Origin of the sequence: Microbacterium sp. Root280D1, from assembly GCF_001428975.1 — a bacterium.
Classification (GTDB): domain Bacteria; phylum Actinomycetota; class Actinomycetes; order Actinomycetales; family Microbacteriaceae; genus Microbacterium.
On the sequence record NZ_LMJK01000004.1, the window covers coordinates 1 to 55,853 of the forward strand.

Consider the following 55,853-nt stretch of genomic DNA (forward strand, 5'->3'; position numbering starts at 1 on the left):
GTCGCGGCGCAGCTGCAGCTGATCCTGGACGCGATCCTCAACCCCAAAGGTGGCGGCGCGCCCATGCCCGGAGTGCACTTCGCCCCGAGCGAGGGCGCCGACGCTGGTGCTGGTGCTGGTACTGGTGCTGGTGCTGGTGCGGACTGTGACGATAGGGATCAGTTCAACTCGGATCCGCGGCGTGTGCTCGATGACCGCACCGCGTCGCAGAAGCGTCACGACGCTCTCGCGATGGTGTTCGGGATCGCCGCCCGGCACACGGACATGCCCACCCTCGGTGGAGCGGCACCGGTCCTGGTCGTGAACGTCGACGCGAGTGATCTCGTGGGCGGAATGGGCGGCAACGGTGGGTGGGGCCCACCCTCGGTGGAGCGGCACCGGTCCTGGTCGTGAACGTCGACGCGAGTGATCTCGTGGGCGGAATGGGCGGCAACGGTGGGTGGGCGACGGTCGCCGGATCCGGTGCCCACGTCCCGGTCTCCGTCGCCGCGCACGTCGGATGCGCGGGGACGATTCAACGGGTGCTGGTGGATGAGGGCAGGATCATCGGGATCACGACCACCGACCGGGTGTTCGCGGTGCACCAACGCCGGGCGATCATCGCCCGAGACAAAGAATGCCTCATTCCCGGGTGCCACGTTCCCGCGTCGTGGTGCGAGATCCACCATGTCGTCGAGCATGCCAGGGGTGGTCCGACTCATACCGATAACGGGGTGCCGTTGTGCTGGTGGCACCACCGATCCCTCGGGACCTCGGGGTGGGAGATCCGCATGGACGACGGGGTCCCGCAGGTGCGGGGACCGGGGGGATCCCGACGAACGATGGCGCACACCGAGGCTCAGCGTCCTGCGGAACGTGCACGTTCGAGCTGCCCCTATGCGGGTCTGACCTGACGGCGTTGACCGGAGAAGAACAGCCGAATAGGGCACCTTCGCCCGCATCCACGACCCGGGAAGGTCCCGCGATCGAACTCTGGCAACCGCCGCTCGGGCGGGAGAATCGAGCTCAGGCGGGTCCGAGGCGGAGCACCTCGGGAGATTCGCCGCCCGTGACCTCATCGGCGACCCGGATGCTGCGCGCGAGGTCATCGAGCGCACCGTCGAGCGTGCCGAAGCGTCCGCGGTCGCTGCACATCGCGGTCAACGTCACCAGGTGCGTGCCGGTGTCCCAGGTGTAGGTGACGAACGGCGGAGATGCAGGGGACGGCGGCATCGCCACGACGAGCTTCTCTCCCGTGCCCAGCCAGCGGCTCGAGAAGGACTGGGTGTCGTCGTAGTCCATCGGCATCGAGGCGCGGGCGATCCGGACTTCGGGAGTCAGCGCCTGCGCGGTCGCCATCGCCACGACCAGCTCAGGGTCCGCCTTCCAGGTCCAGACGAGCACGCGCCCGTCCGCCCGGCGCATCAGCATCGGCGCCGCCTGGCTCATCGCCCAGGCGCCGAGCCGCGAGCCCGGACGCTGCGTGGCGCCGATCGCCGAGTTCACCTGCCCCAACAGCATCCGGATCGCCGCCTTGCGGTGCCGGCGACCCCTCCATCCGAGCGAATCCGTCACGGGGATCCACAGTTGCGGGTCGGCGTCGGCAGTCAGTCGCATGCCTCCACGGTAGGGGGTGAGGCTGAGGGATGCCGGTATGCCTCAGCAGCTCGAACAAGCCCCTCGGGTAGAGTGGCGAGCGCCCGATCGGGCTCCCCTGGCCGCCGTACCGTAAGGCAGAATGTCCTCCTCTACCTCCGATCCGACGAGTGCTTCCGACGTCGCTCCCCACACGGGACCCCGTCCGCTGCGCATCCTGATCGGATGCGACACCTTCGCGCCCGACATCAACGGCGCCGCGCGCTTCGCCGAGCGCCTCGCCGCCGGTCTCGTGCAGCGCGGCCACGACGTGCATGTCGTCGCCCCGAACCTGGTCTACCGCCGCACGCCCGCGCGGACGGAGGTCATCGAGGGCGAGCCGATGACTCTTCACCGACTGCCCTCGGTGCGCTGGGCTCCGCACGACTGGCTCCGCTTCGTCTGGCCGTGGCGCGTGAAGCACTACGCCCGCAAGATCATCGACGACGTGCAGCCCGACGTCGTGCACATCCAGTCGCACATCGTGATCGGTCGCGGCCTCTCGCGCATCGCCCACGAGCGGGGCATCCCGGTGATCGCGACGAACCATGTGATGGCCGAGAACATCCTCGACCACACCACGATGCCGAAGTTCATCGACGATCTCGTGCTGCGGTGGGCGTGGGGAGACGCGAAGCGCACCTTCGCACTGACCCGCGCGATCACGACGCCGACGCGTCGAGCAGCCGACTTCCTCGAGCGCACCGTCGCCGTCGAGAACGTCATTCCCGTCAGCTGCGGCATCGACCGCACCCAGTACACGCCGGTCGTCGCGCCCCGTGACGCGAATCGCATCATCTTCGTCGGCCGACTGACCGCCGAGAAGCAGGTCGAGGTCATCCTGCAGGCGATGACGAAGCTCGACCCCGCACTGCACGCCACGTTCGACATCGTCGGCGGCGGGGACCAGCGCAAGCAGCTCGAGAATCTCTCGCACCAGCTCGGCCTCGCCGACCGCGTGACGTTCCACGGACGCACCAGCGATGAGGAACTGCGGGCGCTGCTCTCGCGTGCCTCGGTCTTCACGATCGCCTCGATCGCCGAGCTGCAGTCGATCGCGACGATGGAAGCCATGGCCTCCGCGCTCCCGATCGTCGCGGCGGATGCCGTCGCACTGCCCCACCTCGTGCACGACGGCGAGAACGGCTACCTGTTCGAACCGGGCAATGCCGATGCCCTGGCGGCGCGGCTCACCGATGTGCTGAGCGCGTCACCCGGGGAGTACGCCCGTATGCAGCAGGCATCTCTCGACGGCGTCGCGATCCACGACATCAACCGCACGCTCGACACCTTCGAGGCGCTGTACCGCGACGAGCCCCTGCCCGAGTGACGGCACCCGCCATGCACATCGTCTTCTTCGGCGATCAGCACCTCGACTCGCTCGGCGGGGCGCAGGTGTCGATGCGGCTGCAGCGCGAGTTCCTCGAGCGCGCGGGCCACACCGTGACCGTCGTGGCACCGAAGATGCACGGATCGCGGGCTGCAGGCGGCACCGATCCCTCGAACCTCGACCTGCCGTCGGTGCCGATCACCGTCGACCGCGAGTATTCGATGAGCTGGCCCGGACGCCGCACGGATCGCTTCCTCGATCGGGCGCTGACGCATCGACCGCCCGTGGATCTCGTGCATGTCCAGGCGGACTTCTGGGGTGCGTTCATCGGGCACCGATATGCGGCTCGACACGGCATTCCCGTCGTGCACACCATGCACAACCGCGTGGACGTGGGGATCGCCGCGGTCACCCCGCTGCATGGACCGGTGCTCTCTGCGTTGAACATCTGGCGGCGCCGGGCGCTCGCGGGGGTGGTGCCGACGATCGGCGGCAGTGACGGCTGGGCGTTCCTGCGTGGAATCGCCGGCGGCGCGTCAGCGGTGACAGCACCGTCGACCCACTTCGCCCGACGCCTCGAAGAGCATGGGGTATTCAGTCCGGTCGATGTGGTGTGGAACGGCATCGACGACGACATCCGCGACGCGACCCTCGCCGCCGCGCCCGGCGAGCGTGAACCGGGGCGCCCCCGTTTCGTCTGGCTCGGGCGCATGAGCCCCGAGAAGCGACTGCTCCCCTTCCTCGAGGCCTTCGTCGAATCGGGGGTCGATGCCGATCTCGAGATCATCGGCGGAGGCGCCCAGCGAGCCGCGGCCGAGAAGATCGTCGAGGACCTGCCGACTGTCCGATTCGCCGGCAAGCTCAGCTATCCCGACACGCTGGCGCGAATCGCCGCCGCTGACGCGCTCGTGCAGACCTCGATCGGCTTCGAGACGCAGGGGATGACGCCGTTCGAGGCGGCGACGCTCGGCACGCCGTCTGTGATCAGCGACCCCGACATCGCCGCAGAACTGGGTGGCGGTCTCTGGGCGGTCCCGGGTGCGTCAGGCACCGAGGACCAGCGACGGGCGGGTCTCGTCGAGACGCTGCGCCGCGCGGCATCCGACATCGCTGCCGGCACCGCACCTCTGCCCATGCGCGAAGTCTCGGAGTCGTTCCGTCAGTCGTCGCGCACCGCCGCGATGATCGAGGTCTACGACCGCGTGCTCGCGGCCGAGTCTCGCACTCAGAACCCGAAGTAGTAGAACAGGTTCGACACCCACGAGACGAGGGTGCCGACGACGGCGCTGCCGCCCACGCCGATCGCGATCGCCGCGAGCAGGTGAGGTGCCGGGCGCCGAAGCGCGATGAGTCCCAGCACCAGACCGGCACCCGCGCCGGCCAGCACGATGAGATTCACGAGGTTCGACAGCAGATCGACGAACTGGTAGCCGACGCTCATGTACATGAACGGGGTGACGATCTGGAAGAAGAGCCCCACGGCCGCGGCACTCACCGCCACGATCAACGCGGTGCGACCGAGGCTCCCGGGCCGCGGTGCTGTCTGCCCTGATGCGTACGGCGGCGTCGCGACTCCGTAGGGCTGGGCGGGCTGTCCGGAGGGCTGGCCGGGTTGCGCGTACGGCTGGCCGGGTTGCGCATAGGGCTGGCCGCGTTGCGCGTACGGCTGGCCTGGCTGCGTATACGGCTGGCCCGAATCCTGGGGGGCGTCTGGGTTCTGCTGCTGGTCGCTCATCGATTCTCCGGACGGTCAGAAGGGAAGTGCGTAGAAGAGATTCGACACCCACGAGATGACGATTCCGACGAGCTGCGATGCGGTGACGCCGATCGCGATGCCGGCGAGGATCTTCGGCCCCGGTCGTCGCACCGACATCAGGCCGAGGATGAGTCCGACGACGGCGACGACCAGCACGAGTCCGTTGCCGATCGCCGAGAACGCGCCGATCGCGAAGGGGTCGCCCGTCATCCGGAACATCAGAGGGTACGACAGCGTGACGACAAGCCCGATCGCGAGCGAGACCAGAGCGAGGAGGAAGGCGGTGCGCCCGAGGCCGGCTCCGGGCTGGGCCGGACGCTGCTCGCCCGGGTACGGCTGTCCGGCATATGTTTGTCCGGCATAGGGCTGTCCGGCATGCTGCTGTCCGGGGTAGGGCTGTCCGGCGTACGGCTGGCCGTCGTGCGGCGCGTGCTGCGGTTGCGTCGGCTGCGGTGTCGGCTGCGGTACCGGCTGCGCCGGATAGTGCGAGCCCGCGTAGTCCGGGGGAGTTCCGTGTGGCTGCGCGGGAGGCTGCTGGGGCTCGCTCATGCACACGAGCGTAGCCGCGCATGCCGGCGCGCTGGGAGATTCCGCTCCGGTTCAGCGATAGACGCGCCCGGTCTCCGCTCGGTCGAGCGCGTCTCGATCGGCGACGCGGGACCAGTCGGTGGGAACGCGTCGGTATCCGTCGCGGCGGAGTTCGATGACCGTGGACACGAGAGCCCACACGGCGAGGGCTATGAGTGCGATGATGAGGAACATGGCAGAAAAGCTACGATCACTGTTGATCTGCCACGAGTGGCAGAATAGACTCTGCACGTAGGAAAACTGCCAAACCGGGAGAGCGCCATGATGAAGACCGTCGCCTGCGTCGTCCAAGACGGATTCGCGCCGTTCGAGTTCGGCCTCGCCTGCGAGGCGTTCGGACTGGACCGGTCGAACGACGGGGTCCCGAACTTCGACTTCCGGGTCGTCGCTCCGCACCCCGGTGTCGTGCAGTCGAAGCTCGGCTTCTCGATCAACGTCGAGCACGACCTGTCGTTCGCCTACGAAGCGGACCTCGTCATCCTGTGTCCGGTTCCCCGGGAGTACTGGACGCAGATCGACCCGCTGCTCCTCGAGGTCGCCCGCGACGCGGTCGCGCGCGGCGCCTGGGTGCTGACGATCTGCAGCGGATCCTTCATCCTCGGCGCCGCCGGAGTGCTCGACGGGCGTCGGGCGACCACGCACTGGATGTACTCCGACGTGATGGCCGAGATGTATCCCGAGATCGACATCGACCCCGACGTGCTCTTCGTGCAGGACGACCGCATCATCACGAGCGCAGGCACGGCGGCGGGCATCGACGCCTGCCTGCACCTGCTGCGGATCGAGCTCGGGGCAGAGCTCACCAACCGCATCGCCCGTCGCATGGTCGTGCCGCCGCAGCGCGACGGAGGCCAGGCGCAGTTCATCGACCGTCCGATCCCCGTCGCGCAGAACGATTCGCTCGCCGCCGTCGCGGACTGGGCCGTCGCGCACCTCCGCGACGATCTCGGCGTCGACCAGCTCGCGGCCCGCGCGCTCATGTCTCCCCGCACGTTCGCCCGACGGTTCAAGGCGGAGTACGGCGCGACTCCGGCGGCCTGGCTGGCGCGGCAGCGTGTGCTGCACGCCCAGCGGATGCTCGAGCGCAGCGATCTGTCGCTCGAGCAGATCGCCGACGAGTGCGGCTTCGGGTCGGCTGCCGTGCTGCGGCAGAACTTCTCGCGGGTGCTCGGCACCACCCCGACGGCCTACCGTGCGCGCTTCTCGTGCGCCGACGACGGCGAGTCGTCTGCGGCCTGAGCGCGGCACCGCGCGACGCACGCGGCGCTCAGCGGAGCACGCTGCACGGCGCGACGCACGCGGCGCTCAGCGGAGCTCGCTGCTCAGTGGTCCCAGTGGCCGGGGCTGGGAAGCGCGCGATAGTCGACGTCGACGCTGTCGGGGGTGACCTCGGCGGTGCAGTACAGCAGCGACTGGGTCGGGTAGCCGTGCGGACGGTTGTCGCGGATGATCGCCCGATCGTCCTCCGGGTCCAACCGTGCCGACGAGGCGAGCAGCGTCGTCCACTCGCCGGTCCAGTCGCCGCTGTCGGCGGCGGGCCCGAGCGCCCGGAACTCCGGCAGCCACGCCGCGATCCGGGGAGTGCCGAGGTCGTCGAGGTCGTCGTGCGCGATCATGTGGATGCCGTCGCCGAGCGGTGTCTCGCGCAGCTCCGCGCCGTCCCAGCTCAGCACGCGCGCTCCCTCCGGCCGAACCTCGAGCAGGTTGAAGCCGTGCATGGGAAGCGGAGCCACCGGGGACCGCCCCATGACCGATTCGAGGGCGAGCGAACCGCGAGAGACGGCGACGTCTGCCGCGAGATCCACGACGTCGGCGCGGTTCAGCAGCACCGCGAGTCGTCTGTCCGCCGCATTCACCGCGAGCCACGCGCCACCGGCACGCCGGTCGCGGATGCCCGAGACCCCGGGGTAGGCGTCCGGCCACCATTCGCCGAGGGCATCCCACTCCCGTTGCGGGTCTTCATCGCGCACCGCGAGCAGTCGCGCGGTCTCGGATCCGGCCACATCGATCACCACGGTGCACACGGGATCCAGTCTAGAAGCGCGTCGCAGTCCCGGGCCCGCGACGTCGGATGCTGGGGCAGAATCGAACCGTGAACATCGTCGTCGGGGTTACGGGTGGCATCGCCGCATACAAGACAGTGCACCTGGTGCGTCTGCTGACGAAGGCCGGACACGAGGTGACCGTCGTTCCGACCGAGGACGCCCTGCGATTCGTCGGCACCCCGACGTGGGAGGCTCTGAGCCGGCATCCGGTCACGACGAGCGTGCATGACGACGTCGCGCGGGTGCGTCATGTCGCACTGGGCCAGAACGCCGACCTGGTGATCGTCGCCCCCGCGACGGCGAACTCGATCGCGAAGATCACCGCGGGCATCGCGGACGATCTGCTCGGCACCACGCTGCTCGCGACCGAGGCTCCGGTGCTCATCGCGCCGGCCATGCACGCCGAGATGTGGCGCAACGCCGCCACGCAGGCGAACATCGCGACCCTGAGGTCGCGCGGAGTGCATCTGGTCGGCCCGTCCGACGGCGAGCTCGCCGGGGGCGACAGAGGGCCCGGCCGCATGTCGGAGCCGGAGCAGATCTTCGAGGCGGCCGTCGCGCTCCTCGCGCCGCGTGACCTCGGCGGGCTGGGTGTGGTCGTGTCCGCGGGCGGCACCAGGGAGCCGATCGATCCCGTGCGCTTCCTCGGCAACCGGTCGAGCGGCCGACAGGGCATCGCGCTCGCGGTGGACGCCGCAGCCCGCGGCGCGAACGTCACGCTGGTCGCCGCCAACATCTCAGCCGATGTGCTGGCCGATGCCCGGCATCCGTCCGTCAGGGTCGTCCCGGTCGGGACCGCGGTCGAGCTCGCCGACGCGATGAAGGATGCCGCCGGGGCTGCCGACATCGTCATCATGGCCGCCGCCGTCGCCGACTACCGCCCCGCGACGGTGTCGGAGCACAAGCTCACCAAGGAGCAGGGCGTGCTCACGCACCTCGACCTGGTCGAGAACGAGGACGTGGTCGCCGCGCTCGCGGCATCCCGCGCCGACGGCCGTGCGCCGCAGGGGCAGACCATCGTCGCCTTCGCGGCCGAGACGTCGGAGGACGCGGACGAACGTCGCGAGCGCGCTCGCCGCAAGCGCGAGCGCAAGGGCGTCGACCTGCTCGCGGTGAACCTCGCGAACGCCGATCACGGCTTCGAGAAGCGCGACAACGCGGTCGAGATCGTCGGGGCGGGAGGTGAGGTCGTGGCATCCGCCGCCGGATCGAAGCGCGAGGTCGCCCGCGTGATCCTGGATGCCGCGCGCAGAATGCGCTAAACTTGAGTCACATCCACTCAACTTTGTGGATGCCGACCCGAAGGAGTCTCCCCAGGAGGAACACATGCCAAGCCCGCAGAGCAGTGCCCAGAACGATGACCAGCAGTCCGCCCTCCAGCAGTTCGGTATCAATCTGACCGACCGTGCCCGACAGGGCAAGCTCGACCCCGTGATCGGGCGAGACAGCGAGATCCGTCGAGTCAGCCAGGTGCTCACCCGTCGCACGAAGAACAACCCCGTGCTGATCGGCGAGCCCGGCGTCGGCAAGACGGCCGTCGTCGAGGGGCTCGCCCAGCGCATCGTGGCGGGTGACGTCGCCGAGTCGCTCAATGACAAGGAGCTCGTGTCGCTCGACATCTCGGCCCTCGTCGCCGGGGCGATGTACCGCGGCCAGTTCGAGGAGCGGCTGAAGAGCGTCCTCAAGGAGATCACCGAATCCGACGGGCAGATCATCACCTTCATCGACGAGTTGCACGTGCTCATGGGCGCGGGCGGCGGCGAAGGCTCGGTCGCGGCGTCGAACATGCTCAAGCCGATGCTGGCCAGGGGCGAGCTGCGGCTGATCGGCGCGACGACTCTCAACGAGTACCGCGAGTTCATCGAGAAGGACGCCGCTCTCGAGCGTCGCTTCCAGCAGGTCTACGTCGGTGAGCCCACGGTCGAGGACACCATCGCGATCCTCCGGGGGCTCAAGGGCCGCTACGAAGCGCACCACGGGGTGACGATCGCCGACAGCGCGCTGGTCGCCGCCGCTGCACTGTCGAACCGGTACCTGCCGGCCAGGCAGCTTCCCGACAAGGCGATCGACCTGATCGACGAGTCGATGTCGCGGCTCAAGATGGAGATCGATTCGTCTCCGGTCGAGATCGACCAGCTGAAGCGTCAGGTCGACCGCATGAAGCTCGAAGAGCTGGCGCTCAAGCGCGAGAAGGACGCCGCGTCGAAAGAGCGGCTCGCGGCCCTCCGCGAGCAGCTCGTGGGCATGGAGGCGCAGCTCGCCGAGCTCGAAGCCCGCTGGGCGCGCGAGCGCCAGGGCCTCAACCGTGTCGGCGACCTGAAGAAGCAGCTCGACGATGCGATCACGCAGCGCGACCTCGCGATGCGGGAGGCCGACTACACGCGCGCCTCGAAGCTCGAGTACGAGACGATCAAGCGCCTCGAACGCGACATCGCCGAGGCCGAGCAGGCCGAGGCGACGGTGTCGACCGAGGGGCGCATGGTCAACGAGCAGGTCACCGACGAGGACATCGCCGCCGTGATCGCCGCATGGACCGGCATCCCCGTCGGGCGACTGCTGCAGGGTGAGAGCGAGCGACTGCTGCACCTCGAATCCGAGCTCGGCAAGCGCCTGATCGGACAGAAGGATGCCGTGAAGGCCGTCTCCGATGCCGTGCGGCGCTCGCGTGCGGGCATCAGCGACCCCGGTCGCCCGACCGGATCGTTCCTGTTCCTCGGCCCGACCGGTGTCGGAAAGACCGAGCTGGCGAAGGCCCTGGCCGACTTCCTGTTCGACGACGAGCGCGCCATGGTGCGCATCGACATGTCGGAGTACGGCGAGAAGCACTCCGTCTCCCGGCTCGTCGGAGCCCCTCCCGGGTACGTGGGCTATGAGCAGGGCGGTCAGCTGACCGAGGCGGTGCGACGGCGTCCCTACAGCGTCGTACTGCTCGACGAGGTCGAGAAGGCGCACCCCGAGGTCTTCGACGTGCTGCTGCAGGTTCTCGACGACGGCCGACTGACCGACGGACAGGGCCGCACGGTCGACTTCTCGAACGTCATCCTGATCCTCACCTCGAACCTCGGTTCGCCGATCCTCATCGATCCGACGCTGTCGCCCGATGAGAAGCGCGAGCAGGTGATGGCGCTCGTGCACCAGGCGTTCCGGCCCGAGTTCCTCAACCGTCTCGACGACATCGTGATGTTCTCCGCGCTCAGTCAGGACGACCTGGCGCAGATCGTCGAGCTGTCGATCGACCAGCTGCACGACCGGCTGCGCGATCGGCGACTCACTCTGGCGGTCACGCCCGACGCGCGGTCGTGGCTCGCCGAGCGCGGCTACGACCCGATGTTCGGCGCCCGGCCGCTGCGGCGTCTCATCCAGACCGAGGTGCAGAACAAGCTGGCCACGGCGCTGCTCTCGGGCGGCGTGCACGACGGCGACCTGGTCAGGGTCGACGTCGCGGTCGACGGCAGCGGGCTCATGCTCACGTCGACGTCACCCGAGCCCGAGCCCGATCTCGGATCCGACGACGACGATGTGATCGACGCCGAGCTGCTCGACGAGTAGGACCCGGCCATGTGCCTCGGTCACCCCCGGGCATGACAAGAGGGGCGGATGCCATGGCATCCGCCCCTCTTGTGTGTCGCCCGTGGGCGATGCGTCAGGCGCTGAGGATGACGGTCTCGTCGATCGGGCGACGCACGCGCGGGGCGACCTCGCCCTGCTGGAGTCCTTCAGGAAGACCGGCGGCGTCACCGAGCTCACCGACAGCGATGACGGTGAGGGCGGAGAATCGCGGCGACAGGTCGGCGAACTCGCGGATGACCTCGGGGTCGAAGCCGCTCATCTGGTGCACGAGAAGACCCTCATGGTGGGCCTGCACCGAGAAGTGCGCGACGGCCTGGCCGAGGTCGTAGACCGCGTGGCTGATCGCCTTGCCCTCTTCGGACTCGGTCTCGGCGATCGCGACGACGAGCGCCGAGGCCTTCGAGGCCCAGAGCTGGTTGAACTCGACCAGCGAGTCGACGACCTGGTCGAACAAAGCGGTGCCGCGGCGAGCGACGATGAACCGCCACGGCTGCAGGTTGTAGGCCGACGGCGACCAGCGTGCGGCCTCGAGGGCGGCGTTCAGCTTGGCGTCGTCGATCGTGGTCTCGGCGTCGTAGGCGCGGGGGCTCCAGCGCCCGGCGAGGACGTCGAGGACGGGGTGCTCGGTGGGGGCGGTGCGGTCGATCACGGGAGTGCTCACGGAAGTGCCTTTCGAAAAGGAGTCGATCGGACTCCTTCGTCCGGGTACGAGGGTCTCAACAGATGTATGTGAACGCATATTCCCGATGACGCGAGATGACGTCGGGGGACGATCCGCGCTCAGTCCAGCAGGTTGCGGGATGCGGCGGAGGCGAGAGCTCGCCGCACCGCACGGATCGACGGCGCTGCGGCCGATACCCGACGAGCGGAGGAGAAGATCTCCCGACGTGGCTCATCGGGCAGCGGCGTGAGCGCGACGGTCGGTGCCTCGCCGGCCCACACGAGCTCGGGAAGGAGTCCGACGGCGAGACCGGCGCGGATCAGACGCACGTGCGCCGTGAGATCGGCGACCTCGAAGCGCACGTCGGGCTCGAAGCCGGCGGTGCGGCACAGCTGCTCGGCCCAGGCTCGCGACGCCGTGCCTGCGGGTTCGAGCACCCACGGCGCATCCCTGGTCGACCAGAGCGCGGCGACGGCGTCCTCGGCATCCCGGGTCCCCGGCTTCCTGGCCAGCGTGATGGAGTCGTGCACGAGCACCACGCGATCGAGATCGGCGTGGATCGGGCGGGTGCGACCGGGGTACTGCTCGGCGAGGATCAGGTCGAAGTCGCGGCTCGAGACGCCGACGAGCCCGGTCTCGGGATCGCTCTCGGTGACCTCCACGCGCAGGGCCGGATGCTGCTCGCGCAGCGCGTTGAGCGCCCCGGGGAGCAGGGAGTGCGCCGTCGATTGGAAGACCGCGATGTGCACGGTGCCGGTCACCTCGGTGAGCGACTCGGCGACCGCCACCTCGGCGTGTTCGAGCTGATCGAGGATGCCGATCGCCTCGGCCACGAGCACGGTGCCCTGCGGGGTGAACTGCACGCCGCGCCCCACCCGGCGGAGCAGCGGGACGCCGACGTCTCGTTCGAGGGCGCTGAGCTGCTGCGACACCGAAGCCTTGCTGTACGAGAGCGCATCGGCGACGGCCGAGAGCGTGCCGCGACGAGACAGTTCGACCAGCATCCGCAGTCGGTTGACGTCGAGCATCCTGAGCCTTTCGGAGTCGTCCCCATCGTTCACTCCGGCTGAACAGAATGGTCCCGAATCGGTTGATAGACGTAGCCTACCGGCGAGACTGACAATGATCGAGCCGCACACGTTCCCGGGTGTGCGATCCCCCTGGAAGGCTCACCCCGATGACTGTCGTCGCCGACACCACCACCCCCGACACCACGCCGAGCACCGACGAGGTCGCCGCCCTCGTGCAGCGTTGGCTCACCGAGAGCGAGACGCACCCCGTCGAGCCCGCAGCGCAGCGTCTCTCCGAGGTTCTCAAGGACCCGAACGGACTCGCCTTCACGGTCGGCTTCGTCGACGGCGTGATGCGCCCGGAAGACCTCAGTGTCGCCGGCCGCGCTCTCGCCGACCTCTCGGACATCACGCCCTCGCTGCTGCCCGGCTACCTCCGCGCCGCGATCAAGACCGGCGGCTTCTGGGCGCCGAAGCTGCCGGGCGTCGTCGTGCCGATCTCGCGCCGCGTGCTGCGCGCGATGGTCGGGCACCTCGTGCTCGATGCGACGCCGTCGAAGCTCGGCCCGGCGATCGCGAAGCTGCGCAAGAGCGGCAACCGCCTGAACCTCAACCTCCTCGGCGAGGCGGTGCTCGGCGAGCGTGAGGCCGGCCGCCGCCTGCAGGGCACCTACGACTTCCTCGCCCGCAAGGACGTGGACTACGTGTCGATCAAGGTGTCGAGCGTCGTCAGCCAGCTGTCGATGTGGTCGTTCGACGAGGCCGTGGCCGACGTCGTCGAGAAGCTCACCCCCCTGTACGAGCTCGCCGCGACCTCGGAGGCCGCCGGCAAGACCAAGTTCATCAACCTCGACATGGAGGAGTTCCGCGACCTCGACCTGACGATCGCGGCGTTCACCAGCATCCTCGACCAGCCCGGGCTCGAGAAGCTCGAGGCCGGGATCGTGCTGCAGGCCTACCTGCCCGATGCGCTCGGCGCGATGCAGCATCTCCAGGAGTGGGCCTCGGCTCGCCGCGCGAAGGGCGGTGCGCCGATCAAGGTGCGCGTCGTCAAGGGCGCGAACCTCGCCATGGAGCACGTCGACTCGGCGGTGCACGGCTGGCCGCTCGCCACCTACGGCACCAAGCAGGATTCCGACACGAACTACAAGCGGGTGCTCGACTGGTCGATGACGCCCGAGCGACTGGATGCCGTGCGCATCGGTGTCGCGGGACACAACCTCTTCGACATCGCCTACACCTGGCTGCTGGCGCAGGCCCGCGGGGTGACGGATGCCGTCGAGTACGAGATGCTCCTCGGCATGGCGACGGGTCAGGCCGAGGCCGTCCGCAAGGACGTCGGTCAGCTGCTGCTCTACACGCCCGTGGTGAACCCGGCCGAGTTCGACGTGGCCATCGCGTACCTCGTGCGCCGCCTCGAGGAGAACGCGAGCCCGGAGAACTTCATGTCGGCCGTGTTCGAGCTCGCATCGGACCCCGCACTGCTCACTCGTGAGCGTGAGCGCTTCGAGCGCTCCCTGGCCGGTCTCGAGGTCGACCGCTCCGTGCCCTCGTCGAACCGCGTGCAGGACCGTGCGGCCGAGGGCGCCGCGGGTGCCGGCGGTGAGGTGACCACCGGTTTCGAGAACCAGCCCGACAGCGACCCGGCGATCGCCGCGAACCGCACCTGGGGTCGCGAGATCCTGGCGCGGTCCGTGGAGTCGACACTGGGTCTCGACTCGATCGCTCTCGCCAAGGTCGAGACGACCGACGAGCTCGACGGCATCTTCGCCGCCGCATCCGCCGCCGCCGTGCGGTGGGCCGCCCTGCCGGCCGCCGAGCGTGCGGCCGTGCTGCACCGCGCGGGCGACGAGCTCGCAGCCCGTCGCGGCCAGCTCATCGAGATCATGGCCCACGAGGCGGGCAAGACCATCGCCGAGGCCGACCCGGAGGTCTCGGAGGCGATCGACTTCGCGCACTACTACGCCGAGCGTGCCCTCGACCTCGAGAACGTCTCCGGTGCGGAGTTCGTCCCGTCCAAGGTCACCGTCGTGACGCCGCCGTGGAACTTCCCGGTCGCGATCCCCGCCGGTGGAGTGCTCGCCGGCCTCGCCTCGGGCTCCGGTGTGATCATCAAGCCCGCCAAGCTCACGCAGCGCTGCGGCGCGGTCATGGTCGAGGCGCTGTGGGCCGCCGGTGTGCCGCGTGACCTGCTCGCCCTCGTCGATCTCGCGAACCGCGATCTCGGCACGCGCCTCGTCGCCAGCCCCGAGGTCGACCGGGTCATCCTCACCGGTGCCTACGAGACGGCGCAGCTGTTCCGCTCGTTCCGCTCCGACCTGCCGCTGCTCGCCGAGACCAGCGGCAAGAACGCGATCATCGTGACGCCGTCGGCCGACCTCGACCTCGCGGCCGCCGACGTCGCCCGCAGCGCGTTCGGCCACGCGGGGCAGAAGTGCTCGGCGGCATCGCTCGCGATCCTCGTGGGCTCGGTCGCCGACTCGCAGCGCTTCGAGCGTCAGCTGGTCGACGCCGTCACCTCGATGCGCGTCGGCCTGCCCGACGACCCGGCGACCCAGATGGGACCGATCATCGAGCCGGCGAACGGCAAGCTGCTCACGGCGCTGACGACTCTCGAAAAGGGCGAGCGCTGGCTCGTCGAGCCGAAGAAGCTCGACGACGAGGGGCGTCAGTGGACTCCCGGCGTCAAGATCGGCGTCGCTCCGGGCTCGACCACACACCTGACGGAGTTCTTCGGACCCGTGCTCGGCATCATGCGCGCGAAGGACCTCGACGAGGCGATCCGTCTGCAGAATGCCGTCGACTACGGCCTCACCGCCGGCATCCACTCGCTCGACTCCGATGAGGTCGCCACCTGGCTCGACCAGGTCGAGGCCGGCAACCTCTACGTCAACCGCGGCATCACCGGCGCGATCGTGCAGCGTCAGCCGTTCGGCGGCTGGAAGCGCTCCGCGGTCGGTGCCGGCGCGAAGGCCGGTGGCCCGAACTACCTGTTCGGCCTCGGAGAGTGGGCCCCGGCCGAACTTCCCGCCGCAGCGCCCGGCGCCGCCGTGAACTCGGCCGTCGAGGCCGTGCTCGCCGCTGCGGGTGCAGACCTCGGCGCCGTCGAGATCGAGTGGCTGCATCGCGCCGCCGCGTCCGACGAGCGTGCCTGGGTCGACGAGTTCGGCGCCGTGAGCGACAAGTCCGGTCTCGGTGTCGAGCGCAACGTGTTCCGGTACCGCCCGGTCGCCGTCGACGTGCGCATCGCCGAGGCGGCGTCGCTCGCCGACGGCATCCGCGTGATCGCCTCTGCGCTGCGCAGCGGCAGCCCGTTCACGGTGTCGGCATCCGCTCTGCCGTCTCGCGTCGAGAAGGCGCTGCGCGCGCAGGGCGTGACTCCGAAGATCGAGAACGACGCCGCCTGGGTCAAGCGCTACGCGAAGGCCGCGGCGAAGGCCGAGCACACCTGGCAGCGCGTGCGCCTGGTGGGCGGCGATGCGTCGGCCCTGTTCGAGGCCCTCGGTGGCACGCCTGATGTCGCCGTCTGGTCGCACGCCGTGACGGGTGCGGGTCGCGTCGAGATGCTGCCGTTCCTGCACGAGCAGGCCGTCTCGATCACGAACCACCGGTTCGGCAACCCGACGACCCTGTCGGAGGGCCTGATCTGATCCCGGACTGTGACCGTCTGAACGACGAGGCCCCACCCTGCAGACGTCTGCGGGGTGGGGCCTCGTCGATGGAGGGATGTCCGAGCGACCTCAGCCGCGCAGCGCCTCGCCGAGCTTGACCCGCGACCCCATGCGCAGCAGCGAGTTCTCGTAGATCTTCGCGCCGATCATGATCGCCGCGACGCAGCTGGCGAGCAGGATCACGAGGCTGAGCAGCGGCTCCCACCACTGCGCCTCGCCGACGAACAGCCGCATCGGCATGCCGACCGGAGCCGAGAACGGCACGTACGACATGATCGTCAGCACCAGCGGGTTGTCGTTGAAGAAGATTACCAGGATGTACGGCGCCATGATCAGCATCGTGATCGGGGTGGTGGTCGAGCCGATGTCCTCCTGACGCGAGACCATCGATGCGGCAGCGGCGAACAGGGCCGCCAGCAGGATGAAGCCGAAGAGGAAGAACACGGCGAACCAGATGATCGGGGCGCCGAGGGTCGACAGCACCTCGCGTTGACCCGTCGCTATGAGACCGATGGTGGCGACCGCGGCGAGGGCGAGGATCTGACCCATCGCGAGGATCGTGTTGCCGATCACCTTGCCCGCCAGCAGCGTGCGGGCCGAGATGGTCGACAGCAGGATCTCGACCACGCGGGTCTGCTTCTCCTCCACGACGCTCTGCGCGATGGTGCCGCCGAAGGTCGCCGCCGCACCCATGAAGACGACTCCGAACGCGATCGCGATGAAGTACCGCAGCAGCGGGTTCGTCGTGGCCGGTTCGAGGATCTCGATGTCGGGTGCCTGCGACAGCGCCGACACGAGGCTGGTCGGGGCGTCCTTGAGAGCGATGATCGTCACCCCGGTCGGTCCGTCGCCGGGGAGCACCGCGGCGTCGACCTTCTCCGATCGCACGAGCTCTTCGGCCGCGGCCTGGTCGGCGACCTCGGTGATCTCGACTGAGGGGAGAGCCGACACCTCGGATGCCGTCTCGGAGGTCACTGCGACGGGCATCGCATCGGTGTTCTTGCTCGCGAAGCCCCCGATCACGATGCCGGCGAGGGCGAGCAGCAGCAGGATTCCGGTGGAGATCAGGAACGCCTTGCTGCGCAGCTTCGACCCGATCTCCCGCTCGGCGACGAGCCAGATCATCGATGCCTGCGAGGGCGAGCCTGCAGACCCGGTGGTGTTCGAGGTGCTCACTGGATGACCTCCTTGAAGATCTGGGCGAGGGACGGATGCTTGGGGGCGAAGCTCGCGACGTCTCCGCGTTCGACGGCGGTGCGCAGCACGCGCTGCGCGGTGTCGGCGTCTTCGGCGTCGAACAGGGCGTAGCCGCCCTCGAAATCGATCACGGTCACGCCGGGCTCGGCGCGCAGCCAGCCGGCATCCCCGGCGGAGACCAGCTCGTAGCGGTCGCCGGCGTGCTGAGCGCGCAGCCCGTCGCGCGAGCCGGCCGCGCGGATCGTGCCGCCGGCGAGGATCACCAGGTCGTCGCAGAGCCGCTCGACCACATCGAGCTGGTGCGAGGAGAACAGGATCGACGCTCCCTTGGCGGCGCTCGCCTGGAGCACCGACGCGACGACGTCGACCGCGAGCGGGTCGAGGCCCGAGAACGGCTCGTCGAGGATGAGCACCTCGGGGTCGTGCACGAGGGCGGCGGCGATCTGCGCGCGCTGCTGGTTGCCGAGCGACAGCGACTCGATCGTGTCTCCCAGGCGCTCGCCGAGTCCCAGCTCGGTGAGCAGCGCGGTCGCGCGCGACTCGGCATCCGCCTTGCTGAAGCCGTGCAGGCGGGCGAGGTAGACGATCTGCTCGAGCACCTTCATCTTCGGGTAGAGGCCGCGCTCTTCGGGCATGTAGCCGAAGTGGCGCCGGTCGGTGCTCGACAGCGGCCGACCGTCGAGTGCGACGGTGCCCCCGTCGGAGCCGAGCAGCCCGAGGACGATGCGCATGGTCGTGGTCTTGCCGGCGCCGTTGCCGCCGACGAACCCGGTGAGGCGCCCCGGCGCCACCTCGAATGAGACGTCGTCGAGCACGCGCCGAGAGCCGTAGCTCTTGGTGATGCCGGTGAGTACGAGCTTTCCTGTGGTCATGCCTTCACGCTATGGCGCGGTGCGGGACCGCGGCATCCCCCACGTGGCGGATCTGCGGGTGGAGTTGCGCAGCGCGGGAGGCGACGGTGGTCCGCCGTGCGGGGGAGAGCCCGCGTCAACGCAGGAAGAGCACCGAGAGGATCCCGAGCGCGAACGGGGCCATGGTCACGACGAACATGACGCCGACGATGATCCCGACGATCAGCCAGGGGCTGCGTCGCCGGAGGCGCTGGCCGGGCAGGGCGACGCCCGGCGGCGGGGGAGTGAGCAGCCCTGCGGGCGCAGCGAACGGCAGGGCGGGAGCCCCCGGATAAGGGCCAGGATGCTGCCCTGGAATCTGCCCGGGACCCTGCAGTGCTCCCGGGGATCCCGGATGCTGCGTGAGCCGCAGCCGGTCATCGCGCCAGCGCGCCCACTGGTCGAGCTTCGTGAGAAGCGCCCCGACGGCTCCGAACAGCCACCCCCAGGTGGCCGGGTCGAGGGTCGAGACATCGCGTCGCGCATAGAGGAACAGCCAGTCGTCGACGATCTCGACGTCGAGCTGCGCGGCGTGGTCGATGAAGCGCGCCATCACATCGGGGGTGAACAGGTACAGCGCATCGACCTCATAGCCCGTCGGGCAGTAGAGCGAGAAGTAGCGGTCGAAGTCGCCCTCGAGCGAGAGGCGCTGGTCGCTTCTGAAGGCGCCAGCGAGCGTGCTGCCGAGCGTGTTGTTGCCGAGCGCGTCGAGCACGATGTTCGGCAGCGGCACGTCGAGTTTGACCGCGACGTATCCCCAGCGATGCGTCGTCGACTGCTTGCCGTTGCTGGTCGTGTACTGGTAGTTGCCGAACTCGACGAAACGCGGCTCCACGCCGCGCAGCACGTCGGTCGACATCCGACTCGAGCCCGACGAGAAGATCATGCCGGGCAGGGGCGGCTCGTCGATGCGGTCGAGATAGCTCATGGCGTTGGCCCGGGCGAATCGCGCGAGGCGGAAGCGAGTGATGTTGCGCAGGCGGATGCTGCGGCGCACGAGCATCACGACGCCGACGACGATGCCGGCGAGAAGCACGAGCCCGATGAGCGCGGCGACGGCGACCCCCGCCTCCTGACCGACCGCATAGCCGAGGCCGAGGATCATGATCCCGAAGATGGGAACGACGCAGAGCAGCGCGAATCCGACGCCGACCCAGGCGATGATCCGTGCGGCCGACGTGGGGTGAGCGGTGCGCTGGGCGCGTGCGAACGCGTCGACCTCGGCGGAATTCACCGGATCGAGCAGGGCGCGGGCGTCGAAGGACCCGGCGGGAGCACCGGCCGACGGCACAGGAGCAGGCGTGGGAACTGTCACGCGTCCACGGTAGCCGAGCGCCTTCTCCGCAGCGTCAGCGACGGCCGGCGTGCAGAGCGGTGCGCACGAGGAGTCCGGCCACGAGAGCCCAGAATGCGGCGCTGACGCCCAGCACCGCGATGCCGGATGCCGCCACCAGGAAGGTCACCACGGCGGGGATGCGCTCGCCGGGGTCGTCGATCGCCTGCTGCACCGACGACCCGAAGGCGGCGAACAGCGCGAGCCCCGCCACAGCCGGGATGACTGCGTCGGGAGCGAGCAGCACCAGTGCGGCGAACGCTGCCGAGAAACCGCCGAGCACGAGGTACGAGACGCCGGTCGAGACCCCGGCGACCCACCGGCGCCGTGGGTCGGGATCGGCGTCGGGTGAAGCGGCGAGGGCCGCGCTGATCGCCGCGAGGTTGATCGCATGGCCGCCTGCCGTCGCGCCGATCGCGGTGCCGACACCCGTGACGAGCATCGCCGGACGCCAGGGGACCTCGTAGCCGAAGCTGCGCATGATGGCGATGCCCGGCACGTTCTGCGAGGCCATCGTCACGATGAACAGCGGCAGCGCCACCCCGACCAGAGCGCCGACCGTGAACGTGGGGGCGGTCAGCTCGATCCGGGGGACGAGGAGTCCGGCATCCACTGCCGTGCTCTCCTGCACCAACGAGACGGCCACCACGACTGCTGCCGCGACGAAGGCGAGCGGCACGGCCCACCGCGGCGCGAGACGCGCGAAGACCAACCACGTGATCACCACGGGAACCACGCCCCACGGATTCGCCACGAGTCCGGTGATCGGTGCGAGACAGAGGGGCAGGAGCACTCCGGCGAGCATGGCCTGCGCGATGGACGGAGGGATGCGGGCGATCAGGGTGCCGAGAGCGGGCCACAGCGCCGTGAGCAGGATGAGCGCGGCCGTGACGAGGAACGCGCCGACGGCTGCCGACCATCCGCCGTCGACTGCTCCGGTGGCGGCGAGGAGGGCGGCGCCGGGAGTCGACCAGGCGACGGTGATCGGCATCCGATATCGCCAGGCGAGGACGACGCAGGCGAGCCCCATCGTGAGGCTGACCGCGAGCAGCCCGCTGGCGGCCTGCTCGGGGGTCGCTCCGACGGCGCTGAGGCCCGTGAGCACCACGGCGAACGAGCTCGTGAACCCGACCAGCGCGGTGACCACCCCGGCCAGGATCGGTCGGGAGAGGGGCGCGGCGGTCGGCATGCGTCAGAGGCTATCGCGTGTCGAGGTCACGCCAATCCCATCCGGTGCGCGAGGACGACGGCCTGCACGCGGTCGCGCGCGCCGAGCTTCTGCAGGATGCGCGACACGTGCGTCTTCACCGTCGCCTCTCCGATGAACAGGGCGCTCGCGATCTCGGCGTTGCTGCGCGCATCGGCCAGCAGCACGAGCACCTCCGCCTCACGGTCGGTGAGCGGGTCGGCGAGCACGGTCGCTGCGACCTGCGACGGCACGGAGGCGGATGCCGGTGCGGTCGCCGGTCCGGGGGCCGTCGTGAACCGAGCCAGTACGCGTCGTGTGACCTCGGGTGCCAGCATCCCGTCGCCCGCGGCGAGGGCCCGCACCGCGGCGATGAGATCCTCGGCGCCGGCGTTCTTGAGCAGGAAGCCACTCGCACCGGCGTCCAGCGCCTGATAGAGGTAGTCGTCGCGATCGAACGTCGTGACGATCGCGATGGCCGCTCCGACCGCCGGGTCGGCGACGATCCGCCGAGTGGCCTCGATGCCGTCCATGTCGGGCATCTGCACGTCCATCGTGATGACGTCGGGGCGCAAAGCGGATGCCTGCGCCACGGCGTCGGCGCCGGTCGCCGCCTCGCCGACCACCGTGATGTCGGGTTGCGTGTCGAGGATCGTCCGGAATCCGGCTCGCAGCATCGCGTGATCGTCGACGAGCAGAACGCGGATGGGTGCGTCGGACCCGCTCATGAGGAGACACCCGTCTCGATCGGCGACGCGGCCTGCGCGCCGCCGGCGCCGGTCAGCGGAACTCGAGCCCGCACCCGCAGACCTCCCGCCGCGCGAGGAGCGACGTCGAGCGTGCCACCGGATGCCGCGGCGCGCTCGCGCATGCCCAGCTGACCGAGTCCGGGGCGAAGCACGGCCACGGCGCGACCGGTGTTGACGATCTCGACCTCGACCCCGTCATCGTCGTAGCGCACGCGCACATCGGCGGTCGCGCCGACGCCGGCATGACGCCGAGCATTCGTGAGCGACTCCTGGGTGATGCGATACAGGTTCACGGACACGACCGAGGGCACGGGCCTCGGGGTGCCGATCACCGCATAGTCGGTGGGCAGTCCCGCCTCCGACGACGCGTCGACCAACGAGCGGATGTCGTCGAGCGTCACGGTCGACGCGGCATCCGCCGTCTCGCCGCCGGGTGTGCGAAGCGTCTCGAGCAACTGCCGCAGCTCGTGGATCGCATCGCGCGCGGAGTCCTCGATGCCGCTGAGGATGCTCGTGGTCTTCGCAGGGTCCTGATCGAGCACGAGACGAGCGGCGCCCGCCTGCACGCCCATGACCGACACGTGATGGGCGACCACGTCATGCAGCTCTCGGGCGATGCGCACGCGGTCGAGGGCGACGGCCTGCGCCGCGGTCACCTCGCGCTCCTGCTCGAGTTCGGCCGTGCGCTGCTCGAGCACCGCGCGTTCGCGTGCGGCGTGCCAGGAGCGCTCGCCGAAGTAGTAGGCGCCGCCGAAGTACAGCACGTTCAGCAGCAGCTGGATGAGCATGAACGCGAGGTACGGAGACAGGAGTCCCGCCGCGACCTCGGCCTTCGCCGCCTCTTCGATGGCTTCGCGGTACATCGTGATGATCAGCCAGACGAACATGCCGAGGATGATGCCGACGCGCACGATCATCGCGGCCCGGCGGTTGTTCATCCAGGCGCCGACCGTATAGAGCGACACGAACATGGCGATGTTGCCGACATAGATCTCGGGCACCTGGAACGAGATGGCGAGGAAGTATGCCAGCGACACGGCGATCGCGACCGGGGCCGGCCAGCGCCGACGCACGGCCAGCGGTGCGGTGACCGCGACCGCGTAGACGAGAGCCGTCCACGGTTCTGCCCGGGTGTCGCCGTAGATGTCGGCCACGGTCGAGAGAGCGGCGCTGAGGACGGCGCCCACGAACATGACCGCCGCGAGCACGAGGTCGCTGCGCTGCTCGCGGACGCTGGGGATGCGGGTGAACGGCGCTGCAGACATCCTCTTACCGTAGAGCCGGGGCGGATGCGGCGGCATCCCCCGCACGGGGGATCGTGGCGGGGCCGTGGTGACGTGCAGACACGCGATCCTGCGAGAATCGAGCGTGACCTCGACTCCGCACACCGCGAAGCCCCGCCTCGCCCCGCTCTACCTCGCCGGATTCACCACCGCCTTCGGGGCCCACGGCATCGCGGCGGCGCTGGGCGCGGAGACCGAGGACATCGGGTGGACGCTGCTCGCGTTCGGGCTCACCCTCGCGCTCTACGACCTCGCCGAGGTGCTGCTCAAGCCGCTGTTCGGCGCGCTGAGCGACCGGGTGGGCGTGCGCCCTGTCATCATCGGCGGCCTCCTCGCGTTCTCGGCGTTCTCGGTCGTCGGCGCCGTGGTTCCCGGCATGCTCGGACTCGTCATCGGTCGATTCGGGCAGGGGGCGGCGGCATCAGCCTTCTCGCCGTCGTCGTCGGCTGCCGTCGCCCGGCTCACCGACGATGCCACCCGCGGGAAGTACTTCGGTCGCTACGGCTCGTGGAAGAGTCTCGGCTACGCGCTCGGTCCGCTGATCGGCGCCGTGCTCGTGGTCTGGGGCGGCCTGCCCGCGCTGTTCTGGGCGCTCGCCGTGCTCGGTCTCGGTGCTGCACTGTGGGTCGCTGCAGCGGTGCCACGGGTCGCCGTGCTGCCCCGCAAGCGAGTCACGCTCGTCGATCTCGGTCGAGAGCTGATCGCGCCCGGATTCCTCGTCCCGACCCTGGTGCTGGCGGCGACGACCGGCGCCCTGGCGGTCGCCGTCGGATTCCTCCCGCTGCTCGGGCGGCAGGCCGGGCTCGACATCGTCTGGAGCATGGCCATCGTGACCGTGCTCGCGATCGCGTCGAGCGTGGCTCAGCCGTTCGTGGGCGCCGCGCATGACCGCGGGCGCATCTCGGTGCGCACAGGCGCCGTCGGCGGCCTGGCGCTGATCGCGGCCGGCATCGCGCTCGCCGCGGTCACGCAGACTCCGGCCGCGCTCGTCGTCACCGCGCTGCTGGTCGGCATCGGCGTCGGGGTCGCGACGCCGATCGCGTTCTCGCACCTGGCCGCATCGACGCCGCCGGAGCGGATGGGCCGCACGATGGGCAGCGCCGAACTCGGACGCGAGCTGGGAGATGCGGGTGGTCCTCTCGTGGCGAGCGCCGTGGCGACGGCATCCGTCCCCGGCGTCGGTCTCGCGGCGGTGGCCGCGCTCACGGCCGGAGCCGGAGTGCTCGCGCTGGTGGGATTGCGGCGGGACCGCAGAAGCTCTTGACGCGTCACTTGTATTTTGCAAGTGTTGGCGCATGAGCCTCTTCATCACCTGCCCCGTCGAGAGCGTCGACCGGGCCACCGCGTTCTACACCGCTCTCGGCTGGACCCTCAACGCCGAGATGTCCGATCACAATGTGTCGTGCTTCATGATCGCGCCCGAGCAGTACGTGATGCTCGGCAGTCGCGAGATGTATGCGAGCGTCGGCGGCACGGAAGACGTGATCGGCGGCCCTGACACCCCCTCGAAGGTCACTGTCTCGTTCGACCTCGACAGTCGTGAGGCGGTCGACGAGCTCGTCGACCGCGCGGCTGCCGCCGGCGGTCGGATCGGCGACACCGACGACTACCCCTTCATGTATCAGCGCCAGTTCGACGATCCGGACGGCTATCACTACTCGCCGTTCTGGATGAAGCCGGACGCCGATCCGGGCGCGTGAGCGACCTCGCCGCAGCCCTCGACGTCGTCGGTGCCCGCTGGGCCCTTCTCATCGTCGAGAAGCTGCTCGACGGGCCGCAGAGATACGGCGATCTGCAGCGTGAGCTCGGAGCTCCGACGAACATCCTCGCGACACGTCTGCGCGAGCTCGAAGCGGCCGGAGTGCTGCGGCGACTGCCCCTGCGGCACAACACGCGCGCCTATGCCCTCACCGAGCGAGGCGTCGCATTGCGGGAGGCGATCGAGGCTCTCGGCCGCTGGGGCGCGGAGGTGCCGGCACCCGCCGAGCAGAACGAGCGCATACTGTGAACATCGCCGCCCTCTCGTGCGAAGGAGCACTCTGATGACCGGACGCATTCTGATCGACCTCTTCATGACGCTCGACGGCGTCGCGCAAGGGCCGGGCGGCATCGACGAGGATCCGTCCGGAGGCTTCGAGTTCAGCGGTTGGCAGGCAGGGTATCCGTCGTCGGGGATGGGGCCCCAGGTGCAGCGGGGGATGCAGGGACTCGATGCGCTGCTGCTCGGGCGCCGCACGTACGACATCTTCGCCGCGTATTGGCCGCATCACACCGACGGTCCGTCGGGGGAGATCGGCAGGCTCTTCGATCGGGTCCCGAAGTATGTGGCGACACGGGATGCCGACCTCGATCTGTCGTGGAAGGGCAGCGAGCGCGTCGGAGACGATCTCGCCGCGGAGATCGCCGCGATGCGCGAGCGGCACGACGAGGTACACGTGATCGGCAGCATCGACCTCGCGCACTCGCTGCTGGCCGAGGGTCTGTTCGACGAGCTCAACCTGTGGGTCTATCCGATCCTCCTCGGCACGGGCAAGAAGGTCTTCGACGACGGCGCCGAGGCGGCGGTGCTGCGACTGCTCGAGGCGCCGGTCGCCGACGACAGCGGAGTGATGCTGCTGCGCTACGGACGGACGGATCGGGTGCCCGAGGTCGGCACCTTCGAGGACTGAAACGGTATATCGCCCGCTTCTTTCCTCCTGCGTGGCGATCCGATAGCTTCAACTCAACGTGGCCACTCGTGCGTCGTCGGCGGGTGCGCAGCTGACGGCGTTGACGACGAGGACCCGGTGCCGCGGCGAAAGGCGCCGGGTTCTCACTGTCCGCTGGCTCAGCGGGCGCCGAGCACCCGCTCGATCACCCTCGCCACCCCGTCGTCGTCGTTCGAGGTGGTCGTCTCATCCGCGGCGTCCTGCACGACGTCCGTCGCGCCGGCCATCGCCACACCGTGGCCGGCCCAGCGCAGCATCTCGACGTCGTTGAGGGCGTCGCCGAAAGCGATCACATCGCGGCGGTCGATCTCGAGGTGCTCGCAGAGGCGCGCGAGCCCGGTGGCTTTGGTCACGCCCTCGGCCATGACCTCGACGAACGGGGCGCCTGAGAGCGTCGCCTCGAAACCGGTCAGCCCGAGGTCGCGCAGCGCGTCGAACAACGCCGTCGGGGTGAGTTCTGGGTGCCGGATCACGAGCTTGAGGCTGGGTGCGGCCAGCACATGATCGAGTTCGACGCCGCCCATCGTGCGTGGATCGCGCTTGTGGTCGGCGAGATCGGCGATCTCGGCATAGCCGTGCTGCGCGACGAACGTCTCGCCGCCCTCACGCACGCTCGCGAACAGCAGTCCGGGGATGCTGGCGCGCAGCGCCTCGGCCAGGGTGCGGATCGTCTCTGCCGGAAGCTCTTCCGCGAACAGCATCCGTCCATCGACGAGATGCGTCGCGTAGGCGCCGTTGCTGCACAGCGCCCAGCCGTCGAAGCCCGCGCCGTCCGCGAGCGCGCGTAGACCTATCGGCTGGCGAGCGGTCACCGGGACGACGTGGACGCCACGGGCGCGCGCGGCATCGAGGGCCGCGCGGGTGCGCCGCGTGACCGATGACGAGGAGTCGAGCAGTGTCCCGTCGAGATCGGTCGCGATCAGGCGGACGGTCACAGTCTCAGGAGAAGATCATCGGCAGGTCGTCGTCTTCCTCGGCCCCGCCGAGGTCGAACTCGACGACCACGGGGACGTGGTCACTGGGCTGCTCGCCCTTGCGCTCTTCGCGGTGGATCGACGCTCCGGTGACCGCCTCGGCGAGTGTCTTCGAGCCGAGGATGAAGTCGATGCGGATGCCCTCGTTGCGAGGGAACTTCAGACGCTGGTAGTCCCAGTAGGTGTAGCCCTCGGGAAGCAGTGGGCGGACGACGTCGGTCAGACCCGCGTCGGCGAGCGCGAAGAAGGCCTGACGCTCCTGCGGCGAGACGTGCGTCGAGACGCCCTCGACGATGTCGGGGTCGCCGTTGTCGGCGTCGAACGGGATGATGTTGAAGTCGCCCACCAGAGCGAGCGGCAGTTCGGGGTTCGCCGAGAGCTCTGCCGCCGTGGACTTCTTCAACTCCTCGAGCCAGTGCAGCTTGTAGGCGTAGTGCGGGTCGTCGAGCGAGCGGCCGTTCGGCACGTACAGGCTCCACACGCGCACACCGTCGACGAGCACGCCGATCGCACGTGCTTCGAGCGGTGCATCCGGTCCCTCGTGTCCCTTGGCGAAGCCCGGCATGCCGTCGAAAGACGTGCGGACGTCGGTGATCGGCAGGCGGCTGGCGATCGCGACGCCGTTCCATTGATTCAGGCCGTGGACCTCGACGTGGTAGCCGGCCTCTTCGAACGGCCCGTAGGGGAACTGCTCGGGTTTGCACTTGATCTCCTGCATCGCCAGCACGTCGATGTCCTCTCGGACGGCGAACTCGACGGTGCGGGTGACACGGGTGCGGATGGAGTTGACGTTCCAGGTGGCCAAGCGCATGCGTCAAGCCTAGGCCTTGCCTCCTACACTGGATGCCGTGACCGCACTCGACGCAGACCGCCAGACCCTTCTCGACCTGATCAAGGACGAGGCGGTGTTCCACGGAGACTTCACGCTCTCGAGCGGCAAGAAGGCGACGTACTACGTCGACATGCGCAAGCTCACCCTCGACCACCGCGCGGCACCGGCGATCGGTCGAGTAATGCTCGACCTCATCGGCGACCTCGACGTCGTGGCGGTCGGCGGCCTGACCCTCGGCGCCGACCCCATCGCGAACGCGGTGCTGCACGCCTCGGTCGCCGCCGACAAGCCGCTCGACGCGTTCGTCGTGCGCAAGGAGCCGAAGGACCACGGCCGCGGTCGCCAGATCGAGGGTGCAGACGTCGCCGGCAAGCGCGTCGTCGTGCTCGAAGACACCTCGACCACCGGGCAGTCCGCGCTCAAGGCCGTCGAGGCGCTGCGCAAGGAAGGGGCCGAGATCGTCGCTGTCGCCGTGATCGTCGACCGCAAGACGGGCGCCCAGGCCGCGATCGAAGCCGAGGGCCTCGAATGGCGTGCCGCCTTCGACCTCGACGACCTCGGACTCGACCCCCAGTGACCCGCTACGCGCTGGCCGTCGACGTCGGCGGCACCAAGATGGAGGCCGCGCTCGTGGACGAGCACGGTGTGCTCGTCGGCGGCAGCCGCTCGCGACAGGCGACCGGGCGCCAGGCGACGCTCGAGTCGCTGAACGACGCGGTGATCTCGATCGTGACCCACGCTCTGGCCGCTGTGCCGGCGGATGCCGACCTCGTGGGCGCCGGTGCCGGAAGCGCCGGACCCATCGACCGTGCCGCCGGAGCGATCATGCCGGTGAACATGCCGCTCGCGCGGGGCTTCGGTCTTGCGGAGTCGGTGCGCTCGGCGGCATCCGCTGCGCTCGGCCGCGAGGTTCCGACCGTCCTCGGCCATGACGGTGGCGCGCTCGCCCTGGCGGAATCCTGGCTCGGCGCCACGCAGGATGCCGGCGCCTCGCTGTCGATCGTCGTCTCGACCGGCGTCGGCGGAGGGTTCGTCGTCAACGGCGCGTACATTCCCGGAGCCACCGGCAATGCCGGGCATCTCGGACAGGTGCGTCGCGAAGGCGGGCTCACCCTCGAGGAGATCGCCTCGGGGCCCGCGAGCGCCGCCTGGGCTCAGCAACAGGGCTGGACCGGAGCCACCGGTGAGGACCTGGCTCGGGATGCCGCCGCGGGCGACGCCGTCGCCCGCGCGGCCATCGAGCGGTCGGCGAAGGCGGTCGGAGAAGCGCTCGCGGATGCCGCGACCCTCGTCGACCTCGACATGGTCGCGATCGGCGGCGGGTTCTCTCGCGTGTCCGCCGACTACATCGACCTCGTGCAGCAGGCGCTCACGGCCAGTGCCGCGCACGAGTACTCGCGGCGTACCCGGGTCGTGCGCTCGGGACTCGGCGACGAGGGGCCGCTCATCGGCGCCGCGGCGCTCGTCCTACGCTGACCTGCCGGTCACCGGGGAATCAGCGCCCCGCGACGATCAGGTGACGCTGCGGCCCTTCGAGTCGGGCCACCGCGACCTTGAGTTCGGTGACGTCGGCGGCGACGCCGTCGATGCGTGCCGTGAGCCTCTGTTCCACTCCGTCGATACGCGCACCGAGCGACGTCTCGACGCCGACGAGATCGGTGCGGAGGGAGTCGGATCGACGGATGCACCAGGCGAAGCCCGCGAACATGGTGCCGCCCAGAGCCAGCAGGAGGCCGACGGCGCTGATGACGATCGTGATGATCTCGGCGGACACGAACATGCTCCCATTCTGGGGGTGGAGGGTGGGGCCTCGCAGAATGCTACGCGGGCGACGACCGGGGCCGACGGCGGTGCGGGTCATCCTTCGGGCACGGGGGAGAACGCGGTCCAGAAGACGATCGTGCAGAAAAGTTCGACGCTTTCCGTTCGCCCCCCTAACAAAAGCGGCCTACGCTCGTAGCAGGCGACGGAAGGAACACGCATGCGCGTACTCGGACTGCTCTCGGGCACCTCACACGACGGCATCGACGTCACGGTCGTGGACTTCGCAGAGAGCGACGGAGCGCTGCGCGGCACGGTGCTGCACGAAGACAGCGTGCCGTACGCCCCCGACCTGCGGGCCCGACTCGTCGCGGCGCTGCCTCCGGCGCCCACGACGTTCGCCGAGGTCTGCGAGCTCGACACCCTGATCGGCCAGGCCTTCGCCGAGGTCGCCGCCACGGCATCCGACGTCGTCGGGGGAGTGGATGCCGTGTGCACGCACGGCCAGACCGTCTTCCACTGGGTCGCCGACGGCCACGCGCTCGGCACCCTGCAGATCGGGCAGCCGGCGTGGATCGCCGAGCGGGTCGGCGCACCCGTGGTGTCGGACGTGCGCATCCGTGACATCACTGCGGGCGGCCACGGTGCACCTCTCGTGTCGTTCCTCGACGAACTGCTGCTGCGCGGTCGGGCGGGAGTCTCGGCGGCGGTGAACCTCGGCGGCATCGCGAACGTGACCGTGGTCGGTCCCGACGGTCTGTCGGCCTACGACATCGGCCCGGCGAATGCACTGGTCGACGCGGTGGTCGTCGCCGAGGGGCTGAACGACCGAGGCTACGACGCGGATGCCGCGATCGCTCGCACCGGCACCGTCGACGACGTGCTGCTCGCCGAGCTGCTCGCCGACCCGTACTACGCCCTGCCCGCGCCCAAGAGCACGGGCAAGGAGCATTTTCACCTCGACTATGTGCGTGCGCACGTCGACCGCATGCGACCCGGCATCGCGCCGGCCGACCTGATCCGCACGCTCACCGAGCTCACGGTCCGCACCGTCGCACACGACATCCGCACCGCCGGCATCCGCTTCCTGGCTGTCTCGGGTGGCGGGTGCCACAACCCGCTCATCATGCAGGGTCTGCGTGAGGCGCTCCCCGACATCGAGGTGGTGCTCGCCGACGAGCTCGGCGCCCCGGTCGACAGCAAGGAGGCGATCCTGTTCGCGCTGATCGGATGGTGCACGTTGCATGGCGTCGCGGCCGTGACGCCCGGCGGCACCGGAGCGCGGGAAGCCCGAATCCTCGGCACCATCACACCCGGTGCGGGTCCGCTGCGGATGCCGGAGCCCGTGGATGGAGTGCGCAGCCTGACGCTGCGCTGATCGAAGGATGGGGGCGCTCAGCGCTTGCGGTCGTCGTCGTCCCAGGGGCCTTCCCACCAGCCGGCGCGCCCATCGCCCCCGCCGCCTCCACGACGTCGTGAGCGGAAGAACTGCACCACCCACACGGTCAGCGTGCTGAGGAGGATCAGGAAGATCACCAGGAACAGCAGGTCGGACTGGTTCATGGGCGTTTCCCCTCCGCGGCATCCGCCACGATCTTGGCGATCCGAGCGGACCGCGTCTCGGCACGCTTCGCCATCGCGATGTGCGTCAGGCCGAACTTCTTGACCGACTTCGGAAAGGCGTCCCAGTGGGCCCGCGCGGCGGGCACGGCATCCAGCGCCTCCGTCAGTTCGGGCGGCTCGATCCCGGCTTCCGGGCCGTCGAGCAAGGTCCACGACCCGTCCGCCTTCGCGGACTCGAGCACCCGGATGCCGGCCGGTGCGAGCTGTCCGGCGGCCTCGAGGTCGATCAGTCTCGCCTTGTTCGTCGCTGCCCATCCGCTGCCGCGTCGTCGGGGTGAGAACCACTGGCCCACCGTCTTGTCGTCGAAGGTGCGCACCGGACCGTCGATCCATCCGAAGCACAGAGCCTGACGCACGGCATCGTCGTATCCGACACCTCCGGCCCGGTTGCCGCGAACGCTCAGCAGCCAGACTCCCGCGATGCGCTCATGATGCTCCTCGAGCCAGGCGCGCCAGGCGGCCGCATCCGCTGCGACGACCCGCTCTCCTTCGTCGAGCGCGCCCACGTCAGTCCTCGTCGAGCGTCGGAATCGACTCGGTGACGGTGGGCAGCAGGTCGGCGACCGAGTCGACGATCTCGTCGGGTCGGAACGGATACTTCTCGACCTCGGCCTCGTCGCTGATGCCGGTCATCACGAGCACGGTGTGCAGCCCCGCCTCGATGCCGGCGATGATGTCGGTGTCCATCCGGTCGCCGATCATGCCGGTCTTCTTCGAGTGCGCGCCGATCTTGTTGAGCGCCGAGCGGAACATCATCGGATTCGGCTTGCCGACGACATACGGCTCCTTGCCCGTCGCCTTGGTGATGAGCGCCGCGATCGCGCCGGTCGCCGGCATGACTCCGTCGGCCGAGGGGCCCGTCGCATCGGGGTTCGTCACGATGAAGCGCGCGCCCTTGATGATGAGTCGGATCGCCTTGGTGATCGCCTCGAACGAGTAGTTGCGAGTCTCGCCGACGACCACGAAGTCGGGATTCGTCTCGGTCATGATGAACCCGGCCTCGTGCAGGGCCGTGAGGATGCCCGCCTCGCCGATCACGAAAGCTGAACCGCCCGGCAGCTGCTGCGCGAGGAAGTCCGCGGTGGCCAGCGCCGAGGTCCAGATCCGTTCCTCGGGCACGACGAGTCCGCTGGCGCGGAGGCGGGCCGACAGGTCTCGTGCCGTGAAGATCGAGTTGTTCGTCAGCACGAGGTACGGGATGTCGTTCTGCTCCCACCCGGCGAGCAGCTCGGACGCGCCGGGAATGGCGTCGTTCTCATGCACGAGCACGCCGTCCATGTCGGTCAGCCAGCATTCGATGTTGTCGCGGTGTGCCATGTGCACAGCTTATGGGGCGGCGATTACGGGCAGGTGTCAGGTTGTGGCGAGGCTGTCAGGCGCTGAGCCAGACCACCTCTGCGGCGCCGTCAGGAAGCGTGGTCTCGACGCCGTCGAGCTCGATGCCCTGGTCCGTGGTCGTGATGCTCGCCGCGACGGCGACGCCAGCCGCCTCGAGGGCGCGCAGCAGCTCGGGGTCGCGGTCGTCGACGCGCAGCACGCGGCCGACGTGACCCACCGGCGCGTCGGCGAGAAGGATGAAGGGCTCGCGTTCGACGACGCCCGCGGCATCCGGGATCGCGTCGCCGTGCGGGTCGAATCGTGGCCGGCCGAGGCGTGCGTCGATGCCCTCGAGAAGGCGGTCGCTGATCGTGTGCTCGAGCACTTCGGCCTCGTCGTGCACCTCGTCCCAGCCGTAGCCGAACTCCTGCACCAGCCAGGTCTCGATCAGGCGGTGGCGTCGCACCATGGCCAGGGCGCGCTGCGTGCCGGCATCGGTCAGCCGAACCGCACCGTAGGGCACGTGCGAGACGAGGCCCGCGGCGGCGAGCTTCTTGACCATCTCGGTCACCGAAGACGGAGCGATGCCGAGCTTCGCCGCGAGCACCGACGGGGTGATCGGCGCGTCCTGCCACTCGGTGTGCGCGTAGACGGTCTTCAGGTAGTCGTCTGCTGCGGGGGATGCCACTCGTCCAGCCTAGATCAGGGGTTCGCGACGTCGACGAGGATGCCGAAGGCGACCTGGCCGGCGAAGAACACGATGAGGAAGCCGAGCAGAGCGGCGAAGAGCGAGAGGCGGCCGTCGAACCCCTGGATTTCGGCGATGCCGATCTTGCGGGCGCGGAAGGCCAGTACCAGCGTCGCGATGCCCAGCGCCAGCTGCACCCACGGGCCGCCGAACGGAAGCACGGTCGGGAAGGCGACGAGGAGGCCTCCGATCACGCCGGTCGCGATGCCGGTCCACGTGAGGATGCGGACGGTGCGGCGCGCGGGTTCGGCAGACATCCTTCGAGCCTAATCGCCTGGCGAGGGCGCCGTGGACGCTGTGAATCGTGTCAATCGGGCCCGATTCCTTGACGCGAGAGGAGCGCGGCGGGTAGCTTCGACCGGGCACGGGAAAACGCTATCCGAGCGGGCTGCAGGCCCAGAGATGGATTTCGATGATGAACATCCGACACCGATCATTCCGCGCCGTCGTGGCGGTGGCCGCCGCCGGCTGCCTCGTCGCGGGTGGTGCGCAGAGCGCGGCAGCGGCGTCACCCGCAGCCCCGGCCGCGGGTCGCCACGATCACGGCACCCCGGCACCGCAACTCGAGTCGCTCGACCGCGGACTCGTCGCCGTCTCGACCGCCGAGGGCGTCTTCCTCAGCTGGCGACTCCTTGCGACCGAGACGACGGGCGCGACCGAGACCGGCCTCGCCGGCCCCGACTTCGCCGTCTATCGCGACGGCGCGAAGGTCGCCACGGTCACCGACAGCACGAACTACGCGGATGCCGGCGGCTCCGCCACCTCGGAGTACTCCGTCGTCCCGATCGTGAGCGGCATCGAGCTGACGGCATCCGCGTCGGCATCCGTCACCGCCTGGGCCGACGGTCACCACGACCTGCCCCTGCAGAAGCCGGCCGACGGGGTGACGCCGAAGGGCGAGGCCTACACCTACTCGGCGAACGATGTCTCCGTCGGCGACGTCGACGGCGACGGGCAGTACGAGTACGTCGTGAAGTGGGACCCCTCGAACTCGAAGGACGTCTCGCAGCGCGGCTACACCGGGCCGGTCTATCTCGACACCTACGAGCTCGACGGAACGCTGCTGAATCGCCTGGACCTCGGCGTGAACATCCGCGCCGGAGCGCACTACACGCAGTTCCTCGTCTACGACTTCGACGGCGACGGCCGGTCCGAGACCATGCTGAAGACGGCGCCCGGCACGAAGTCGGTGCAGTATGCCGACGACGGCTCGGTCGCGAGCGAGTCGTACATCACTCTCCCCAAGGACGACCGCAAGGCCGGGTACTCGAACGACGACGACTACCGCGTGAGTGCCGCGGACTACGAGCAGCGTCTGGTCGAGATGTTCCTCGGGTGGAGTGACCGCGAGGAGGTCGTGTCGGGCCAGTGGCCGGCCACTCTCGAAGAGGCGTGGGGCATGCCCGTGACGCACGACTACCCGCTCTCGCCGGAGGCCGCGCAGGAACTGGCGACCACCTTCATCGACGTGTACGCGCCGAGCCGCAGCGCGCGCAACCTGCTGCGGGAGTTCGAGGGCTTCATCGTCGACGGACCCGAGTACCTCACGGTCTTCGACAGCGCGACCGGCAAGGAGCTGCAGACCATCCCGTATCCGACCGAGCGAGGAGACGACGGACTGCTGTGGGGTGACTACGCGATGTCGCGCATCGAGCCGGCGAACCGCGTCGACCGCTTCCTCGCCGGCGTCGGATACCTCGACGGGCAGCATCCGTCGGCCGTCTTCGCTCGCGGGTACTACACGCGCACGACCGTCACGGCCTTCGACTGGGACGGCAAGCGCCTCACGGAGCGGTGGGACGTCGACAGCGGCCACGTGCCGATGACGAACCCGTTCAACGACTCCCCGCACGGCCGTGACGGCACCGACCCCGAGTTCGGCACGATCACGACGCAGGGCGATCACTCGCTGAGCTTCGCCGACGTGGATGCCGACGGAAAGCAGGAACTCGTCTACGGATCGGCGACGATCGACGACGACGGCAGCCTGCTGTACAGCTCGTTCGACGTGCTCCCCGAGGGCAGCGCCGATCCCGGGGCGACCGTGCGCCTGGGCCATGGCGACGCCATGCACGTGACCGATATCGACCCCAGCCGCCCCGGCCTCGAGATCTGGACGGCCCACGAGGGTGCGACGAGCGCACCGTACGGGTCGGTGATGCGTGATGCCGCGACCGGAGAGTCCCTGTTCGGGGCGTACTCGGGTCGCGACACCGGTCGCGCCATGATCGGCGACGTGCGTCCCGACGTGCCGGGTATCGAGGTGTGGTCGAGCATGCCAGGCGGCACCGAGGGCAGCGGACTTCTGAGCGCGACCGGCGAGGTGCTGCAGCCGGAGACGCCAGGCACCAACATGTCGATCCGCTGGGCGGGCGACCTGACGACGCAGCTCGTGAACGGCAGCGGCGCCCAGACGCCGACCATCGACGACTGGACCCGCGGGACGCTGGTCACCGCGACCGGAACGCTCACGAACAACGGCACGAAAGGCAACCCGTCGCTCGTCGCCGATGTGCTGGGGGACTGGCGTGAGGAGCTGCTCGTGCGCACCGCGGACTCGAGCGCGCTGCGGTTCTTCACGACGACCGAGCCGACGGCGCACAAGCTCACGACCCTGATGCACGACGTGCAGTACCGGGCCGAGACCGCGCGTCAGCAGACCACCTACAACCAGCCCGCGTACACCTCGTACTACCTGGCGAGCGACATCGACTGGTCGCAGGTGCCGGTGGTGACCGCGCCGACGACTCCGAAGGCTCCGACCTTCACCGACAAGCCGGGCACCTCCCGCGACGAGGTGAAGGTGCCGAAGAACGTGACAGGCATCAGCTACTACGTGAACGGCGAGAGGGTCGAGGCGCGGGGCGGCAAGGTGAAGGTGACGGGAGAGGTGACCGTCGTCGCCGTCCCCGAGCCCGGATGGCGCATCGCCGACGGCGCGACCTCGCAGTGGACCGAGACTCTCCGCTCTCGCTGACGGCGCGGTGACAGGACGCCGCCCCGAGTCGACTCTTCCCGTGCCGGCTCGGGGCGGTTCTGCGCGCAAGGGTCGTGCTGCGCGCGCGAGGCCGGTCGCTCAGGCGCCCGTCAGCACCAACCAGAGCAGGGCGCCATTGAGCGCGATGAGCAGAACGGATGCCACGATGCCCGCCGCCGTCGTCCAGGTGCGATTCGCCCAGACGCCGAGCGTGCGACGCTGCGCGGTGAGCGCGACGAGGGGGATCAGCGCGAACGGGATGCCGAATGAGAGGACGACCTGGCTGAGCACCAGCGCCAGCGTGGGATCGAAGCCGATGCCGAGGATCACCAGCGCGGGGATCAGGGTCACGAGTCGACGCGCGAGAAGCGGGATGCGCACGTGCAACAGGCCGTGCATGATCTCCGCTCCCGCGTAGGCACCGACGGATGTCGAGGCGAGACCGGAGGCCAGCAGCCCGACCGCGAAGAAGGTCGCGACGACAGGCCCGAGTCCCGCGGCGAGCGCGGCATGGGCGCCTTCGAGCGAATCCGTCCCCTCGACACCTGCCAGGTTGGCGGCCGCGAGCAGCAGGATGCCGAGGTTGACGGTGCCCGCGATCACCATCGCGATCGAGACGTCCCAGCGGGTCGCCGTGAGCAGGCGACGGATGCGCGAGGTCTCGGTTCGCGCAGTCTCCGTCGGCCCGTGCGCCGCGGCGGCACCGAACCGATCGCGAGTGAGCGAGGAGTGCGCGTAGATCGCGTGCGGCATGATCGTCGCGCCGAGGATGGAGGCGGCGAGGAGCACCGATCCGGTGCCCTCGAAACGGGGCACCAGGCCACCGACGATGCTCGCGGCATCCGGCGGTGCGATGAAGAGCCCGGCGACGAAGCCGACCGCGATGATCACCATGAGCCCGATGATCACGAACTCGAAGGGCCGAGCGCCGCGGCGGCTCTGCACCGTCAGCAGGACCATCGACACGGCGCCGGTGATGATCCCTCCGAGCAGCAGCGGGATGTCGAACAGCAGGTAGAGGGCGACCGCGCCGCCGATGACCTCGGCCAGATCTGTCGCCATCGCGACGAGCTCGGCCTGCAGCCAGTAGGCCCGACGGGCCCACGGCTTCGTGAGGCGCGCACCCAGCACCTCGGGGAGACTCTGCCCCGTGACGACGCCGAGCTTCGCCGACAGGTACTGGATCAGCCAGGCCATCACGTTGCCCGCCACCACGACCCAGACCAGCAGGTACCCATACTGCGCGCCGGCGGTCATGTTGCTCGCGACGTTGCCCGGATCGAGATACGCGACGCCGGCGACCAGCGCGGGTCCGAGGAGCCAGAGGCTGCGGGGCGCGGTGGCGCGGGTGGGCGTCGGCCCCTTCTCGACGACAGCATTTTTCGGCATGCCGAAATCGTAGCGGATATTTCGGTGTACCTAAATCGCTGTTGCGGATGCGCCGGATAGCCTGGCTGGATGGATGAGCAGGCGCCCGCGGATGCAGCGGAGACAGGCGGATCGTCGGCCCAGCCCGGATACGGGGTCGGACCCTGGCCCGGCGGCGAGGTCGAGTGGCCTGCGGGGGAGCAGTACGACCCCGAGCTGCTGGCCGTCGGAGACACGCGCAACGTGATCGATCGCTACCGCTACTGGCGGATGGACGCGATCGTCGCCGACCTCGACACAAAGCGGCATCCGTTCCACGTGGCCATCGAGAACTGGCAGCACGACATGAACATCGGCTCGATCGTGCGCAGCGCCAACGCGTTCCTCGCCGACACCGTGCACATCATCGGCCGGCGCCGGTGGAACAAGCGGGGCGCCATGGTCACCGACCGCTATCAGCACGTCGTGCACCATGAGGACGTCGAGGCCTTCACCGCCTGGGCGACCGCCGAAGGCCTGCCGATCATCGCCGTCGACAACGTCGAGGGCGCAGTGCCCGTCGACCGCGCGGATCTGCCGCAGAGCTGCGTGCTGCTGTTCGGTCAGGAGGGCCCGGGCCTCTCGGATGCCGCGCTCGCCGCGGCATCCGCCCACATCGAGATCACGCAGTACGGCTCGACCCGGTCGATCAACGCGAGCGCGGCCGCCGCGGTGATCATGTACGAGTGGTGCCGGAGGCACGCGGGCTGACGGCGGCGTCGGACCCTCTCGACACGATGCCCGCTCGGGCGTAGCGTGAGTGCCGATCTGAGGAGGTCGACATGGCAGCGATCAGCTCCATCCGCCCGTTTCTCTGGTTCGACGGGCGGGCGCAGGAGGCGATGGAGTACTACGTCTCGGTGTTCCCGAACTCGTCGATCGACCAGGTGGTCCTGTACCCCGACGAATCGCTCGATCGACATTTCGAGGGCATGAGCGGCAAGGTCCTCAACGGCGACTTCACCCTGAACGGCTCGCCGTTCGGCTGCCTCAACGGAGGCCCCGAGTTCGCGTTCAACGAGTCGATCTCCTTCGTGATCGGGTGCGAGGATCAGGCCGAGATCGACCACTACTGGCAAGCCCTCTCGGCCGTGCCGGACTCGGAGGCCTGCGGCTGGTGCAAGGACAGGTTCGGAGTGAGCTGGCAGGTCGTGCCGGCCGGTCTGGATCTGCTCCAGCAGAGGCCAGAGCAGATTCAGGCGCTCATGCACATGAAGAAGATCGTGATCGCCGAGCTCGAGAACGCCTGATCCCTCGCGGCATCCTCAGTTCCCGAGATTCCGGGATACGTGTAGACGCCCGGAGTCGCAGCGATCGTGCAGTGCTAGACGCCGGCGGTGACCCAGCGACCCGAGCGCACGCGCCAGCCGAGAGTGCCCAGCCGAGCGAGCAGGTAGATGCCGAAGAAGGCGATGGCGAGCCAGATGAGGCCCGCTGACGCATCGACTCCGCTCGCGGCGATGATCCAGAGTGCCGGCAGGAACGGCACGAGATTGATCCCGCCGGCGATCGCGAGGTAGCGCGCGTCGTTCGCCCCCATCAGCACTCCGTCGAGCACGAACACCACCCCGGCGATCGGCTGCGCGAGCGCGAGGATCAGCAGCGCCGGCTGCACGAGCGCCGCGATCTCGGCGTCGCCGGTGAACACGATCCCGAGGACTCCGGAGAGTGCAGCGATGACAGCCCCGACCACGACGCCGAACCACGCGCCCCAGGCCACGGTGCGTTTCAGCACCCGATGCACCTGTCGCTCGTCGCCGGCACCGAGCTCTTTGCCGATCAGCGCCTGTGCGGCGATCGCCAGCGCGTCGAGCGCGAATGCCGCCGCCGAGAAGATCGTGAAGACGATCTGCCATCCGGCGAGCTCCTCGGTGCCGATGCCGGTGGCGACGGCGACCGTCGCGAGCAGAGCGACGCGCAGGCTCACGGTGCGCAGGAACAGCCAGCCGCCCGAGCGCGCTGTGCTGCCCATGCCGTCCCGTCGGGCTTTCAACGATGCGTCATGCCTCGCCGCGAGCCGCCGGATCACGAGGACGTATGCGCCGACCATGCCCCACTGGGCGACGACCGTGCCGGCCGCCGAGCCGGCGATGCCCCAGCCCAGCCCGTAGATGAACACCACGTTGAGCAGCGCGTTGGCCCCGAACCCGAGGCCGGCGATCCACAGGGGAGTCATGGTGTCCTGCATCCCGCGCAGCAGCCCGGTCGCGGCGAACACGATGAGCATCGCTGGGAGCCCCCACATCGAGACGACGAGATAGGCGTTGGCATCGGCGGCCACGGCGTCGCTCGCGCCGAACAGCGAGACCAGCCAGGGGGAGGATGCCGCGCCTGCGGCGGCGAGCACGGCCCCGATCGCGAGGGCGAGCCACATGCCGTTGATGCCGACCGAGACGGCCTCGCCCGGTCTGCCGGCGCCGAACAGTCGGGCCACCGCCGGGGTCGTCGAGTAGGCGAGGAAGACCATGAGTCCGACGATCGTCTGCAGCACCGCACCCGCGATGCCCAGGCCCGCGAGCGGCGTCGTGCCGAGATGTCCGACCAGCGCCGCGTCGACGATGAGGAACGCCGGTTCTGCGATCAGGGCGCCGAGCGCGGGGACGGCGAGGCGCAGGATCTCGCGGTTGAGAGTGCGCTCGGTCATCCTCCGAGCCTATGGGCTGGCGCGGACAGCAGGCGGTGCAGCACGCCCGCTCCGCCCTCCGGATCCGGTGCGGTCGTACCCTGGAAGGACCAGGATGCGACGGAGGTGCATCATGACGGATCCACGGGAGGCCGCGGCGCGGTACCGTGCGCGGCAGCGAAGCCGGGGGGACGACGAGGACGACAGCGAGTCCGGTGCAGAGCCGGGCATCGCCGCAGCGACGGATCGAGCCGCCTTCATCGAGACGGCGATCCAGGTCGCGATCCGCCGGGGCGATTTCGACGATCTCCCCGGTGCGGGCAAGCCCCTCGAGGGACTCGGAACGCACCACGACCCCGACTGGTGGATCCGACGCAAGATCGAGCAGGAGAACCTGACGGGTCTCGGTCCGCCGGCGATCCTGTTGCGCACCGAGGATCGCGAGCTCGACGACCAGCTCGACCTGCTCGGTCGCGAGGCCGACGTGCGGTCGGTGCTCGAGGACTTCAACGGTCGGGTGCTCGAGGCCCGACGCCAGCTGCAGGGCGGTCCGCCTGTCGTGACGAGTCCACGCGACATCGACGCCGAGGTGGCGGCGTGGGCCGAGCGACGCGCGGCGCGCTTCGCGGCGCGTGCTGCGGAGACGCCGGAGCGGCCCCGGCGACGACGGTTCGGCCTCCGGAGCAGGGCGTGACCCATCCCCCCGAATGTCGGAGCGACGCATAGGCTGGTCGGCATGACCGACGTGCTCCCCTCTGGCCTTGAGACCTCCGAGTTCAGCTCCGACATCCGCCCGCAGGACGACCTCTACCGCCATGTCAACGGCGCCTGGCTCTCCCGCACCGAGATCCCCGGCGACAAGGCGCGGTGGGGGTCCTTCCATCTGCTGGCCGAGCAGGCGGAGAAGGACGTCAGGGCGATCATCGAGGAGTCGCAGGATGCCGAGCCCGGCACTCTCGCCCGCAAGATCGGCGACCTGTTCGCCAGCTTCATGGACACCGAGCGCATCGCCGCGGCCGGGGCGACGCCCCTCGCCGAGACGCTCGCCGAGATCGACGCGATCGACGGCATCCCCGCGTTCCTGCGCACGGTCGGCGCCTACGATCGCGACGGCCGGGCGCACCTGATCGGGTTCTACGTCGACGGCGACCCGGGCAACCCGGAGCGCTACCTCCCGGTGGTCGTGCAGTCGGGCCTGTCGCTGCCGGACGAGAGCTACTTCCGGCTCGACACCTTCGCCGAGACCCGGGCGGCATACCGCGCGCACCTCGAGCGACTGCTCGCGCTCGCCGGAGTCGCGGATGCCGCGGGCACCGCCGACCGCTCGATCGCCCTCGAGACCGAGCTCGCCGGGCACCACTGGGACAACGTGCGCAGCCGCGATGCCGTCGCCACGTACAACCTGAAGACCTGGGCCGAGATCCAGGAGCTCGCCGGTGTCGACCTCGAGCCGTGGCGCGATGCCGTCGCTCCCGGCCACCCCGAGGCGTTCGCCGAGGTCGTGGTCTCGCAGCCGAGCTTCCTCGAAGGCCTCGGGTCGCTGCTGACCGCCGAGCGTCTCGACGAGTGGAAGGCCTGGCTGCGCGCCCAGGTCGTGCATGCCGCGGCTCCGTATCTGACCGACGACTTCGTGCAGGAGAACTTCTCGTTCTACGGCACCGAGCTCACCGGCGTCCCCTCGATCCGCGAGCGCTGGAAGCGCGGTGTCTCGGTGACCGAGAGCGCGCTGAGCGAGGCGATCGGCAAGGTCTACGTCGAGCGGCACTACCCGCCGACGGCGAAGGCCGCGATGGATGAGCTCGTCGGCAACCTCATCGAGGCCTACCGGCAGAGCATCACCGACCTCGAATGGATGACGGCCGAGACCCGCGAACGCGCACTCGCCAAGCTCGACTCCTTCACGCCGAAGATCGGGCACCCTGCCGTGTGGCGCGACTACTCGAGCCTCGAGATCGACCGCGCCGACCTGTTCGGCAACGTGCGCCGTGCGGCGATCTTCGAGCACGACCGCAACGTCGCGAAGGTCGGCAAGCCGATCGACCGTGACGAATGGCACATGCCGCCGCAGATGGTCAACGCCTACTACAACCCCTCGATGAACGAGATCGTGTTCCCGGCGGCGATCCTGCAATACCCGTTCTTCGACGCGTCGCGCGACGCGGCCGCCAACTACGGCGGCATCGGCGCGGTCATCGGTCACGAGATCGGTCACGGATTCGACGACCAGGGCAGCCGTTACGACGGTGACGGCAAGCTCGAGGACTGGTGGACGGATGCCGATCGCTCCGCGTTCGAGCAGCGCACCAAGGCCCTCATCGCGCAGTACGACGAACTCGTGCCTGAGGGACTCGCCGCCGAGCACCACGTCAACGGCGCGCTGACGATCGGTGAGAACATCGGCGACCTGGGCGGTCTCGGCATCGCGCTCAAGGCGTATGAGATCGCACTCGACGGCGCCGAGGCGCCGGTCATCGACGGCTACACCGGCGTGCAGCGCCTCCTGCTGTCGTGGGCGCAGGTCTGGCAGCAGAAGAGCCGCGACGCCGAGACGCTGCGCCTGCTCACGATCGATCCGCACTCTCCGAACGAGTTCCGGTGCAACCAGATCGTCCGCAACATCGATGCGTTCTACGAGGCGTTCGACGTGACCGAGACCGACGCGCTGTGGCTGCCGCAGGACTCGCGCGTGACCATCTGGTGAGCGCTCCGGCCTCGGCGATCGCGCCGGGTCGGGGTGCCCTGCTGTCTGCCGGATGACGTTCTGATGACCGTATACCGGAGTATGTAGGGCATCCTCACCTGGCGGGGTTACGATATCCGTGCTGCGGCGGATGGACACCGCAGCATCCCGCCAATCCAACCCCCCTGTTAAGGATCACGCGTGGGTGCTTCCGAGCCTGCCGACGGCCCGCCGCTGGCCTCGCTGCGCCGCTCTCAGCGGACCAGCCGACGCTTGCCGCGCCGTGCTGCCGCAGGGCGCAGGTCGTTCACCTCGACCTTGCGGGCGCTCGAACAGCTGGCGGATGCCGGGGCCCAGGTATCGGTGCATGTCGTCGATCTCGACAACCACACGCAAGTCCTCGCGGGCGACGACCATGTGACCATGCCGGTCGCCGGACTCGGTGTCGTGCCCCTGCTGATCGAGGTGGCGGCCGCGTTCGAGGCGGGCACACTCGATCCGCTCGAGATCGTCGAGCGCACCGCCGTCGATCCGGTGTCGACGTCGGGGCTCTGGCGCCACCTGCACGCGCCCGCCCTCCCACTCGAAGACCTCGCCGTGCTCGCGGCCACGGCCGGCGACCCCATCGCGGTCAACGCTCTGCTGCAGCGGGTCGGCCACGACCGGGTGCGCGAGCGCATCGAGGCTCTCGGACTGCGCCGCACCGCCGTTCTCGATCGATTCCGTGACGAGCGCGGCCCCGATGATGCTCCGCACGTCGCCGTGGGCTCTGCACGCGAGTTCGCGGGTCTCTTCTCGGCGCTCGTGAATTCCCAGGTGGTGGGGGCGTCGGTGAGCGCTCAGGTGTCCGAGTGGCTGAGCCTCAATCAGGATCTGAGCCTGGTGGCATCCGCGACCGGCCTCGACCCGTTCGCACACGACCACGACGCGCACGGCCTGCTGTTCATCAACAAGACCGGCCGCGACCGCGGCGTGCGTGCCGAAGCGGGAGTGCTCGCCGGGCCGCGCGCGGGTGTGGCCTACTCCCTGATCGTCTGCTTCGACGATCTGTCGATCACGCACCGACTCCGCGCGCACGACGCCTTCCGCGTCCTCGGGGTCGAGCTCATGGAGTACACCCACTGATCGCATTCCACGCCCGACGCGACGTCGGCCGCGGTTAGCATCGAGCAATGCCCCGTACAGACTGGACCCCGCATCGTCGTGATGACGGAGAACTTCTCGGTTGGATCCATCCGGAAGGCGAGGGCTGGGTCGCGATCGATGTGCTCGGGCGCGCGGTGTCCGGGCCGACGGAGTGGCTCGACGCCGAGGCGGCCCTGGAGGACCACGGGATCGCGTGGCTCGCCGACCCGTGGATGCTCGAGGGCGAGGCCGAGCGCCCCCTGCGCGTGCGCATCGTCGAGGTCACGCCCGATGGCGAGGGGAGATCGGGGCGCATCGTGGTGAAGGTCGACGACTTCGGCGACATCACTCGTCCCGCCACGCAGCAGTACGTGCTCTCCTGGCCCGCCCCTGATCGGCTGCGGACGCCATCGCCGACGGATCCCGATCCGCGGGCGTTCTGACCCGACCGTTCGTGGACTGCGGGCGCCGGCGTGCGCGGTGTGCGTGCGCGGTCAGCCCGGCAGCGAGGGGTGCTGCTCGGACGAGCGCTGGCGGGGGATGAACAGCGACAGGACGAGCGCGACGATTCCGGCGGCGATAGCGAGCCAGAAGCACACGTCGAACGCCGCCCTCGTCGGCACGGATACCCCGCCGACGTCGATGCTCATCGCGGCCAGCACGCCGCCCATCACGGCAGAGGCGCTCGACGTGCCGACCGAGCGGAAGAGGGCGTTGAGTCCGTTCGAGGCGCCGGTCTCGTTCGCGGGCACCGACCGCATGATGATCATCGGCATGGCGGCGAACGTGAAGCCGATGCCGACCCCGATCAGCAGGTTGCCCACCAGGATGTGCCACACCTCGCTCGACCACAGGAGCACGAAGACGTACGCGAGGACGATGGCTCCCGCGCCGACGGTGAACAGCGGACGAGGTCCGACGGTGCGCTCGAGCCATCCCGACAGGGGTGAGATCACCATCATCACGAGGCCGGCGGGCATGATGATCAGCGACGCCGAGACCATGTCGAGCCCGAAGCCCGCACCCGAGGCCGCGGGGCCCTCGAGCAGCTGCGGGAACGTCACGTTCGACGCGAACAGCGCGAAGCCCATCCCGATCGCGGCGATGTTGGTGAAGAGCACGGCGGGGCGCGCGGCGACCCGCAGGTCGAGGAGCGGATCGTTCGTCCGCAGCTGGTACCAGCCCCAGACGAGCAGTACGCCCACGCCGCCGATGATGCAGGTGAGGGTCAGCGGTGCCGTCCAGCCCCACTCGGCACCGCGGGACACGAACAGCAGGATGCCGGTGAGTCCGATCGCGAGTCCGATGGCGCCGAGCACATCGAGGCGTCCGGGGAACCGCAGCACATCCTCGGGGATCACGAGGAGTACCAGCGCGAGACCCACGACGCCGAGAGCCGCGGCGAGCCAGAACAGCCAGTGCCAGTCCGCGTTCACGGCCAGCAGCGCGGCGACCGGCATCCCGATCGCGCCTCCGACGCCCATGGTCGCGCTCATCAGGGCGACGGCCGTGCCCAGGCGTTCGGGAGGCAGCACGTCGCGCATGATCGCGATGCCGAGCGGTACCACGCCCGTCACCGCGCCTTGGAGCGCTCGACCGATGATGACTCCGATGATCGAGCCCGACAGTGCGGCGATCAGGGAGCCGAGAATGAGCAGCCCGAGCAGCACGATCACCACTCGGCGCTTGCCGTACATGTCGCCGAGCCGGCCCGAGATCGGAGTGGCGACGGCGGCGACGAGCAGCGTGATCGTGACGACCCAGGTGGTGTCCTCGCGAGACGCGTTCAGCAGGCGCGGCAGCTCGGCCTGCAGGGGCACGACGAGCGTGAACATGAACGACGAGCAGAGGCCCGCGAAGGCCAGGACGGCGACGATGGCCCACTTGGGTGGTGTTCGGGAGAATTTTCTGCGCGCGCGATCTTCGTTCTCTCCCATCGCTTCAGGCTATCGGCGTCTGCGACACCGGAGGCGCGAGGACGATGCGATCGTCAGCTCACGCCCTTCATCAGTCGCAGCACCGGCTTGACGGCGAACAGCAGACCGAGGCCGACCACGATCGCTATTGCGCCGAGGATAGAGAAGTACGGCACCTCGTTCTTCGGGTCGTAGAACTGCACGAGCCAGCCCGAGATCGCGGTGCCGAGTGCGATCGACAGGAAGAACAGCGCCACCATCTGGGTGTGGAACACCTTCGGCGCGAGCTTCGTCGTGACCGACAGCCCCACGGGAGAGATGAGCAGCTCGGCCACGGTGAACACGAAGAGGATGCCGACGATCGCGAGCAGGGGCGTGGAGTTGGCGCCGCCGCCTGCGAACGGCAGGAACAGCAGGAACGCCGCACCCATGATGATCGCTCCCAGTGCGAACTTCACCGGGGTGGAGGGCTGGCGCGGGCCGAGGCGCGTCCAGATCGCCGCGAAGACGCCGGAGAGGATGATGATGAACACGGGGTTGATCGACTGGACCCACGAGACGGGCATCTCGAATCCGAAGATGTTGCGGTCGAGGCGCTCGTCGGAATAGACCGTGAGCACGGTGAACTGCTGCTGGTACAGCGACCAGAACGCGACGCTCGTGATGAAGAGCGGCAGGAATCCCCACACGCGGGAGCGCTCGGTGCCGTCGATCCGCCGACTGCTGAGGATGACGGCGAAGTACGCGACCGTCGCGATGATGGTTCCGATGATGACGATGTCCGCCAGGTTGTCGGCCTGGATCACGCCGATGAGCACCAGCACCGCGATGAGCGCGACGGCTGCGACCGCGACGATCGCGACCAGCGGATAGCGCGACCGGGGGAGCGGGTTCGGCACGCGGCGCGCCTCGTCCGGCAGCGCCTTGCGGCCGAAGGAGTACTGCACCAGCCCCAGCGTCATCCCGATCGCGGCGAGGCCGAAGCCATAGTGGAATCCGAGCGACGACTGCAGGATGCCGGTGAGGATCGGGCCCAGGAAGGCCCCGAGGTTGATGCCGAGGTAGAACAGCGAGAATCCGGCATCCCGGCGGGTGTCGTCGGCGCTGTAGAGGGTTCCGACGACCGACGTGGCGTTCGCCTTGAGGCCACCGGATCCGAGGGCGACGAGCACGAGCCCGACGCCGACTCCGATGAACCCGGGAAGCAGGGCCAGGGCGACGTGCCCGCCGACGATCACGATCGCACTGATGAACAGCACTCGCTCCGACCCCAGCATCCGGTCGGCGATCCACGCGCCGAGGATGGTCGAGAGGTAGACCGACCCTCCATAGGCGCCGACGATGCCGCCGGCGACGGCCTGCGAGAGTCCGAGGCCGCCCTCGCTGACCGAGAAGTACAGGTAGATCAGCAGGATTCCCTGCATGCCGTAGAAGCTGAAGCGCTCCCACATCTCGACTCCGAAGATGTGGACGAGCGCCCAGGGCTGCCCGAAGAACCTGGTGTCGGACTTCTCGGCGGTCGTATCGCTGGTTGACATCCCTCCACGGTACGCCCGCTCGCGGCATGGTTCCCAGACCGTTCGCGTCGCTCGATTCCGAAAACGGCGACCGGAGGGGCAGACTGGGGGCGTGCGAACCATCCGTGATCTGGACACCGTTGAACTCATCATCGACGCGCAGTGCCTGCTCGACTCCATCCGGGGCCCCGAGCGCGTGATCGACGCCGGCACGCTGCGCGCCCTGCAGCAATCCGGCAACTACGTCGTCGGCCTCTTCGACGCCGAGAGCGGCGAAGAGCGGATGGTGGGCGCGTCGATCGCGTTCTTCGGTGCACCCGGACGCCGGGCGATGCACTCGCACATCACGGCACTGCTGCCCGACTACCGCGGACGCGGGTGGGGGCGCGAGCTCAAGGAGCACCAGCGCCAGTGGGCGTTCTCGCGCGATGTCGGCCGCATCACCTGGACGTTCGATCCGCTCGTCGCCCGCAACGCGCACTTCTTCCTCACCGTTCTCGGCGCACGTGTCACCGGATACTCCGTCAACCGCTACGGCATCTTCGGCGGCGGGGATGCCGGGGACGAGAGCGACCGACTCGACGTCGAGTGGGCTCTCGCCGACATCGCCAAGCCACCGGCATCCGACGCGATCGTCGAGACGCTCGAGATCCCCTCGGACATCGAGACCATGCGCATCGAGGATCCGGAGGCGGCGCACGAGTGGCGCACGCGGCTGCGCGCGCAGATGGAGGGGCTGCTGGGCAGCGGCCTCGCTCTCTCGGGGTTCGATGTCGAGAAGGGCTACCTCTTCACGGCCTGAGCGCCGCACACCTGGCCTCGCCGGGGTCCTGACGCGAAGCGGTCGCGGATAAGATTGAGGTGCCCGTGATCACGGGCTTTCCCACCGCCGACCATTGGAGCCACCGTGGCCGAACAGTCCCGTCTAGACAAGGTCATCGCCCTTGCCCGCCACCGCGGGTTCGTCTTCCAGGCGGGTGAGATCTACGGCGGTTCGCGGTCCGCGTGGGATTACGGGCCCCTCGGCACCGAGCTCAAGGAGAACATCCGCCGCCAGTGGTGGCAGACGTTCGTGCGCGGCCGCGGCGATATGGTCGGCCTCGACTCGAGCATCATCCTGCCCAAGCGCGTGTGGGAGGCGTCCGGTCACGTCGCGACCTTCACCGATCCGCTGGTCGAGTGCCTCAGCTGCCACAAGCGCTTCCGTGCCGACAACCTGATCGAGGACTTCGAGGCGCGCAAGGGCCGCAAGGCGGAGAACGGCCTCGCCGATGTGCCGTGCCCGAACTGCGGCACGAAGGGACAGTACACCGAGCCCAAGTCGTTCTCGGGTCTCGTCAAGACCTACCTGGGAGTCGTCGACGACGAGTCCGGGCTGCATTTCCTGCGCCCCGAGACGGCTCAGGGCATCTTCGTGAACTTCTCGAACGTGCTCACCGCCAGCCGCAAGAAGCCGCCGTTCGGCATCGGCCAGGTCGGCAAGGCGTTCCGCAACGAGATCACGCCCGGAAACTTCATCTTCCGCACCCGTGAGTTCGAGCAGATGGAGATCGAGTTCTTCACGCCGCCCGCAGAAGCTCAGGAGTGGTTCGACCACTGGGTCGAGGCGTGCTGGAACTGGTTCATCGATCTGGGCATCGACCCCGAGAACATGCGCCAGTTCGACGTTCCCGAAGATGACCGCGCGCACTATTCGGCCGGCACCATCGACGTCGAGTACCGCTTCGGTTTCACGGGCAAGGAGTGGGGTGAGCTCATGGGCGTCGCGAACCGCACCGATTACGACCTGTCGAGCCACAGCGAAGCCTCGGGCCAGAGCCTGACCTACTTCGACCAGGCCACCGGAGACCGTTACACGCCCTACGTGATCGAGCCCTCGTTCGGCCTCACTCGCGCCATGATGGCGTTCCTCGTGGACGCGTATCGCGAAGAAGCGGTGCCGAACGCCAAGGGCGGCACCGATGTGCGCACCGTGCTCAAGCTCGACCCGCGTCTCGCCCCTGTCAAAGCCGCCGTATTGCCGCTGAGCCGCAACGAGCGCCTGTCGCCGCTGGCGCGCGAGGTCGCTGACACGCTGCGCAGCTCGTGGGCCGTCGACTTCGACGACGCGGGCGCGATCGGCCGTCGCTACCGCCGTCAGGACGAGATCGGCACACCGTTCTGCGTCACGATCGACTTCGACTCGCTCGACGACCGTGCGGTCACCGTGCGCGACCGCGACACGATGGCGCAGGAGCGCGTCTCGATCGACGATCTGCACGAGTACCTGGCTGAGCGTCTCAAGGGCGCCTGACGCGCGGACCACCGGAACGAGAGGCTCGCTGTCCGAGAGGACGGCGGGCCTCTCGCGTCAGCCGGTGACGGTCAGCTGCACCTGATCGGTGCCGCCCGCCTCTACCCAGGCGAGCGAGCGCTCGAGGATGCCGCGGAGCACGTCGAGGTCGATCTGTTCCAGGTCCTTGATGTAGAGGCATCCGACGCCGGTGCTGTGCGGGCCGAGGTTCTCGAGCGCGCCCGAGTGCGCATCGACGCCGTCGAACAGATAGATGGTGGTCGCCGCTTTGCGCGGGGCGAAGCCGAGCAGGCCGCTGTCGCCCTCGGTGCCGGTCGGGTACCGGTAGTGGCAACTTCCGAATCCGATGATCGTGCCCCAGGTCTGAGGGTCGCGGCCCGTGACCCCCTGCATGAGCGCGGTCAGCGTCTCGGCATCCCGGCGGCGGACCGCCGGAGTGGAGCGGGCGATGAGACCTGCGACGTCATCGCCCGTGGGTTTCATGCGTTCGCCTTCGCCGCAGCTTTCATGGCCTTCTTGTGCTCTCGTACTCTGGTGAGCGATTCGGGCGAGACGATGTCGGCGACGCTGCGGTACGAACCCTCGGTGCCGTAGTCGCCGGCGGCCTCCCGCCATCCCGCGCCGGTGAAGCCGTACTGCTTGCCGAGCAGAGCAAGGAAGATCTTCGCCTTCTGTTCGCCGAAGCCGGGAAGGGCCTTGAGCCGCTTCAGGACCTCGGTGCCCGACGGATCACCGTCGGTCCAGATCGCCGAGGCGTCTCCGTCCCACTGATCGACGATCTCCTGGCACAGGGTCTGCACGCGTGCCGCCATCGAACCCGGGAACCGGTGCACGGCGGGCGTCGTCTTGAACGCCTCGAGGAACTCGTCCGGGTCCATGGCCGCGATCGTGGTGGCGTCGGACGCGCCTGTGCGCTGCTCGATCTTCAGGGGACCGGCGAAGGCCGTCTCCATCGGAACCTGCTGATCGAGCAGCATCCCGACCAGCAGGGCCAGCGGATTGTCGGTGAGCAGCGCGTCTGCGGCGGTGTCTCCGGTGATGTGAAGGGCCATGCATCCAGTCTGGCACCGACTCGCTCCGATGCCGGAGTCAGATGCGCTGGAGCTTGGGAAGGGGGCCCTCGAGACGCGCGACCGAGATTCGGACATCGGCGATATCGGCCTTGAGCTCTGTCTTGACGTCGTAGATGTCCTGCTTGAGTTCCGACCGGAGCTCGGCGATGTCGCCCTTGAGTTCGGTGCGGAGTTGGGCCATGTCGCCTTTCAGTTCCGACCGGAGTTCGGCGATGTCGCCTTTGAGTTCGGTGCGCAGTTCGGCGATGTCGGTCTTGAGTTCGGTGCGGAGCTCCGCGATGTCGCCTTCGACCCTCGCGAACCGTTCATCGACCCTGTCGAATCGCTCGTCGATCCTGTCGAACCGTACTTCGAGCCCTTTGGCCTGCTTTGCAAGCATCCGAGAGACGCCGCCGAGCACGGTGGCGGTGACGCCGAAGAGGGCGATGATGATGCCGATCAGGTTCGGATCCACGAGCATTCCCCCAGTCTGCGCCGCGTGATCGACGCTGTCAGGGGTTCGACGATATGAAGCATCGAAGTGGCCGCCGGGGCGACCGCCGTGCTTCTCCCGAGTGCTGTGGAAAGACCACCGCAGAGGGCTCCCGTGCAGAAGGATCGCTGCTCAGGCGGTCGCGGCGCCGTCGGTATCGGACGACAGCGCGGACTCGACCGGCTCGATGCCGTACAGCGTCGAGAGTGCAGTCGCGAAATCGTCCGCGCGGCCGGCAGCGGCCAGTTCGTGGGCGCGGGTGGTCGGCACGTGCAGCAGCACGCCGGTCAGGTGGCGAAGCGCCTGCTCGACCCTGCCGTCCTCATCGCCGCGTGCGCGAGCGCGGCCGATCTCGGCCTCGAGCAGCGCGAACATATGCGACCGCAGGGCGACGACCGACGGCGTGACGCTCTGTCGGCTGCCGACGACGTGGAACGTGTCAGCTGCTTCGCGCACCACGGTGCGTGCGGCATCCGTCGCCTGCAGCTCTTCGAGCGGTGCGTGCAGGCTGATGGTCTCGAGGTCGAGCAGCGCGACGCCTTCGAGCGCTGCGACGGCGGGGTCGACGTTGCGCGGCATGCCCAGGTCGACGACCATCTGGCTGTGCGACGCGACGGGGCATCCCTCGGGTGCGATGCCGGTCGGCGCCTGCAGGTGCTCAGGTGTCAGCACCGGAGCGGTCGCCGTCGTGCAGGTGATCAGCAGGCTCGATCGCGAGGCGACGCGCGCGTAGTCCTCTGCGGCGACCGGGCGGATGCCGTGCTTCGCGGCGAACTTCTCGGCGCGGCCCGAGGGTGAGTACACCGAGATGTTGACGGCTCCCCGTTCGCGCAGTGTCGCGAGGGTGACCGCTGCGTAGGCACCGGTGCCGACGAGCAGCACGCGCTCCGTCGACCAGTCGGCGATGCGGCTGTCAGCGAGTTCGAGGGCGAGGCGCACGAGCGAGCGGCCGGCCCGGCCGAGGGCTGTGACGTTCTTGACCTTGCGCTGCGCCTGGCTCGCGCGCTGGAAAAGCCGCTCGAGCTCGGGCGAGGTGGTGCCCTCCTTGCGCGCGGACTTGAGGGCGCGACGCACCTGACCGGCGATCTCGCCTTCGCCGGAGACGACGGATTCGAGTCCCGATGCGACGGAGAAGAGGTGCTCCGCCACTCGACGACCGGAGTGCACCTCGTAGGCGCCGTCGAGTTCGGACGCGCGGATGCCGGTCGATGCTTCGACAGCCTCGAGCACCGCCTCGACACCGATCGCACCCGCTGCCGTGACGGGCTCGTCCATCTCGACGTAGGCCTCGAAGCGGTTGCAGGTAGCAAGAACGACCGCACCCTGCACGCAGGACGCCATGTCCACGACCGTGGAGGCGACGTCATCGGGGGTGCGGCTCAGGCGTTCGAGCAATTCGAAGGAGGCGGTCTTGTGACTCGCCGTGACAACCAGCAGCACATGACGATTCTACCTGAGGCTTCATGCAGGTCGGCCCGGCGGCGGATGGGAGGATGGTCGCATGGTCCTCTCCGACGCTCCGCTGCTGCGCGCCCTCACCGGCCCCCGCCCCGAACATGCTCCCGTGTGGTTCATGCGCCAGGCCGGCAGGTCGCTGCCCGAGTACCGCGAGCTGCGCGTCGGCACGCGCATGCTGGACGCCTGCCTGACTCCCGATCTCGCGGCCGAGATCACGCTGCAGCCCGTGCGTCGTCACGGCGTGGACGCCGCCGTGTTCTTCAGTGACATCGTCATCCCGCTGCGTCTCGCCGGGGTGGACGTCGAGATCGAGCCCGGACGCGGCCCCGTGTTCGCCGACCCCGTGCGGTCTGCCGCCGATGTCGATCGCATCACAGCGATCGACCCGCTGTCGCTCGACGGCACCGCGATCGCCGAGGCCGTCGGCATCGTCACGGCCGAGCTCGGCGACACCCCCCTGATCGGATTCGCGGGTGCTCCCTTCACTCTCGCCGCGTACCTCGTCGAAGGCGGCCCGTCGAAGGAGCACCTGCGGGCGCGGGCCATGATGCACGCCGATCCGGAGTCGTGGAACCGCCTCGCGGGCTGGCTCGCGCAGGTCTCACGCCGGTTCCTCGAGATCCAGCGGGATGCCGGAGCATCCGTCGTGCAGTTGTTCGACTCCTGGGCCGGGTCGCTGAGCACCGCCGACTATCGCGCGTACGTGGCACCGCATTCGCGTGTCGCCCTCGATGCCATCGGCGTGCCGAGCATCCACTTCGGCGTGGGCACCGGGCCCTTCCTCGCCGACATGCGCCTGGACGGCATCGCCGACGGCGTCGGTGTCGACTGGCGGATGCCGCTCGACGAGGCCGCCGCGATCCTCGGCCCCGACGTCTCGGTGCAGGGCAACATCGATCCGGCACTGCTGTCCGCTCCGTGGCCGGTGCTCGAGGCGCATGTGCGCGACGTCGTCGAGCGCGGGCGTGCCGCCAGGGGACACATCGTCAACCTCGGGCACGGCGTGCCGCCCGAGGCGGACCCCGATCAGCTCACCCGTATCGTCGAGCTGGTCCATTCGATCTGAGTCCCAGGGCGCTTCACGGCCGAGCTTCACGAGGATGCAATATAGCGTCAGTGCTAGATTGCACCCATGACAGATAGCGCGTCGGACGTCTTCGCGGCTCTGGCGCACCCGACGAGGCGCCAGATCCTGCAGGATCTGAAAGAGGGCGAGCTCGCAGCGGGTGAGATAGCCTCGCGGTTCTCGTCGAGCGGGCCGACGATCTCGCGGCACCTCGGCGTTCTCCGTCAGGCGGGTCTCGTGAGCGAGCGCCGTGATGCCAATCGCATCCTGTACTCCCTCGTCGGCGAGCGGCTGGCCCTCTCCGTAGGCGACTTCCTGTCGACCGTGTGCCCCGAGCAGATCGTGCTCCGTGAGGTCCGCAAGCGCGGCACCGGGCGGGAATCCGCGGTGCAGACCGAGGCGTGACGGGTTTGTCCGGCCGAATGCTGGAAGCCGTTTCCCCGGCGGATGGAAGGATTGACGCATGACGTCGAAGCCAGCGAACAGTGAGACGCCCCGCGCCGAACCGGCCGACCTCGCCGCGAGGGCGGCGGAGAGGCACATCGTCGTCATCGGCGGGGGCATCGGCGGCCTGATCGCTGCCCGGGAGTGCGTCAAGGTCGGCATGCGCGTCACCCTGCTCGAGGCGACGGATGCCGTCGGCGGCGCCATCCGTCGCGCTGAGCTCGACGGAGTGGTGGTGGATGCCGGCGCGGAGAGCTACGCGACGAGGGGCGGCCGTGTGCGCGCTCTGATCGAGGAGCTCGGCCTCGCCGACCGTATCGTCGCGCCCGCGGCAGGGAGCGCCTGGCTCGCTGGCATCCCCGGCATCGGCGCGGCACCGCTGCCCGTCGGCGGGATCCTCGGAATCCCCGGCAATCCGTTCCAGGAGGACGTCCGCCGCATCATCGGGTGGTCGGGCGCATGGCGTGCGTACCTGGATCGCGTTCGCCCGCCGCTGACGATCGGCCACAGTCAGAGCCTCGGCAGACTGGTGTCGTCGCGCATGGGAGCCAGGGTGCGCGATCGTCTCGTCGCCCCGGTCACGACCGGTGTGTACTCAGCCTCGCCTGACGACGTCGACGTCGACATCGCGGCCCCCGGACTCAACGCAGCCCTCACCCGCGTCGGATCGCTCTCGGGGGCGGTGCAGACGATGCGGCAGGAGAGCGCGGACAGAGTTGCGAAGGCGCGCGGAGCCGCGAGTCGCGAGGGTGCCGCGCTCGCGCCCGGCGCGGCCGTGGAAGGGCTCGACGGCGGTATGACGGTGCTGATCGAGGCGCTGGTCGCGGATATCGAGAAGCTCGGTGGCGTCGTGCACACCGGCGCGCAGGTGACGCAGCTGACGCGCACCGCCGAGGCGTGGATGGTGAAGGCTCACGCCGACGTCGCTCCCGTGGCAGACGCCGTTCTCGGCGACGCTCACGCGGAGGAGATCGAGTTCGCCGCAGATGGCGTGGTGGTCGCGACCTCCGAGGCCGCCGCGAGGCGACTTCTCGAGAAGAGCGTGCCCGCACTGGCGGAGACCGCGCCGGCGGATGCTCCGGAGATCGAGATCGTCACACTGCTGCTGGAGCCGTCGGCACTGGCGGGTGCTCCACGGGGCACCGGCGTGCTGACCGTCCCCGGCAGTCACACAGCGAAGGCGCTCACCCACTCCAGTGCGAAGTGGGACTGGGTGCGCGCCGCGGCCGGCCCCCGGCACGTCGTGCGGGTCTCGTTCGGAGCCCAGGGCGAACCCGCCGCCACCACCGCGCTCGACGACGACGCCGCGGCTCGACTGGCGCTGAGCGAAGCATCGGCTCTCCTCGGCGTGCCGCTCGCGGCGGGCGACCTCGTGGCGTCTCACCGCGCGAGGTACGTGCAGTCGCAGCCTGCATCGATCATCGGCTCCGGTGCGCGCCGAGAGGCCGCGAGGTCGGCTGTGCAGGGCGTGCACGGGCTCGCCGCCGTCGGCGCGTGGCTGGCCGGCACGGGTCTCGCCCAGGTGATCCCCGACGCGCGCGAAGAGGCGGACCGGCTTCGTCGGGCGCTGCTCTGGGACTGACGCCGTCGCACGAACCCGAAAGTCGCTCCGCTGTCAACCCTCTGCGTGACAGATGCCGAAATCGGCATACGGGGCTACGCTGGACACCTGCAGGCGGCTCCGAGTCGTCGGTTCGCCCCAGGCGTTCACACCGGAACAACGTGAGGAGACCCCATGAAGGGGAAGATCGGACTCGTCGTAGGAATCGGCGTGGGATACGTGCTCGGAACCCGCGCGGGCCGCGAGAGGTACGAGCAGATCAAGACGCAGTGGCTGAAGGTCTGGAACCTCGACCCGGTGCAGGAGCAGGTCGACAAGGTCAAGGGCTACGTCGGCGACAAGGCGGCGGCAGTGCCCGGTGCGATCTGGACCGGCGTGCAGAAGGTCGTCAAGTC

Annotated in this window: 56 protein-coding genes and 1 pseudogene (1 of these 57 running past the window's edge); 28 read left to right on the forward strand and 29 right to left on the reverse strand. The window is 69.2% G+C overall.

The features are described from left to right. Both ASE34_RS18225 and ASE34_RS16570 read left to right on the forward strand, forming a co-directional pair. A pseudogene (locus ASE34_RS18225) lies at positions 1 to 393 on the forward strand (DUF222 domain-containing protein); the annotation flags it as partial. Beyond that, the gene (locus ASE34_RS16570) at positions 351 to 893 is read left to right on the forward strand and encodes an HNH endonuclease signature motif containing protein (RefSeq protein WP_157538303.1); all 543 of its coding nucleotides are present in this window, start codon (positions 351 to 353) and stop codon (positions 891 to 893) included. The pseudogene ASE34_RS18225 and the gene ASE34_RS16570, both read left to right, overlap by 43 nt. A gap of 112 nt (positions 894 to 1,005) precedes the next feature. Here the strand turns inward: ASE34_RS16570 and ASE34_RS16575 are convergent, their stop codons facing one another. Next, positions 1,006 to 1,596, reverse strand: coding sequence for a hypothetical protein (locus tag ASE34_RS16575; protein WP_056280357.1), 591 nt, complete (start codon positions 1,594 to 1,596; stop codon positions 1,006 to 1,008). Between the two features lie 121 nt (positions 1,597 to 1,717). Here ASE34_RS16575 and ASE34_RS16580 point away from each other — a divergent pair, with 121 nt between their 5' ends. Next, on the forward strand, positions 1,718 to 2,944 hold the full coding sequence (locus ASE34_RS16580; protein ID WP_056280360.1) for a glycosyltransferase: 1,227 nt from the start codon (positions 1,718 to 1,720) through the stop codon (positions 2,942 to 2,944). Then, positions 2,941 to 4,185 carry a glycosyltransferase family 4 protein gene (locus tag ASE34_RS16585; protein WP_321163945.1) on the forward strand — a complete coding sequence of 415 codons (1,245 nt, stop codon included), beginning with the start codon at positions 2,941 to 2,943 and terminating at the stop codon, positions 4,183 to 4,185. The genes ASE34_RS16580 and ASE34_RS16585 overlap by 4 nt, the downstream gene beginning before the upstream one ends. Here ASE34_RS16585 and ASE34_RS17685 read toward each other — a convergent pair. From ASE34_RS17685 to ASE34_RS18045, 3 genes are read right to left on the reverse strand one after another with little or no spacing between them, the layout of a single operon-like run. Next, positions 4,170 to 4,679 (reverse strand): hypothetical protein, encoded by a 510-nt coding sequence (locus tag ASE34_RS17685; protein ID WP_082586710.1) that lies wholly within the window; start codon positions 4,677 to 4,679, stop codon positions 4,170 to 4,172. The genes ASE34_RS16585 and ASE34_RS17685 overlap by 16 nt on opposite strands. Positions 4,680 to 4,694: 15 nt before the next feature. Then, a complete protein-coding gene (locus ASE34_RS16595; RefSeq protein WP_157538304.1) occupies positions 4,695 to 5,249 on the reverse strand; it encodes a hypothetical protein in 555 nt (184 codons plus the stop codon). A 51-nt stretch (positions 5,250 to 5,300) separates the two neighbouring features. Further along, the gene (locus ASE34_RS18045; protein ID WP_171821952.1) at positions 5,301 to 5,462 is read right to left on the reverse strand and encodes a hypothetical protein; all 162 of its coding nucleotides are present in this window, start codon (positions 5,460 to 5,462) and stop codon (positions 5,301 to 5,303) included. Between the two features lie 90 nt (positions 5,463 to 5,552). Between ASE34_RS18045 and ASE34_RS16600 the strand changes: the two genes are divergently transcribed. Beyond that, positions 5,553 to 6,527 carry a GlxA family transcriptional regulator gene (locus tag ASE34_RS16600; RefSeq protein ID WP_171822003.1) on the forward strand — a complete coding sequence of 325 codons (975 nt, stop codon included), beginning with the start codon at positions 5,553 to 5,555 and terminating at the stop codon, positions 6,525 to 6,527. 83 nt (positions 6,528 to 6,610) lie between these two features. Here ASE34_RS16600 and ASE34_RS16605 read toward each other — a convergent pair whose 3' ends face one another. Then, positions 6,611 to 7,312 (reverse strand): NRDE family protein, encoded by a 702-nt coding sequence (locus tag ASE34_RS16605; RefSeq protein ID WP_056280366.1) that lies wholly within the window; start codon positions 7,310 to 7,312, stop codon positions 6,611 to 6,613. A 68-nt stretch (positions 7,313 to 7,380) separates the two neighbouring features. On the opposite strand from ASE34_RS16605, the gene coaBC reads away from it, so the two are divergent. Both coaBC and ASE34_RS16615 read left to right on the forward strand, forming a co-directional pair. Next, entirely contained in the window at positions 7,381 to 8,595 is a 1,215-nt protein-coding gene (coaBC, locus tag ASE34_RS16610; RefSeq protein ID WP_056280659.1) for a bifunctional phosphopantothenoylcysteine decarboxylase/phosphopantothenate--cysteine ligase CoaBC, read from the forward strand. 64 nt (positions 8,596 to 8,659) lie between these two features. Next, positions 8,660 to 10,882 (forward strand): ATP-dependent Clp protease ATP-binding subunit, encoded by a 2,223-nt coding sequence (locus ASE34_RS16615; RefSeq protein WP_082586711.1) that lies wholly within the window; start codon positions 8,660 to 8,662, stop codon positions 10,880 to 10,882. 94 nt (positions 10,883 to 10,976) lie between these two features. Here ASE34_RS16615 and ASE34_RS16620 read toward each other — a convergent pair whose 3' ends face one another. After that, positions 10,977 to 11,564 (reverse strand): nitroreductase family protein, encoded by a 588-nt coding sequence (locus tag ASE34_RS16620; protein WP_053098035.1) that lies wholly within the window; start codon positions 11,562 to 11,564, stop codon positions 10,977 to 10,979. Positions 11,565 to 11,683: 119 nt separating this feature from the next. Then, complete coding sequence (locus ASE34_RS16625) at positions 11,684 to 12,592, reverse strand: LysR substrate-binding domain-containing protein (RefSeq protein ID WP_053098034.1); 909 nt, start codon at positions 12,590 to 12,592, stop codon at positions 11,684 to 11,686. Between the two features lie 149 nt (positions 12,593 to 12,741). On the opposite strand from ASE34_RS16625, the gene ASE34_RS16630 reads away from it, so the two are divergent. Beyond that, positions 12,742 to 16,224, forward strand: a complete 3,483-nt coding sequence (locus ASE34_RS16630) for a bifunctional proline dehydrogenase/L-glutamate gamma-semialdehyde dehydrogenase (protein WP_056280370.1) — start codon at positions 12,742 to 12,744, stop codon at positions 16,222 to 16,224. A 90-nt stretch (positions 16,225 to 16,314) separates the two neighbouring features. Here ASE34_RS16630 and ASE34_RS16635 read toward each other — a convergent pair whose 3' ends face one another. The 6 genes from ASE34_RS16635 to ASE34_RS16660 all read right to left on the reverse strand — a co-directional run bounded on the left by ASE34_RS16635 (position 16,315) and on the right by ASE34_RS16660 (position 22,865). Further along, on the reverse strand, positions 16,315 to 17,370 hold the full coding sequence (locus ASE34_RS16635; protein ID WP_053099273.1) for an ABC transporter permease: 1,056 nt from the start codon (positions 17,368 to 17,370) through the stop codon (positions 16,315 to 16,317). 47 nt (positions 17,371 to 17,417) lie between these two features. Continuing rightward, on the reverse strand, positions 17,418 to 18,314 hold the full coding sequence (locus ASE34_RS16640; RefSeq protein ID WP_053098032.1) for an ABC transporter ATP-binding protein: 897 nt from the start codon (positions 18,312 to 18,314) through the stop codon (positions 17,418 to 17,420). 115 nt (positions 18,315 to 18,429) lie between these two features. Beyond that, positions 18,430 to 19,647: a hypothetical protein gene (locus ASE34_RS16645; RefSeq protein WP_235567523.1), complete on the reverse strand. Its 1,218-nt coding sequence runs from the start codon at positions 19,645 to 19,647 to the stop codon at positions 18,430 to 18,432. A 34-nt stretch (positions 19,648 to 19,681) separates the two neighbouring features. Next, positions 19,682 to 20,854: a benzoate/H(+) symporter BenE family transporter gene (locus ASE34_RS16650; RefSeq protein ID WP_053098031.1), complete on the reverse strand. Its 1,173-nt coding sequence runs from the start codon at positions 20,852 to 20,854 to the stop codon at positions 19,682 to 19,684. Between the two features lie 26 nt (positions 20,855 to 20,880). Further along, positions 20,881 to 21,579 carry a response regulator gene (locus ASE34_RS16655; RefSeq protein WP_056280377.1) on the reverse strand — a complete coding sequence of 233 codons (699 nt, stop codon included), beginning with the start codon at positions 21,577 to 21,579 and terminating at the stop codon, positions 20,881 to 20,883. Beyond that, entirely contained in the window at positions 21,576 to 22,865 is a 1,290-nt protein-coding gene (locus ASE34_RS16660) for a sensor histidine kinase (RefSeq protein WP_056280380.1), read from the reverse strand. Before ASE34_RS16660 ends, ASE34_RS16655 begins: the two co-directional genes overlap by 4 nt. Before the next feature lie 103 nt (positions 22,866 to 22,968). Here ASE34_RS16660 and ASE34_RS16665 point away from each other — a divergent pair, with 103 nt between their 5' ends. From ASE34_RS16665 to ASE34_RS16680, 4 genes are read left to right on the forward strand one after another with little or no spacing between them, the layout of a single operon-like run. After that, positions 22,969 to 24,147, forward strand: coding sequence for an MFS transporter (locus tag ASE34_RS16665; protein ID WP_056280661.1), 1,179 nt, complete (start codon positions 22,969 to 22,971; stop codon positions 24,145 to 24,147). A 31-nt stretch (positions 24,148 to 24,178) separates the two neighbouring features. Continuing rightward, positions 24,179 to 24,583, forward strand: a complete 405-nt coding sequence (locus ASE34_RS16670) for a VOC family protein (RefSeq protein ID WP_053098028.1) — start codon at positions 24,179 to 24,181, stop codon at positions 24,581 to 24,583. Beyond that, positions 24,580 to 24,891, forward strand: a complete 312-nt coding sequence (locus ASE34_RS16675) for a winged helix-turn-helix transcriptional regulator (protein ID WP_056280383.1) — start codon at positions 24,580 to 24,582, stop codon at positions 24,889 to 24,891. The genes ASE34_RS16670 and ASE34_RS16675 overlap by 4 nt, the downstream gene beginning before the upstream one ends. A gap of 34 nt (positions 24,892 to 24,925) precedes the next feature. After that, positions 24,926 to 25,552, forward strand: a complete 627-nt coding sequence (locus ASE34_RS16680; protein WP_056280385.1) for a dihydrofolate reductase family protein — start codon at positions 24,926 to 24,928, stop codon at positions 25,550 to 25,552. A gap of 158 nt (positions 25,553 to 25,710) precedes the next feature. Here the strand turns inward: ASE34_RS16680 and ASE34_RS16685 are convergent, their stop codons facing one another. Both ASE34_RS16685 and ASE34_RS16690 read right to left on the reverse strand, forming a co-directional pair. After that, complete coding sequence (locus ASE34_RS16685; protein ID WP_056280388.1) at positions 25,711 to 26,526, reverse strand: Cof-type HAD-IIB family hydrolase; 816 nt, start codon at positions 26,524 to 26,526, stop codon at positions 25,711 to 25,713. A gap of 4 nt (positions 26,527 to 26,530) precedes the next feature. Continuing rightward, positions 26,531 to 27,376: an exodeoxyribonuclease III gene (locus ASE34_RS16690; protein WP_056280390.1), complete on the reverse strand. Its 846-nt coding sequence runs from the start codon at positions 27,374 to 27,376 to the stop codon at positions 26,531 to 26,533. A 37-nt stretch (positions 27,377 to 27,413) separates the two neighbouring features. Between ASE34_RS16690 and pyrE the strand changes: the two genes are divergently transcribed. Together pyrE and ASE34_RS16700 are read left to right on the forward strand one after the other, a co-directional pair. Further along, positions 27,414 to 27,974: an orotate phosphoribosyltransferase gene (gene pyrE, locus ASE34_RS16695; RefSeq protein WP_056280392.1), complete on the forward strand. Its 561-nt coding sequence runs from the start codon at positions 27,414 to 27,416 to the stop codon at positions 27,972 to 27,974. Beyond that, entirely contained in the window at positions 27,971 to 28,873 is a 903-nt protein-coding gene (locus tag ASE34_RS16700) for an ROK family protein (protein WP_056280396.1), read from the forward strand. Before pyrE ends, ASE34_RS16700 begins: the two co-directional genes overlap by 4 nt. A 19-nt stretch (positions 28,874 to 28,892) precedes the next feature. Here ASE34_RS16700 and ASE34_RS16705 read toward each other — a convergent pair whose 3' ends face one another. Further along, the gene (locus tag ASE34_RS16705; protein ID WP_235567524.1) at positions 28,893 to 29,177 is read right to left on the reverse strand and encodes a hypothetical protein; all 285 of its coding nucleotides are present in this window, start codon (positions 29,175 to 29,177) and stop codon (positions 28,893 to 28,895) included. Between the two features lie 201 nt (positions 29,178 to 29,378). Here ASE34_RS16705 and ASE34_RS16710 point away from each other — a divergent pair, with 201 nt between their 5' ends. Further along, a complete protein-coding gene (locus ASE34_RS16710; protein ID WP_056280398.1) occupies positions 29,379 to 30,536 on the forward strand; it encodes an anhydro-N-acetylmuramic acid kinase in 1,158 nt (385 codons plus the stop codon). Positions 30,537 to 30,553: 17 nt separating this feature from the next. Here the strand turns inward: ASE34_RS16710 and ASE34_RS18050 are convergent, their stop codons facing one another. From ASE34_RS18050 to ASE34_RS16730, 5 genes are read right to left on the reverse strand one after another with little or no spacing between them, the layout of a single operon-like run. Next, positions 30,554 to 30,721, reverse strand: coding sequence for a hypothetical protein (locus ASE34_RS18050; protein ID WP_171821950.1), 168 nt, complete (start codon positions 30,719 to 30,721; stop codon positions 30,554 to 30,556). Further along, the gene (locus ASE34_RS16715; protein ID WP_056280401.1) at positions 30,718 to 31,287 is read right to left on the reverse strand and encodes a YdeI/OmpD-associated family protein; all 570 of its coding nucleotides are present in this window, start codon (positions 31,285 to 31,287) and stop codon (positions 30,718 to 30,720) included. The genes ASE34_RS18050 and ASE34_RS16715 overlap by 4 nt, the downstream gene beginning before the upstream one ends. A 1-nt stretch (position 31,288) precedes the next feature. After that, complete coding sequence (locus tag ASE34_RS16720) at positions 31,289 to 32,098, reverse strand: HAD-IIA family hydrolase (protein ID WP_053098019.1); 810 nt, start codon at positions 32,096 to 32,098, stop codon at positions 31,289 to 31,291. Between the two features lie 55 nt (positions 32,099 to 32,153). Next, complete coding sequence (locus ASE34_RS16725; RefSeq protein WP_056280404.1) at positions 32,154 to 32,786, reverse strand: metal-dependent transcriptional regulator; 633 nt, start codon at positions 32,784 to 32,786, stop codon at positions 32,154 to 32,156. Positions 32,787 to 32,800: 14 nt separating this feature from the next. Then, positions 32,801 to 33,103, reverse strand: a complete 303-nt coding sequence (locus tag ASE34_RS16730; RefSeq protein WP_056280406.1) for a hypothetical protein — start codon at positions 33,101 to 33,103, stop codon at positions 32,801 to 32,803. Positions 33,104 to 33,261: 158 nt separating this feature from the next. Between ASE34_RS16730 and ASE34_RS16735 the strand changes: the two genes are divergently transcribed. Next, positions 33,262 to 35,823: a rhamnogalacturonan lyase gene (locus ASE34_RS16735; protein WP_056280668.1), complete on the forward strand. Its 2,562-nt coding sequence runs from the start codon at positions 33,262 to 33,264 to the stop codon at positions 35,821 to 35,823. A 99-nt stretch (positions 35,824 to 35,922) separates the two neighbouring features. On the opposite strand, the gene ASE34_RS16740 is transcribed toward ASE34_RS16735, so the two are convergent. Next, positions 35,923 to 37,212, reverse strand: coding sequence for an Nramp family divalent metal transporter (locus tag ASE34_RS16740; RefSeq protein ID WP_056280409.1), 1,290 nt, complete (start codon positions 37,210 to 37,212; stop codon positions 35,923 to 35,925). Positions 37,213 to 37,281: 69 nt separating this feature from the next. On the opposite strand from ASE34_RS16740, the gene ASE34_RS16745 reads away from it, so the two are divergent. Continuing rightward, the gene (locus tag ASE34_RS16745; RefSeq protein WP_056280412.1) at positions 37,282 to 37,941 is read left to right on the forward strand and encodes a TrmH family RNA methyltransferase; all 660 of its coding nucleotides are present in this window, start codon (positions 37,282 to 37,284) and stop codon (positions 37,939 to 37,941) included. A 71-nt stretch (positions 37,942 to 38,012) separates the two neighbouring features. Further along, positions 38,013 to 38,480, forward strand: a complete 468-nt coding sequence (locus ASE34_RS16750) for a VOC family protein (protein ID WP_056280415.1) — start codon at positions 38,013 to 38,015, stop codon at positions 38,478 to 38,480. 74 nt (positions 38,481 to 38,554) lie between these two features. On the opposite strand, the gene ASE34_RS16755 is transcribed toward ASE34_RS16750, so the two are convergent. Further along, positions 38,555 to 39,874, reverse strand: coding sequence for an MATE family efflux transporter (locus ASE34_RS16755; RefSeq protein WP_053098013.1), 1,320 nt, complete (start codon positions 39,872 to 39,874; stop codon positions 38,555 to 38,557). Positions 39,875 to 39,986: 112 nt separating this feature from the next. Here ASE34_RS16755 and ASE34_RS16760 point away from each other — a divergent pair, with 112 nt between their 5' ends. The 4 genes from ASE34_RS16760 to ASE34_RS16775 all read left to right on the forward strand — a co-directional run bounded on the left by ASE34_RS16760 (position 39,987) and on the right by ASE34_RS16775 (position 44,101). Next, positions 39,987 to 40,547 (forward strand): DUF1992 domain-containing protein, encoded by a 561-nt coding sequence (locus tag ASE34_RS16760; protein WP_056280419.1) that lies wholly within the window; start codon positions 39,987 to 39,989, stop codon positions 40,545 to 40,547. Positions 40,548 to 40,589: 42 nt separating this feature from the next. Further along, positions 40,590 to 42,554, forward strand: coding sequence for a M13 family metallopeptidase (locus ASE34_RS16765; RefSeq protein WP_056280422.1), 1,965 nt, complete (start codon positions 40,590 to 40,592; stop codon positions 42,552 to 42,554). 180 nt (positions 42,555 to 42,734) lie between these two features. Beyond that, complete coding sequence (locus ASE34_RS16770; RefSeq protein WP_056280425.1) at positions 42,735 to 43,658, forward strand: serine hydrolase; 924 nt, start codon at positions 42,735 to 42,737, stop codon at positions 43,656 to 43,658. A 47-nt stretch (positions 43,659 to 43,705) separates the two neighbouring features. Then, positions 43,706 to 44,101, forward strand: coding sequence for a hypothetical protein (locus tag ASE34_RS16775; protein WP_056280429.1), 396 nt, complete (start codon positions 43,706 to 43,708; stop codon positions 44,099 to 44,101). 51 nt (positions 44,102 to 44,152) lie between these two features. Here the strand turns inward: ASE34_RS16775 and ASE34_RS16780 are convergent, their stop codons facing one another. After that, on the reverse strand, positions 44,153 to 45,595 hold the full coding sequence (locus ASE34_RS16780) for an MFS transporter (RefSeq protein ID WP_056280432.1): 1,443 nt from the start codon (positions 45,593 to 45,595) through the stop codon (positions 44,153 to 44,155). Positions 45,596 to 45,648: 53 nt separating this feature from the next. After that, the gene (locus ASE34_RS16785) at positions 45,649 to 47,112 is read right to left on the reverse strand and encodes a peptide MFS transporter (protein ID WP_056280435.1); all 1,464 of its coding nucleotides are present in this window, start codon (positions 47,110 to 47,112) and stop codon (positions 45,649 to 45,651) included. Positions 47,113 to 47,203: 91 nt separating this feature from the next. Here ASE34_RS16785 and ASE34_RS16790 point away from each other — a divergent pair, with 91 nt between their 5' ends. Then, the gene (locus ASE34_RS16790) at positions 47,204 to 47,893 is read left to right on the forward strand and encodes a GNAT family N-acetyltransferase (RefSeq protein WP_056280437.1); all 690 of its coding nucleotides are present in this window, start codon (positions 47,204 to 47,206) and stop codon (positions 47,891 to 47,893) included. Positions 47,894 to 47,998: 105 nt separating this feature from the next. Then, entirely contained in the window at positions 47,999 to 49,384 is a 1,386-nt protein-coding gene (locus ASE34_RS16795; RefSeq protein WP_056280440.1) for a glycine--tRNA ligase, read from the forward strand. A gap of 57 nt (positions 49,385 to 49,441) precedes the next feature. Here ASE34_RS16795 and ASE34_RS16800 read toward each other — a convergent pair whose 3' ends face one another. The 4 genes from ASE34_RS16800 to ASE34_RS16815 all read right to left on the reverse strand — a co-directional run bounded on the left by ASE34_RS16800 (position 49,442) and on the right by ASE34_RS16815 (position 52,369). Next, positions 49,442 to 49,867, reverse strand: a complete 426-nt coding sequence (locus ASE34_RS16800) for a DUF1801 domain-containing protein (protein WP_056280443.1) — start codon at positions 49,865 to 49,867, stop codon at positions 49,442 to 49,444. Next, a complete protein-coding gene (locus ASE34_RS16805) occupies positions 49,864 to 50,436 on the reverse strand; it encodes an HhH-GPD-type base excision DNA repair protein (RefSeq protein WP_056280445.1) in 573 nt (190 codons plus the stop codon). Before ASE34_RS16805 ends, ASE34_RS16800 begins: the two co-directional genes overlap by 4 nt. Before the next feature lie 37 nt (positions 50,437 to 50,473). Then, on the reverse strand, positions 50,474 to 50,917 hold the full coding sequence (locus tag ASE34_RS18055; protein WP_056280447.1) for a hypothetical protein: 444 nt from the start codon (positions 50,915 to 50,917) through the stop codon (positions 50,474 to 50,476). A 144-nt stretch (positions 50,918 to 51,061) separates the two neighbouring features. After that, positions 51,062 to 52,369 (reverse strand): glutamyl-tRNA reductase, encoded by a 1,308-nt coding sequence (locus ASE34_RS16815; RefSeq protein ID WP_053098001.1) that lies wholly within the window; start codon positions 52,367 to 52,369, stop codon positions 51,062 to 51,064. Positions 52,370 to 52,430: 61 nt separating this feature from the next. On the opposite strand from ASE34_RS16815, the gene hemE reads away from it, so the two are divergent. From hemE to ASE34_RS16835, 4 genes are all read left to right on the forward strand, one after another. Further along, positions 52,431 to 53,453, forward strand: coding sequence for a uroporphyrinogen decarboxylase (gene hemE / locus ASE34_RS16820; protein WP_053098000.1), 1,023 nt, complete (start codon positions 52,431 to 52,433; stop codon positions 53,451 to 53,453). 66 nt (positions 53,454 to 53,519) lie between these two features. Further along, positions 53,520 to 53,858, forward strand: a complete 339-nt coding sequence (locus tag ASE34_RS16825; protein WP_053097999.1) for a metalloregulator ArsR/SmtB family transcription factor — start codon at positions 53,520 to 53,522, stop codon at positions 53,856 to 53,858. Between the two features lie 58 nt (positions 53,859 to 53,916). After that, the gene (locus tag ASE34_RS16830) at positions 53,917 to 55,479 is read left to right on the forward strand and encodes a protoporphyrinogen/coproporphyrinogen oxidase (RefSeq protein WP_056280450.1); all 1,563 of its coding nucleotides are present in this window, start codon (positions 53,917 to 53,919) and stop codon (positions 55,477 to 55,479) included. Between the two features lie 153 nt (positions 55,480 to 55,632). Continuing rightward, positions 55,633 to 55,853: the 5' portion of a hypothetical protein gene (locus ASE34_RS16835; RefSeq protein WP_056280453.1), read on the forward strand. Its footprint extends 202 nt past the window's final position; only the first 221 of its 423 coding nucleotides appear in the window; the start codon lies at positions 55,633 to 55,635; its stop codon lies off the right edge, out of view.

Bases quoted from the DNA above. Each gene is read 5' to 3' on its own strand.
- ASE34_RS16660 (WP_056280380.1), bottom strand. From the start codon at position 22,865: ATGTCTGCAGCGCCGTTCACCCGCATCCCCAGCGTCCGCGAGCAGCGC.
- ASE34_RS16635 (WP_053099273.1), bottom strand. From the start codon at position 17,370: ATGATCTGGCTCGTCGCCGAGCGGGAGATCGGGTCGAAGCTGCGCAGC.
- ASE34_RS16690 (WP_056280390.1), bottom strand. From the start codon at position 27,376: ATGCGCTTGGCCACCTGGAACGTCAACTCCATCCGCACCCGTGTCACC.
- ASE34_RS16575 (WP_056280357.1), bottom strand. From the start codon at position 1,596: ATGCGACTGACTGCCGACGCCGACCCGCAACTGTGGATCCCCGTGACG.
- ASE34_RS17685 (WP_082586710.1), bottom strand. From the start codon at position 4,679: ATGAGCGACCAGCAGCAGAACCCAGACGCCCCCCAGGATTCGGGCCAG.
- ASE34_RS16755 (WP_053098013.1), bottom strand. From the start codon at position 39,874: ATGACCGAGCGCACTCTCAACCGCGAGATCCTGCGCCTCGCCGTCCCC.
- ASE34_RS16800 (WP_056280443.1), bottom strand. From the start codon at position 49,867: ATGAAACCCACGGGCGATGACGTCGCAGGTCTCATCGCCCGCTCCACT.
- ASE34_RS16600 (WP_171822003.1), top strand. From the start codon at position 5,553: ATGAAGACCGTCGCCTGCGTCGTCCAAGACGGATTCGCGCCGTTCGAG.
- ASE34_RS16630 (WP_056280370.1), top strand. From the start codon at position 12,742: ATGACTGTCGTCGCCGACACCACCACCCCCGACACCACGCCGAGCACC.
- ASE34_RS18045 (WP_171821952.1), bottom strand. From the start codon at position 5,462: ATGTTCCTCATCATCGCACTCATAGCCCTCGCCGTGTGGGCTCTCGTG.
- ASE34_RS16680 (WP_056280385.1), top strand. From the start codon at position 24,926: ATGACCGGACGCATTCTGATCGACCTCTTCATGACGCTCGACGGCGTC.
- ASE34_RS16740 (WP_056280409.1), bottom strand. From the start codon at position 37,212: ATGCCGAAAAATGCTGTCGTCGAGAAGGGGCCGACGCCCACCCGCGCC.
- ASE34_RS18055 (WP_056280447.1), bottom strand. From the start codon at position 50,917: ATGCTCGTGGATCCGAACCTGATCGGCATCATCATCGCCCTCTTCGGC.
- ASE34_RS16710 (WP_056280398.1), top strand. From the start codon at position 29,379: ATGCGCGTACTCGGACTGCTCTCGGGCACCTCACACGACGGCATCGAC.
- ASE34_RS16780 (WP_056280432.1), bottom strand. From the start codon at position 45,595: ATGGGAGAGAACGAAGATCGCGCGCGCAGAAAATTCTCCCGAACACCA.
- ASE34_RS16735 (WP_056280668.1), top strand. From the start codon at position 33,262: ATGAACATCCGACACCGATCATTCCGCGCCGTCGTGGCGGTGGCCGCC.
- ASE34_RS16765 (WP_056280422.1), top strand. From the start codon at position 40,590: ATGACCGACGTGCTCCCCTCTGGCCTTGAGACCTCCGAGTTCAGCTCC.
- ASE34_RS16670 (WP_053098028.1), top strand. From the start codon at position 24,179: ATGAGCCTCTTCATCACCTGCCCCGTCGAGAGCGTCGACCGGGCCACC.
- ASE34_RS16775 (WP_056280429.1), top strand. From the start codon at position 43,706: ATGCCCCGTACAGACTGGACCCCGCATCGTCGTGATGACGGAGAACTT.
- ASE34_RS16720 (WP_053098019.1), bottom strand. From the start codon at position 32,098: ATGGCACACCGCGACAACATCGAATGCTGGCTGACCGACATGGACGGC.
- ASE34_RS16750 (WP_056280415.1), top strand. From the start codon at position 38,013: ATGGCAGCGATCAGCTCCATCCGCCCGTTTCTCTGGTTCGACGGGCGG.
- ASE34_RS16580 (WP_056280360.1), top strand. From the start codon at position 1,718: ATGTCCTCCTCTACCTCCGATCCGACGAGTGCTTCCGACGTCGCTCCC.
- ASE34_RS16625 (WP_053098034.1), bottom strand. From the start codon at position 12,592: ATGCTCGACGTCAACCGACTGCGGATGCTGGTCGAACTGTCTCGTCGC.
- ASE34_RS16640 (WP_053098032.1), bottom strand. From the start codon at position 18,314: ATGACCACAGGAAAGCTCGTACTCACCGGCATCACCAAGAGCTACGGC.
- ASE34_RS16650 (WP_053098031.1), bottom strand. From the start codon at position 20,854: ATGCCGACCGCCGCGCCCCTCTCCCGACCGATCCTGGCCGGGGTGGTC.
- ASE34_RS16705 (WP_235567524.1), bottom strand. From the start codon at position 29,177: ATGTTCGTGTCCGCCGAGATCATCACGATCGTCATCAGCGCCGTCGGC.
- ASE34_RS16805 (WP_056280445.1), bottom strand. From the start codon at position 50,436: ATGGCCCTTCACATCACCGGAGACACCGCCGCAGACGCGCTGCTCACC.
- ASE34_RS16760 (WP_056280419.1), top strand. From the start codon at position 39,987: ATGACGGATCCACGGGAGGCCGCGGCGCGGTACCGTGCGCGGCAGCGA.
- ASE34_RS16655 (WP_056280377.1), bottom strand. From the start codon at position 21,579: ATGAGCGGGTCCGACGCACCCATCCGCGTTCTGCTCGTCGACGATCAC.
- ASE34_RS16825 (WP_053097999.1), top strand. From the start codon at position 53,520: ATGACAGATAGCGCGTCGGACGTCTTCGCGGCTCTGGCGCACCCGACG.
- hemE (WP_053098000.1), top strand. From the start codon at position 52,431: ATGGTCCTCTCCGACGCTCCGCTGCTGCGCGCCCTCACCGGCCCCCGC.
- ASE34_RS16785 (WP_056280435.1), bottom strand. From the start codon at position 47,112: ATGTCAACCAGCGATACGACCGCCGAGAAGTCCGACACCAGGTTCTTC.
- ASE34_RS16615 (WP_082586711.1), top strand. From the start codon at position 8,660: ATGCCAAGCCCGCAGAGCAGTGCCCAGAACGATGACCAGCAGTCCGCC.
- ASE34_RS16595 (WP_157538304.1), bottom strand. From the start codon at position 5,249: ATGAGCGAGCCCCAGCAGCCTCCCGCGCAGCCACACGGAACTCCCCCG.
- ASE34_RS16730 (WP_056280406.1), bottom strand. From the start codon at position 33,103: ATGTCTGCCGAACCCGCGCGCCGCACCGTCCGCATCCTCACGTGGACC.
- ASE34_RS16745 (WP_056280412.1), top strand. From the start codon at position 37,282: ATGGATGAGCAGGCGCCCGCGGATGCAGCGGAGACAGGCGGATCGTCG.
- ASE34_RS18050 (WP_171821950.1), bottom strand. From the start codon at position 30,721: ATGAACCAGTCCGACCTGCTGTTCCTGGTGATCTTCCTGATCCTCCTC.
- ASE34_RS16830 (WP_056280450.1), top strand. From the start codon at position 53,917: ATGACGTCGAAGCCAGCGAACAGTGAGACGCCCCGCGCCGAACCGGCC.